At 59.9% G+C, this 57671-nt stretch carries 50 protein-coding genes (1 of these 50 only partly in view); 31 read left to right on the top strand and 19 right to left on the bottom strand.

Annotated elements, in window-relative coordinates; translation table 11 throughout:
* Positions 1 to 60: 60 nt before the first annotated feature.
* The 4 genes from NPS56_RS08455 to NPS56_RS08440 all read right to left on the bottom strand — a co-directional run bounded on the left by NPS56_RS08455 (position 61) and on the right by NPS56_RS08440 (position 3275).
* The gene (locus tag NPS56_RS08455; protein WP_274074253.1) at positions 61 to 231 is read right to left on the bottom strand and encodes a hypothetical protein; all 171 of its coding nucleotides are present in this window, start codon (positions 229 to 231) and stop codon (positions 61 to 63) included.
* 857 nt (positions 232 to 1088) lie between these two features.
* Complete coding sequence (locus tag NPS56_RS08450) at positions 1089 to 2144, bottom strand: RHS repeat-associated core domain-containing protein (protein ID WP_274074252.1); 1056 nt, start codon at positions 2142 to 2144, stop codon at positions 1089 to 1091.
* Positions 2145 to 2383: 239 nt separating this feature from the next.
* Positions 2384 to 3025, bottom strand: a complete 642-nt coding sequence (locus NPS56_RS08445) for a Pr6Pr family membrane protein (RefSeq protein WP_425313622.1) — start codon at positions 3023 to 3025, stop codon at positions 2384 to 2386.
* A 19-nt stretch (positions 3026 to 3044) separates the two neighbouring features.
* The gene (locus NPS56_RS08440) at positions 3045 to 3275 is read right to left on the bottom strand and encodes a VF530 family protein (RefSeq protein WP_274074250.1); all 231 of its coding nucleotides are present in this window, start codon (positions 3273 to 3275) and stop codon (positions 3045 to 3047) included.
* Positions 3276 to 3533: 258 nt separating this feature from the next.
* Between NPS56_RS08440 and NPS56_RS08435 the strand changes: the two genes are divergently transcribed.
* The 4 genes from NPS56_RS08435 (at position 3534) to NPS56_RS08420 (ending at position 11488) form a co-directional block, all read left to right on the top strand.
* The gene (locus NPS56_RS08435) at positions 3534 to 4901 is read left to right on the top strand and encodes a carbohydrate porin (RefSeq protein WP_274074249.1); all 1368 of its coding nucleotides are present in this window, start codon (positions 3534 to 3536) and stop codon (positions 4899 to 4901) included.
* A 227-nt stretch (positions 4902 to 5128) separates the two neighbouring features.
* Positions 5129 to 7537, top strand: a complete 2409-nt coding sequence (locus NPS56_RS08430) for a glucose/quinate/shikimate family membrane-bound PQQ-dependent dehydrogenase (RefSeq protein ID WP_274074248.1) — start codon at positions 5129 to 5131, stop codon at positions 7535 to 7537.
* A gap of 316 nt (positions 7538 to 7853) precedes the next feature.
* Entirely contained in the window at positions 7854 to 9905 is a 2052-nt protein-coding gene (locus NPS56_RS08425; RefSeq protein WP_274074247.1) for a putative bifunctional diguanylate cyclase/phosphodiesterase, read from the top strand.
* A gap of 227 nt (positions 9906 to 10132) precedes the next feature.
* Complete coding sequence (locus NPS56_RS08420) at positions 10133 to 11488, top strand: imelysin family protein (RefSeq protein WP_274074246.1); 1356 nt, start codon at positions 10133 to 10135, stop codon at positions 11486 to 11488.
* A gap of 72 nt (positions 11489 to 11560) precedes the next feature.
* Here NPS56_RS08420 and NPS56_RS08415 read toward each other — a convergent pair whose 3' ends face one another.
* The gene (locus NPS56_RS08415) at positions 11561 to 15811 is read right to left on the bottom strand and encodes a dermonecrotic toxin domain-containing protein (RefSeq protein WP_274074245.1); all 4251 of its coding nucleotides are present in this window, start codon (positions 15809 to 15811) and stop codon (positions 11561 to 11563) included.
* Positions 15812 to 16002: 191 nt separating this feature from the next.
* On the opposite strand from NPS56_RS08415, the gene NPS56_RS08410 reads away from it, so the two are divergent.
* The 5 genes from NPS56_RS08410 (at position 16003) to NPS56_RS08390 (ending at position 24017) form a co-directional block, all read left to right on the top strand.
* Positions 16003 to 17430 (top strand): di-heme oxidoredictase family protein, encoded by a 1428-nt coding sequence (locus tag NPS56_RS08410; RefSeq protein ID WP_274074244.1) that lies wholly within the window; start codon positions 16003 to 16005, stop codon positions 17428 to 17430.
* Positions 17431 to 17456: 26 nt separating this feature from the next.
* On the top strand, positions 17457 to 18521 hold the full coding sequence (locus NPS56_RS08405; protein ID WP_274074243.1) for an imelysin family protein: 1065 nt from the start codon (positions 17457 to 17459) through the stop codon (positions 18519 to 18521).
* Positions 18522 to 18535: 14 nt separating this feature from the next.
* Entirely contained in the window at positions 18536 to 19636 is a 1101-nt protein-coding gene (locus tag NPS56_RS08400; RefSeq protein WP_274074242.1) for a DUF1513 domain-containing protein, read from the top strand.
* A 191-nt stretch (positions 19637 to 19827) separates the two neighbouring features.
* The gene (locus NPS56_RS08395; protein ID WP_274074241.1) at positions 19828 to 20976 is read left to right on the top strand and encodes an efflux RND transporter periplasmic adaptor subunit; all 1149 of its coding nucleotides are present in this window, start codon (positions 19828 to 19830) and stop codon (positions 20974 to 20976) included.
* A gap of 14 nt (positions 20977 to 20990) precedes the next feature.
* Positions 20991 to 24017: a multidrug efflux RND transporter permease subunit gene (locus tag NPS56_RS08390; protein WP_274074240.1), complete on the top strand. Its 3027-nt coding sequence runs from the start codon at positions 20991 to 20993 to the stop codon at positions 24015 to 24017.
* 145 nt (positions 24018 to 24162) lie between these two features.
* Here NPS56_RS08390 and NPS56_RS08385 read toward each other — a convergent pair whose 3' ends face one another.
* The 5 genes from NPS56_RS08385 to colR all read right to left on the bottom strand — a co-directional run bounded on the left by NPS56_RS08385 (position 24163) and on the right by colR (position 27871).
* Positions 24163 to 24390, bottom strand: coding sequence for a hypothetical protein (locus tag NPS56_RS08385; RefSeq protein WP_081504798.1), 228 nt, complete (start codon positions 24388 to 24390; stop codon positions 24163 to 24165).
* A gap of 2 nt (positions 24391 to 24392) precedes the next feature.
* A complete protein-coding gene (locus NPS56_RS08380) occupies positions 24393 to 25106 on the bottom strand; it encodes a lipopolysaccharide kinase InaA family protein (RefSeq protein ID WP_274074239.1) in 714 nt (237 codons plus the stop codon).
* Positions 25107 to 25109: 3 nt separating this feature from the next.
* Positions 25110 to 25778 (bottom strand): class I SAM-dependent methyltransferase, encoded by a 669-nt coding sequence (locus NPS56_RS08375; RefSeq protein ID WP_274074379.1) that lies wholly within the window; start codon positions 25776 to 25778, stop codon positions 25110 to 25112.
* Positions 25779 to 25914: 136 nt separating this feature from the next.
* On the bottom strand, positions 25915 to 27198 hold the full coding sequence (locus tag NPS56_RS08370) for a sensor histidine kinase (RefSeq protein ID WP_274074238.1): 1284 nt from the start codon (positions 27196 to 27198) through the stop codon (positions 25915 to 25917).
* Positions 27188 to 27871: a two-component system response regulator ColR gene (gene colR / locus NPS56_RS08365; RefSeq protein ID WP_053155177.1), complete on the bottom strand. Its 684-nt coding sequence runs from the start codon at positions 27869 to 27871 to the stop codon at positions 27188 to 27190. Before colR ends, NPS56_RS08370 begins: the two co-directional genes overlap by 11 nt.
* A 220-nt stretch (positions 27872 to 28091) precedes the next feature.
* Here colR and NPS56_RS08360 point away from each other — a divergent pair, with 220 nt between their 5' ends.
* A complete protein-coding gene (locus tag NPS56_RS08360) occupies positions 28092 to 28829 on the top strand; it encodes a phosphatase PAP2 family protein (protein WP_274074237.1) in 738 nt (245 codons plus the stop codon).
* 163 nt (positions 28830 to 28992) lie between these two features.
* Here the strand turns inward: NPS56_RS08360 and groL are convergent, their stop codons facing one another.
* The 4 genes from groL to NPS56_RS08340 all read right to left on the bottom strand — a co-directional run bounded on the left by groL (position 28993) and on the right by NPS56_RS08340 (position 32507).
* Complete coding sequence (gene groL, locus NPS56_RS08355; protein WP_274074236.1) at positions 28993 to 30639, bottom strand: chaperonin GroEL; 1647 nt, start codon at positions 30637 to 30639, stop codon at positions 28993 to 28995.
* A gap of 49 nt (positions 30640 to 30688) precedes the next feature.
* Positions 30689 to 30982: a co-chaperone GroES gene (locus tag NPS56_RS08350; protein ID WP_020799908.1), complete on the bottom strand. Its 294-nt coding sequence runs from the start codon at positions 30980 to 30982 to the stop codon at positions 30689 to 30691.
* A gap of 250 nt (positions 30983 to 31232) precedes the next feature.
* Positions 31233 to 31709: an FxsA family protein gene (locus NPS56_RS08345; protein ID WP_274074235.1), complete on the bottom strand. Its 477-nt coding sequence runs from the start codon at positions 31707 to 31709 to the stop codon at positions 31233 to 31235.
* Positions 31710 to 31775: 66 nt separating this feature from the next.
* Positions 31776 to 32507: a HugZ family protein gene (locus NPS56_RS08340; RefSeq protein WP_274074234.1), complete on the bottom strand. Its 732-nt coding sequence runs from the start codon at positions 32505 to 32507 to the stop codon at positions 31776 to 31778.
* A gap of 153 nt (positions 32508 to 32660) precedes the next feature.
* On the opposite strand from NPS56_RS08340, the gene NPS56_RS08335 reads away from it, so the two are divergent.
* On the top strand, positions 32661 to 33419 hold the full coding sequence (locus NPS56_RS08335) for an SDR family oxidoreductase (RefSeq protein ID WP_274074233.1): 759 nt from the start codon (positions 32661 to 32663) through the stop codon (positions 33417 to 33419).
* A 131-nt stretch (positions 33420 to 33550) separates the two neighbouring features.
* Here the strand turns inward: NPS56_RS08335 and apbC are convergent, their stop codons facing one another.
* Entirely contained in the window at positions 33551 to 34645 is a 1095-nt protein-coding gene (apbC, locus tag NPS56_RS08330) for an iron-sulfur cluster carrier protein ApbC (RefSeq protein WP_274074232.1), read from the bottom strand.
* 153 nt (positions 34646 to 34798) lie between these two features.
* Here apbC and metG point away from each other — a divergent pair, with 153 nt between their 5' ends.
* The 8 genes from metG to NPS56_RS08290 all read left to right on the top strand — a co-directional run bounded on the left by metG (position 34799) and on the right by NPS56_RS08290 (position 41739).
* Entirely contained in the window at positions 34799 to 36850 is a 2052-nt protein-coding gene (gene metG / locus NPS56_RS08325; protein WP_274074231.1) for a methionine--tRNA ligase, read from the top strand.
* Between the two features lie 201 nt (positions 36851 to 37051).
* Positions 37052 to 37621: an electron transport complex protein RnfA gene (locus NPS56_RS08320; protein WP_274074230.1), complete on the top strand. Its 570-nt coding sequence runs from the start codon at positions 37052 to 37054 to the stop codon at positions 37619 to 37621.
* Positions 37618 to 38628: an electron transport complex subunit RsxB gene (gene rsxB, locus NPS56_RS08315; RefSeq protein WP_274074229.1), complete on the top strand. Its 1011-nt coding sequence runs from the start codon at positions 37618 to 37620 to the stop codon at positions 38626 to 38628. Before NPS56_RS08320 ends, rsxB begins: the two co-directional genes overlap by 4 nt.
* The gene (locus NPS56_RS08310) at positions 38615 to 39601 is read left to right on the top strand and encodes an RnfABCDGE type electron transport complex subunit D (RefSeq protein ID WP_274074228.1); all 987 of its coding nucleotides are present in this window, start codon (positions 38615 to 38617) and stop codon (positions 39599 to 39601) included. The genes rsxB and NPS56_RS08310 overlap by 14 nt, the downstream gene beginning before the upstream one ends.
* Positions 39598 to 40209 carry an RnfABCDGE type electron transport complex subunit G gene (locus NPS56_RS08305; RefSeq protein ID WP_274074227.1) on the top strand — a complete coding sequence of 204 codons (612 nt, stop codon included), beginning with the start codon at positions 39598 to 39600 and terminating at the stop codon, positions 40207 to 40209. Before NPS56_RS08310 ends, NPS56_RS08305 begins: the two co-directional genes overlap by 4 nt.
* Positions 40202 to 40789 carry an Rnf-Nqr domain containing protein gene (locus NPS56_RS08300; protein ID WP_274074226.1) on the top strand — a complete coding sequence of 196 codons (588 nt, stop codon included), beginning with the start codon at positions 40202 to 40204 and terminating at the stop codon, positions 40787 to 40789. The genes NPS56_RS08305 and NPS56_RS08300 overlap by 8 nt, the downstream gene beginning before the upstream one ends.
* A gap of 25 nt (positions 40790 to 40814) precedes the next feature.
* On the top strand, positions 40815 to 41453 hold the full coding sequence (gene nth, locus NPS56_RS08295) for an endonuclease III (RefSeq protein WP_274074225.1): 639 nt from the start codon (positions 40815 to 40817) through the stop codon (positions 41451 to 41453).
* A gap of 106 nt (positions 41454 to 41559) precedes the next feature.
* The gene (locus tag NPS56_RS08290) at positions 41560 to 41739 is read left to right on the top strand and encodes a PA3496 family putative envelope integrity protein (RefSeq protein ID WP_046819033.1); all 180 of its coding nucleotides are present in this window, start codon (positions 41560 to 41562) and stop codon (positions 41737 to 41739) included.
* A gap of 90 nt (positions 41740 to 41829) precedes the next feature.
* Here NPS56_RS08290 and NPS56_RS08285 read toward each other — a convergent pair whose 3' ends face one another.
* The gene (locus tag NPS56_RS08285; protein ID WP_008057539.1) at positions 41830 to 42456 is read right to left on the bottom strand and encodes a response regulator transcription factor; all 627 of its coding nucleotides are present in this window, start codon (positions 42454 to 42456) and stop codon (positions 41830 to 41832) included.
* Between the two features lie 516 nt (positions 42457 to 42972).
* Between NPS56_RS08285 and NPS56_RS08280 the strand changes: the two genes are divergently transcribed.
* A complete protein-coding gene (locus tag NPS56_RS08280; RefSeq protein WP_274074224.1) occupies positions 42973 to 43746 on the top strand; it encodes a hypothetical protein in 774 nt (257 codons plus the stop codon).
* A gap of 69 nt (positions 43747 to 43815) precedes the next feature.
* On the opposite strand, the gene NPS56_RS08275 is transcribed toward NPS56_RS08280, so the two are convergent.
* Both NPS56_RS08275 and NPS56_RS08270 read right to left on the bottom strand, forming a co-directional pair.
* Positions 43816 to 45033 carry an argininosuccinate synthase gene (locus NPS56_RS08275; RefSeq protein WP_020799894.1) on the bottom strand — a complete coding sequence of 406 codons (1218 nt, stop codon included), beginning with the start codon at positions 45031 to 45033 and terminating at the stop codon, positions 43816 to 43818.
* A 129-nt stretch (positions 45034 to 45162) separates the two neighbouring features.
* A complete protein-coding gene (locus NPS56_RS08270; protein ID WP_274074223.1) occupies positions 45163 to 46068 on the bottom strand; it encodes a flagellar protein MotY in 906 nt (301 codons plus the stop codon).
* A 159-nt stretch (positions 46069 to 46227) separates the two neighbouring features.
* Between NPS56_RS08270 and pyrC the strand changes: the two genes are divergently transcribed.
* Positions 46228 to 47274 (top strand): dihydroorotase, encoded by a 1047-nt coding sequence (gene pyrC / locus NPS56_RS08265; protein ID WP_020799892.1) that lies wholly within the window; start codon positions 46228 to 46230, stop codon positions 47272 to 47274.
* Positions 47271 to 47948: a ribonuclease T gene (rnt, locus tag NPS56_RS08260; RefSeq protein WP_274074222.1), complete on the top strand. Its 678-nt coding sequence runs from the start codon at positions 47271 to 47273 to the stop codon at positions 47946 to 47948. The genes pyrC and rnt overlap by 4 nt, the downstream gene beginning before the upstream one ends.
* A 149-nt stretch (positions 47949 to 48097) precedes the next feature.
* Here rnt and NPS56_RS08255 read toward each other — a convergent pair whose 3' ends face one another.
* Positions 48098 to 48700: a peroxiredoxin gene (locus NPS56_RS08255; protein ID WP_008057532.1), complete on the bottom strand. Its 603-nt coding sequence runs from the start codon at positions 48698 to 48700 to the stop codon at positions 48098 to 48100.
* A gap of 305 nt (positions 48701 to 49005) precedes the next feature.
* Between NPS56_RS08255 and NPS56_RS08250 the strand changes: the two genes are divergently transcribed.
* From NPS56_RS08250 to NPS56_RS08210, 9 genes are all read left to right on the top strand, one after another.
* A complete protein-coding gene (locus tag NPS56_RS08250) occupies positions 49006 to 49224 on the top strand; it encodes a bacterioferritin-associated ferredoxin (RefSeq protein ID WP_008057530.1) in 219 nt (72 codons plus the stop codon).
* A 198-nt stretch (positions 49225 to 49422) separates the two neighbouring features.
* Positions 49423 to 49899, top strand: coding sequence for a bacterioferritin (gene bfr, locus NPS56_RS08245; RefSeq protein WP_274074221.1), 477 nt, complete (start codon positions 49423 to 49425; stop codon positions 49897 to 49899).
* A gap of 200 nt (positions 49900 to 50099) precedes the next feature.
* Complete coding sequence (locus tag NPS56_RS08240) at positions 50100 to 51002, top strand: chemotaxis protein CheV (RefSeq protein WP_274074220.1); 903 nt, start codon at positions 50100 to 50102, stop codon at positions 51000 to 51002.
* 27 nt (positions 51003 to 51029) lie between these two features.
* Positions 51030 to 51488 carry a GNAT family N-acetyltransferase gene (locus NPS56_RS08235; RefSeq protein ID WP_274074219.1) on the top strand — a complete coding sequence of 153 codons (459 nt, stop codon included), beginning with the start codon at positions 51030 to 51032 and terminating at the stop codon, positions 51486 to 51488.
* Between the two features lie 87 nt (positions 51489 to 51575).
* On the top strand, positions 51576 to 51890 hold the full coding sequence (locus NPS56_RS08230) for a hypothetical protein (protein ID WP_274074218.1): 315 nt from the start codon (positions 51576 to 51578) through the stop codon (positions 51888 to 51890).
* A 105-nt stretch (positions 51891 to 51995) separates the two neighbouring features.
* A complete protein-coding gene (locus NPS56_RS08225; RefSeq protein WP_274074217.1) occupies positions 51996 to 53156 on the top strand; it encodes an efflux RND transporter periplasmic adaptor subunit in 1161 nt (386 codons plus the stop codon).
* On the top strand, positions 53153 to 56266 hold the full coding sequence (locus NPS56_RS08220) for a multidrug efflux RND transporter permease subunit (RefSeq protein ID WP_274074216.1): 3114 nt from the start codon (positions 53153 to 53155) through the stop codon (positions 56264 to 56266). Before NPS56_RS08225 ends, NPS56_RS08220 begins: the two co-directional genes overlap by 4 nt.
* A gap of 9 nt (positions 56267 to 56275) precedes the next feature.
* Positions 56276 to 56953: a heavy metal response regulator transcription factor gene (locus NPS56_RS08215; RefSeq protein ID WP_175391038.1), complete on the top strand. Its 678-nt coding sequence runs from the start codon at positions 56276 to 56278 to the stop codon at positions 56951 to 56953.
* Positions 56943 to 57671, top strand: partial view of a heavy metal sensor histidine kinase gene (locus tag NPS56_RS08210; protein ID WP_274074215.1) — the 5' portion only. Its footprint extends 636 nt past the window's final position; 729 of the gene's 1365 nt are visible here — the first part of the coding sequence; its start codon is at positions 56943 to 56945; its stop codon lies off the right edge, out of view. Before NPS56_RS08215 ends, NPS56_RS08210 begins: the two co-directional genes overlap by 11 nt.

Here is a 57671-nt window from a genome sequence, read left to right as displayed (position 1 = left end):
GAACTGTTAGAAATAACAGTTCCGACCAGTGGTGCAATGCAGAGGTCAGGCGCTGCGGATTCAGGGCAATTCGGGATCTTCTACCCGTTCCGTCAGATAATCGACGCGTTCGACGCTGCCATCACCCAATACGTAGAATTTTTTTCGTAGGATTTTCCAGGTGGTTCCCGGCATCCAGTGGAATTCGACATAGTCTTCATTGTTGACATGGAGGTCGAACACTTGGGACATCTCGTAAGCCATCTGTAGTGTTTCGGTTGGAAATACAAATTGATGTCTTATTGGCATGGCTGAATACCCCAGCAGTGATTGAACTGCCGATTTAGCCTGCCTCGTTGACCGCGCATAACTGTTAGAAGTACCAGTTACGATGACTGGTCATGGTAGATCTTGTTTTTGCGGTGGTCGACGTATGCCACCAATGCCCCCCTGTAGGAGCGAGCCTGCTCGCGATAGCGCCAGCCCAGCCAACATAAATGCTGAATGAGCTACCACCATCGCAAGCCCCCCACAGGCCTCAAACACTAAGCTTCAGCCTTTGCCGCCCGCGTAGCTGACAACCCAACCTCCCGCTCCCGAGCCAGCACCTTCACCGCATCATCCACCAACGGGAGAGCGCGTTACGTGATTGGGAACTGCGTAGAGGGGAAAGCCAAATCTCAAACGGATTGATACTGCGCATTATCCAACTCCTTGATATGAGGAGCTGCCACGTTCGTTTCCACACGAATGGGTGACAGCTGTGCGCAGGGTGGAAAACCGGGAATCAAGGAAACCGGCACGTCCGAAGACGTCCCACGCACAGCCGCCATAACTCACGCCGCAGACACAAAAAAAGCGCCGGCAGACGTGATGGGGGCGCTGTTGCGCCTTGAATTACACGGGCTTCCACACCCGGTCGCTGAATTGGCAGCGACGGTGGGAGGGTTTCGTGTGGTCCCTTTTCCCGCAACCTTCGAGAGCGCTGAACAATGATTTGGTCAGTCACCGCCGGAAAAGCGGGACGTAAAAGCGGACAGGCTTATTTCCCAGCTAAGAGCAATAAATCGTCCCCTTTGTTCGTTTTTCACGACTAGACATTCGCACTATTAACGGCGGATAGGGGGGAACCTGGCGTTAAATTCTAAACCTGCTTCTAAACCAGCCCTGGCTATATCCGCCTGCATTCTTCGAGGATCTTGTCCAGCTTCTCGAATTTGTCGAGCCCGCATTTGCATCATGTCATTTACTGCTCGTTCTCGCGCTAGGGCCCGATGTAGCCGCAGTTCTCGCGATTCTTGGGGTGGTAGTGGGCGGTTGCCACGTAAATCACTTGGATGACCTCCAGCTGCGTCGCCTTGAAGTTGATTGTGTTCAAGGCTCGGCTCTTTTACTTTACCGTCCCATACAACACGTCTGTCGGGGTCAATTTTACCGGCTAGCAGATTCGGGTTTTGATTAGGCCTACTCGTAGACGGAAAATAGCTGGGCCTCTCGTGCGGTGGTGGTCCGTCGTATCCGTGGTATAGGCCCGTGGTTGGTTGAATGTCGCTGATAGCTGGACTGTTATTTCCTCTTGGACCCGGTGTTGAAGCGGTAACGGTACTTATTCTGCCTAACGCCTTCAGTTCCCCTGTTTTTTCAGGACGCATTGGGCCGAGAGGAGCTGAAGCCATTAGGCTTTTGGAACGGCTTGGCCCCGTAATATCGGCGCCACCAAATAGAAAGTTAAAAATATTGGCTCCCATCTTACCCCATCGAACATGCCCCGTCGGATCCGAAAAATTCACCGGATCCCCCACGCAATACACATACGTATTCAACCCGCCATTTCCAAACGGACTCCATCTATCTGGGCTATGGAAGCGCATGAATATCGGGTTGTAAGCGCGGTAGCCGTTGCCCAGTAAATACCAGCCGATGCGCGCCTCACGCAATTCACCGTTGAAACCTAATCGCGTCGCAACTTCCTGCTGCCCGGATTGTTGACCGTAGGCAGAATAGGCGATGGAGTTGGGCTTGCCCCCTGCGATTTCGGCGAACACCGAGTTCTTATTGTCGGTTGCCAGCAGGACAGTGCGTTGCCCAAGCGAGTTGCGATGGTTATCAGCCATAGGGTCAGTCATGAAAAGGTCTACCTTGTTGAACTTTCCGACTTTATTCAAGGCCTCCAGTTTGATTCATTCTGCATAGCGTTGGGTACTAGCAGAACTGCTAGTACCCATTGGCGGACTTGCTCCGGGCGGCGTTCCGACGTAAGCGGTGGTCAGCTGACATCTCTATCGACTGGTCGGCAGTCTTCGCGAGCAAGCCCGCTCCCACATTGGATGATTGCCATGTACAGGATCTGCGTTCGCAGGCGATCCACTGTGGAAGCCTGCTCGCGATGGCGATATTACCTACACTACAAATCCAGGCCTATATTGCGACGCCCCAGCCACCGATCCCAGCCGATCACCATTAACGCAATCAAGACAAACCCCACCAGCAATCCCCCGGCATTGATGAACACCTGTGGATAACCCAGTTTCTCGACATCAATGAATGGGTAGGGATAAACCGCCAGCACATGCCCACGCAGCAGCGAATAGGCGAAGTAGGCCAGCGGATAGATCACCCACAATCCGATGTGTCCCACCCGCAGCCTGCCCTTGGGCACGCAACGCCACCAATACACCAGGAACAGCAGCGGCATCACGTCATGCAGCAACTCATCGGCCAGCCATTGCCAGCCTTCTGGATGCCATAGATGACGCAGCAACAGGTTGTAGGCCAGGCTGACCACAACGATGCTCACGGCAATGCCACTACTGACCCACGGCTGCAGGAACCAGCGACGCGCCGCCGATTCGCGGGACGTCGCTGCACAGGTCAGCACGGTCGCCACCAGGGTGTTGCTCAGTACGGTGAAATAGCTGAAGAAACTCACCAGGCCGCCGAGCAGACTGGCGCCGAAATTCCAGCGCGCAAAAAAAATCAGGTACAGCTGGATACTCAGGCCGGCCCAGCCCAGCACGGCCGCCAGTGTAATCAAGCGTCGCTGCATACCCTGCGCGGGCGGCATGTCAAACCGGACGCTTGGTGCGCATCAGTTTCACGTATAGACGTTCGACTTTCTCCCGCGCCCACGGGGTCTTGCGCAGGAACGTCAGGCTCGACTTGATGCTCGGATCGCTCTTGAAGCAACGGATATCGATGCGCTCGGCCAGCCCCGACCACTCGTAGTGTTCAACCAGCGCGTTGAGGATCTGTTCCAGTGTCACGCCGTGCAGCGGATCGGGGTTGTGTTCGTTCATGCCAGGCCTTCGAGCAGAGTGGGAATTGGAAGCCGCGCACCTTACGTTAAATGTAGGTGAAACGGAAAAGATCGCAGCCTGCGGCAGCTCCTGCAGGACTGTTACCAAATCTGAAAGGATGCATGTCGGTAAAAGCGCTTTCTCTATTTGTAACAGAACATTATCCTTACGCCCGCCCAAGCTGAAACGCTTCTGCCGTCAGCTTTGCTTCTGTCGTTTACGTTCATCCCCCAGAAAAAGATCAAGAATTCCTTCTCTATGCCTGAATTACGATTCTCGAAAGACAGCGCTGTCTTTGCGCATGTCGCATGCCTGCTCACAGGCCTCGGCGCTTTCAGCCTCGCCACTTGCGCCCAGGCGGCGCCCGCCTTCGACAGCGACTCACCGTGGATGCTCGGTGACTGGAACGGCACCCGCAGTGAACTCTCGGCAAAGGGCTACGATTTCAAGATCGACTACACCGGCGAAATGGGCAGCAACCTGCATGGCGGCTACGATCACGATCGTACCGCTCGCTACAGCGATCAGTTCGCCCTGGGCACTCACCTGGACCTGCAGAAAATCCTCGGCTGGGACGACGCCGAGTTCCAGCTGACCATCACCAAGCGCAGCGGCAACAACATCAGCAACGACCGGATCAACGACCCACGGGTCGGCGGTTTCACCTCGGCGCAGGAAGTCTGGGGTCGTGGCCAGACCACGCGTCTCACCCAGATGTGGTACCAGCAGAAATTCCTCGACCAGAAACTCGACATCAAGGTCGGCCGTTTCGGCGAGGGCGAAGACTTCAACAGCTTTCCCTGCGACTTCCAGAACCTGGCGTTCTGCGGCTCCCAGGTCGGCAACTGGGTGGGCGACATCTGGTACAACTGGCCCGTCAGCCAGTGGGCGATGCGGGTCAAGTTTCACCTGACACCCGAGTTGTACGCGCAGGTCGGCGCCTATGAGCAAAACCCGTCGAACCTCGATCGCGACAACGGCTTCAAGCTCAGCGGCAGCGGTACCCAAGGGGCCATCCTGCCGGTGGAGCTGGTGTGGACGCCGAAGCTCAATGGCCTGCCAGGTGAATACCGTGCCGGCTATTACTACAGCAACGCCAACGCCACCGATGTCTACAAGGACAGCCACGGCCAGCCTGCCGCCCTGAGTGGCGAGGCTTACCGCAGCGCATCGAGCAAGCATGGCGTGTGGCTGGGCATCCAGCAGCAAGTCACCAGCATCGCCAGCGACCACTCCCGCGGCCTGAGCCTGTTCGCCAACGGCACGATGCACGACAAGAAAACCAACGCCATCGACAACTATGTCCAGGCCGGCCTCGTCTACAAAGGCCTGTTAGATGCCCGCGCCAGGGATGACATCGGCTTTGCCATGGCCCGCGTGCACGTCAACCCGGCGTATCGCAAGAATGCCGAGGCGAGCAATCAGGCCAAGGCTGTCTTCGACTACGACGACCCGGCCTTCCTGCCGCCGCAGGACACCGAATACAGCGCCGAGCTCTATTACGGCGTGCACGTCACGAACTGGCTGACCGTGCGCCCGAACCTGCAATACATCCGCCACCCCGGTGGCGTGAACGAGGTCGATGACGCGCTGATTGGCGGGATCAAGATCCAGTCGTCCTTCTAACCAACACCACAAAACCCCTTGTAGGAGCGAGCTCGCTCGCGATGGTCGTGAACGATAACGCAGCGAAAACCTGACACCCCGCATCGTTCTCAGGTTTTTCGCGAGCAAGCTCGCTCCTACAGGGGATTGCGTGAACCCGATAGATATATCTGAACCATGCCCACGCGGGATCGTCATCTACAGTGAACCTGCGCGGGACCACTTGAAACGTCACGGAGAACCACACTATGAGCACTGAAGGTGCTTTGAGTCGAAGCCGTCTATTGCCGACCTTGCTCGGCATACTGCTTCTGGTAATGGGCCTGGCCATGCTGGCCGGCGGGATCAAGCTGAGCATGCTCGGCGGTTCGCTGTACTACCTGCTGGCCGGTATCGGCCTGGCGCTGACCGGCATCCTGCTGATCGCCGCGCGCCGCGCCGCGCTGGGCCTGTACGCACTGGTGCTGTTCGCCAGCACCGTCTGGGCACTGTGGGAAGTCGGTCTCGACTGGTGGCAACTGGTGCCGCGCCTGGCGATGCTGTTCGCCCTGGGCCTGGTCATGTTGCTGCCGTGGTTCCGCCGTCCACTGCTGCGTAATGGCGCCGCCCCCATGGGCACCGGCGCCCTGAGCGTGGCCGTGGTGATCGCGGGCGCAACCGCCCTGGCCAGCCAGTTCACCAACCCGGGTGAAATCAAGGGTCAGCTGGACCGCGACAGCGTGCCGGGCATGACCAACACCGCCCCGGCCATGCCTGACGGTGACTGGAACTCCTATGGCCGCAGCGCCCATGGCGACCGTTACTCGCCGCTGGCGCAGATCACCCCGCAGAACGTCAACAAGCTGGTACCGGCCTGGACCTACCGCACCGGCGACCTGCCAGGGCCGAACGACCCGGGTGAAACCACCGCCGAAAACACCCCGCTGAAAGTCAACGGCATGCTCTACGTGTGCACGCCGCACAGCCAGGTGATCGCGCTGGACCCGGACACCGGCAAGGAAATCTGGCGATTCGATCCGAAGCTGTCGACGCAGAATGCGGCGAACTTCAAGGGTTGGGCGCACATGACCTGCCGTGGCGTGACCTATCACGATGACGCGGTGTATGCCTCCGAGCAGAGCCCGACCGGTTCGGCCAGCCCGGCCCCGGCCAGCGCTTGCCCGCGCAAGATCTTCCTGCCGACCGCCGACACCCGCCTGATCGCCCTGAACGCCGACACCGGCAAGATGTGCGAAGACTTTGGCGACAAGGGCCAAGTCGACCTGCGCGCCAACATCGGCGGCTTCACCGCCGGCGGTTACTACTCCACCTCGCCTCCCGCGGTCACCAAGGACCTGGTGGTGATTGGCGGCCACGTCACCGACAACGTCTCCACCGACGAGCCGAGCGGCGTGATCCGCGCGTTCGACGTGCACACCGGCAAACTGGTGTGGAACTGGGACAGCGGCAACCCGGACGATACGACGCCGATTGCCGAGGGCAAGACCTACACCCGCAACTCGCCAAACATGTGGTCGATGTTCGCGGTCGATGAAAAACTCGGCATGCTCTACCTGCCGATGGGCAACCAGACCCCGGACCAGTTCGGCGGCGCGCGTACCCCCGAATCGGAACTGCACGCGGCCGGCCTGACCGCCCTGGACATCGCCACCGGTAAAGTGCGCTGGCACTTCCAGTTCACCCACCATGACCTGTGGGACATGGACGTCGGCGGCCAGCCAACCCTGATGGACCTGAAAACCGCTGACGGCGTGAAGCAGGCCGTTTTGGCGTCGACCAAGCAAGGCAGCATCTACGTGCTGGACCGCAGCACCGGTCAGGCCATCGTGCCGATCAACGAAGTGCCGGTGCCGCAAGGCGCGGTGGAAGGCGACCACACCTCGCCGACCCAACCGAAATCCGACCTCAACCTGATGCCACCGCCGCTGCAGGAGCGCGACATGTGGGGCGTCACGCCGTTCGACCAACTGATCTGCCGGATCGACTTCAAATCCATGCGCTACGACGGCCCGTTCACCCCGCCATCGCTGCAGGGTTCGATCGTCTATCCCGGTAACTTCGGCGTGTTCGACTGGGGCGGTATCTCGGTTGACCCGGTGCGTCAGATCGCATTCGTGAACCCGAGCTACATGGCGTTCAAATCGAAGATGATCCCGGCCGCCGAAATCGCCGCCCAGGGCCCGCGCAAAAGCGAAACCGAAGGCGTGCAACCCAACAAGGGCGCGCCGTACGGTGTGGTGCTCGAAGCCTTGCTGTCGCCAATGGGCCTGCCGTGCCAGGCGCCGGCGTGGGGCTACGTGGCCGCGATCGACCTGACCACCCATGAAAAGATCTGGATGCACAAGAACGGTACCGTGCGCGACAGCTCGCCGGTTCCGATTCCCCTGAGCATGGGCGTACCGAGCCTGGGCGGCACCTTCACCACCGCCAGTGGTGTCGGTTTCCTCAGCGGCACCCTCGACCAGTACCTGCGAGCCTATGACGTGAAAAACGGCAAGCAATTGTGGGAAGGTCGCCTGCCGGCAGGCGCGCAAACCACGCCGATGACCTACACCGGCAAGGACGGCAAGCAATACGTGCTGGTCGTGGCTGGCGGTCACGGTTCACTGGGCACCAAACAGGGTGACTATGTGATTGCGTACAAACTGTCGGAATAAGCGACAACCGTAGTTAAAACCAGGGCGACTCTCGCAAGAGGGTCGCCTTTTTTGTGCCCTGAAACCGGCACTCGGCCCCTTGCCTCAGCGCCACAGCCGTCTAACATCAAACAAAAGGAAATTTTGTCCCAATCCCCTCAAGTTGAAGGACTCGACTACCGACACAGTACTCATTGGGCAATCGCCCCAGACCACAGCAAATCGGCCAAGCAGCAGGCAAATTCCCCCAGGGTGAATTGTCCCTTTGACTGCCATCACGGGATTGCCAATACTCATGGCAACTTGACGCTACCCGCACGGAACAAGGAATAACCCTTTGAAGCTGGAACTCAAGAACAGCTTGTCGGTGAAGTTGCTCCGGGTCGTGCTCCTGTCGGCATTGATCGTCGGCGTTGTCTTGAGCTGCGCGCAGATTGTTTTCGATGCCTATAAAACACGCCAGGCCGTCGCCGGCGATGCCGAACGCATCCTCGACATGTTCCGCGACCCCTCGACCCAGGCCGTCTACAGCCTGGACCGGGAAATGGGCATGCAGGTGATCGAAGGCCTGTTCCAGGACGATGCCGTGCGTCAGGCGTCCATCGGCCATCCCAACGAAGCCATGCTGGCGCAGAAATCCCGTGAGCTGCAGCACTCCAGCAGTCGCTGGCTGACCGACCTGATCCTCGGCAAGGAACGCACCTTCACCACCCAGTTGGTGGGACGCGGCCCTTACAGCGAGTACTACGGCGACCTGAGCATCACCCTCGACACCGCCACCTACGGCAAGGGTTTTATCGTCAGTTCGGTGATCATCTTCATTTCCGGGGTATTGCGTGCCCTGGCGATGGGACTGGTGCTGTACCTGGTCTATCACTGGCTGTTGACCAAACCCTTGTCGCGCATCATCGAGCACCTGACCGAAATCAATCCCGACCGCCCCAGCGAGCACAAGATTCCTTTGCTCAAGGGCCACGAGAAAAACGAACTGGGGGTGTGGATCAACACCGCCAACCAGTTGCTCGAATCCATCGAGCGCAACACCCACCTGCGCCACGAAGCGGAAAACAGCCTGTTGCGCATGGCCCAGTACGATTTCCTCACCGGCCTGCCCAACCGCCAGCAATTGCAGACGCAGCTGGACAAGATCCTGGTCGATGCCGGCAAGCTGCAACGCCGGGTCGCGGTGCTGTGTGTCGGGCTCGATGACTTCAAGGGCATCAACGAACAGTTCAGCTACCAGACCGGCGACCAGTTGCTGCTGGCCCTGGCCGATCGCCTGCGCGCCCACAGCGGACGCCTGGGCGCCCTCGCCCGCCTGGGTGGCGACCAGTTCGCCCTGGTCCAGGCCGATATCGAGCAACCCTACGAAGCCGCCGAACTGGCGCAAAGCATTCTCGATGACCTGGAAGCGGCGTTTGACCTGGATCACCAGCAGATCCGCCTGCGCGCGACCATTGGCATCACCCTGTTCCCCGAGGATGGCGACAGCACCGAGAAGCTGCTGCAAAAAGCCGAGCAGACCATGACCCTGGCCAAGACGCGCTCGCGCAACCGCTATCAGTTCTATATCGCCAGCGTCGACACCGAAATGCGTCGGCGTCGCGAACTGGAAAAAGACCTGCGCGATGCACTGACCCGCGACCAGTTCTACCTGGTCTACCAACCGCAGATCAGTTATCGCGATCACCGGGTGGTCGGCGTCGAAGCGTTGATCCGCTGGCAGCATCCCGAGCACGGGATGGTACCTCCGGACCTGTTCATCCCGCTGGCCGAGCAGAACGGCACTATCATCGCCATCGGCGAGTGGGTGCTGGACCAGGCCTGTAAACAGTTGCGCGAGTGGCACGACCAGGGCTTCAGCGACCTGCGCATGGCGGTCAACCTGTCCACCGTGCAGTTGCACCACGCCGAGTTGCCACGGGTGGTCAACAACCTGCTGCAAATGTATCGCCTGCCACCGCGCAGCCTGGAATTGGAAGTCACCGAGACCGGCCTGATGGAAGACATCAGCACCGCCGCCCAGCATTTGCTCAGCCTGCGCCGCTCCGGCGCGCTGATCGCGATCGACGACTTCGGTACCGGTTATTCGTCACTGAGCTACCTGAAAAGCCTGCCGCTGGACAAGATCAAGATCGACAAGAGCTTCGTGCAGGACCTGCTCGATGACGACGACGACGCGACCATCGTTCGCGCCATCATTCAACTGGGCAAGAGCCTGGGCATGCAGGTGATTGCCGAAGGCGTGGAGACCCTGGAGCAGGAGGCCTACATCATCTCCGAGGGCTGCCACGAGGGTCAGGGCTATTTCTACAGCAAACCCCTGCCGGCGCGGGAGTTGAGCGCTTACCTGAGGCAGGCCCAGCGTAGCAACGCCGCCATCTTGTAATCCCTATGTGGGAGCGAGCTTGCTCGCGATGGACGTTAACGATAACGCGTGCTGTCTGAATAAACGCGGCGCCCTGACGTTCATCGCGAGCAAGCTCGCTCCCACAAGGTGAATAAGAAATATTTCCAACCACAACCCTTTACACATAATGCGAAAGATTTGCATTATGTCGCAGTTTTGCGCGCTGGACGCGTTATACCACCCCCTCTCGAAGCAGGATGTTCGCCATGATTCGTATGCCTCTGGCTACCGCCAGTCTGTTGGCCATCGCAATTTCCCTCGCCGGTTGCGGTGAAGGTAAAGACAAAGAAAAAGCGGCCGCTCCTGCGCCAGCGGCCAGCACCGCTGCTGCCCCGGCCGCTCCAGCCGCTGCACCTGCCGCTGCCAGCAAGGTCGACGAAGCCGCTGCCAAGGCCGTTGTCGCACATTACGCCGACATCGTGTTCGCCGTTTACAGCGATGCCGAATCCACTGCGAAAACCCTGCAAACCGCTGTTGACGCTTTCCTGGCCAAGCCGAACGCCGACACCCTGAAAGCCGCCAAGGCTGCCTGGATCGCCGCCCGCGTTCCTTACCTGCAGAGCGAAGTGTTCCGCTTCGGCAACACCATCATCGACGACTGGGAAGGTCAGGTGAACGCCTGGCCACTGGACGAAGGCCTGATCGACTACGTCGACAAATCCTACGAGCACGCACTGGGTAACCCTGGCGCCACGGCCAACATCATCGCCAATACTGAAATCCAGGTCGGCGAAGACAAGGTCGACGTGAAAGACATCACCCCGGAAAAACTCGCCAGCCTGAACGAACTGGGCGGTTCCGAGGCCAACGTCGCCACTGGCTACCACGCCATCGAATTCCTGCTCTGGGGCCAGGACCTGAACGGCACCGGCCCTGGCGCCGGCAACCGTCCAGCTTCGGACTACCTGGAAGGCAAAGGCGCCACCGGCGGTCACAACGATCGTCGCCGCGCCTACCTGAAGTCCGTGACGCAATTGCTGGTCAGCGACCTGGAAGAAATGGTCGGTAACTGGAAGCCGAACGTGGCCGACAACTACCGCGCCACCCTGGAAGCGGAACCGGCTGAAAGCGGCCTGCGCAAAATGCTGTTCGGCATGGGTAGCCTGTCCCTGGGCGAACTGGCGGGCGAGCGCATGAAGGTTTCCCTGGAAGCCAACTCCCCGGAAGACGAACACGACTGCTTCAGCGACAACACCCACAACTCGCAGTTCTACGATGCCAAAGGCATCCGTAACGTGTACCTGGGCGAATACACCCGCGTCGATGGCACCAAAATGACCGGCGCCAGCCTGTCGTCCCTGGTGGCCAAGGCCGACCCGGCTGCGGACACCGCGCTCAAGGCCGACCTGGCCGCCACCGAAGCCAAGATGCAGGTCATCGTCGATCACGCCAACAAGGGTGAGCACTACGACCAGCTGATCGCTGCCGGCAACACCGCCGGCAACCAGATCGTCCGTGACGCCATCGCCTCACTGGTCAAGCAGACCGGTTCGATCGAAGCCGCCGCCGGCAAACTGGGGATCAGCGACCTGAACCCGGACAACGCTGATCACGAGTTCTGATCAACGCAGGCCAGCCTGTGCATAAAAATGCCCCGACACGTTCGGGGCATTTTTTTTGTCGCTTCGCTTGCCTCAGATGCGGAAAACGAAAATATTCACCGCGCCACCCTCCACCGGCCGCTGGATACCGCCGATCAATGTCACCAGGTTGTTGTCAGCTTGAGCTTGAACGAACAACGCACGGGTTGCAGGGTCCATCTGGTGAGTCCTTGGACCGACATAGCTGCCGCCCTCGACCACGTCCCCCACGACGCTGCGTAAGGTCAACCAATACAGCGTCTCACGCCCCGGACGCCGGAAAATCAGCTCGGACCCGGCACCGCCGGGGACCACCTGGTAGCGACTGCCGGTCAATCGCTCGGTCATCAATGTCCGTAGCGTACTTCCAGATCCGCTACTGAGCGCGTCATGCAACAGCACATCAACCCCTTCAGTGCTGAAATGCAGCCGACTGTAATAACCTGGAGGGCTGTTGAGCGTCCAGGACCCATCCAGTGCCCTCGGCGCTCTCGGCAGCATCGACAACGGATCACCCAATGACGCTCGGGTTGCCGAGGGCCCGAAACGCCAGTTCTGCAGGGTGCGCCGCATCGAAGTGATCCCCCAGCCGGTTGGCCCCGCTGGATTGGCCTGATTGAACAGGCGGTTGGCCACCTGCAACCGCGAATCCACGGTCAACGTCGCAAACCCATCCTCCACGTACGCAGCGATACTTTTCTCGAAAGGCAACTCGATCGGATGTACCCACCGGGACAGTGTCGTACTGAAGGTGGCCACTCTTGGCTGGCTGAACAGATCAGACCGCAGCAACTGCTCGAATTGCACAAAATTATTGATCTCGATGGCCGGGTCGTACATGAAAACCAGCCCCTCTCTCACGGTTCCCCCGGCAGGCAGGATCGGATAATAGCGCTCGTCGATCTTGACGTAGTCGCGCCCGACCAACGCCGGGTCGCCCGCCGTTCGTCGATAGATCCCCATTTGCGCGTTTTGCAACTGAAGCTGGGTCGCATCAATGACTTGCCCCCAATCGGCAAATTTCTCATTGGCTGGACGGGCCGGGCGCGACGGGGCGGGCGCCGGTCGACTCGGCCCTGGCGTCGGCTCAACGGGTGCCGGTCGAGTGGTGTCGGTAACCTCGCCGCCGCTCCATGAGCGCGAGAAATCCAGGCCTCTGAGGCGTAATTGCAAACGATGGGGAGAGATCGTCAGGTACGGGTCGAAAACACTCAGGTCCATCCCTCTGCGCAGGTGATCAACCAGACTCAATTCGAACTCGCTTTGACGTCCTCGCGGAAAAAGGAACGAGTCGAACACGCGCCTGGCCTGTGTTTCGTCAAGAAACGGTCGAACATCCCTGAGTGCTCTCTCGGTGACTCCGCCGCCCAACCCGGGCGCATCGTGATGAGTGCCGATTTCCCAGTGCCCCGCCGAATCCTGGCGAATCGGTGAGTAATGCCCCTGGATCGGTTTGCGAGCGTCCCTGACTCGCCAGGCGTCCTCGAAACCTTCATCGATGATCGAGTACCAGTGGTTTCGGTCATTGAGGAAATACTGCTTTGAACCATCGACTTTCGATGTTCTGTAGTGGATGCCCTTGCCCTCCCACCCCGGCAAGGGCAACAGCCCCTCGGGCTTTTTCCCCAGAGCCATTTCCGGGTTCAACCATCGCGCGCCTGGAGCGACCTTCAGCCCGCCACTGACATGTCGCGAGCCGACAAACCCATCGGCCAACGCACCGACAAACTCGCCCAATGCCCGGACGACGTGATGGGCCGCGGCGGTTCGGTCTCCCAGGCTCGCCGCTTCCACCACGTTGAAGACGGAATACAGGCTCCTGGCCAGGCCGATCGGCAAGGTCACCCGCACCGGCAATACCATCATCAGGACATCAAGCGCCGTGGTGGCAACGCTGATTCCAGTCTCGACGTTGGTTTGCTCGGTGGTGGTCACTTGAGCCGCTGCATCGTTGATCGCAAAATTGACCTCGGTTTCGTAGGCGTCCTCAAAGAGGTTGTTGGCAATCCTGGACATGTGAACCATTGAAAGGTCGCCCCGACCTCTCAACGTGGACCGGACATGGGGTTGGAACGCCCGCTCTACCCGCCCAACCAGATACTCCCGCCATTGACTGTCATGGGTGAAATCAAGCGTGAAGCGCTCAGCGACAAACTCATGAAACACCCGTCCGCCAGGCGCCTGGGGCGTATACGCCACAATCGAGCCGCCGGCCGCGGACGTACGGAACAACAACACCCCGCGTACCCGCTGACCGCGCAGCTTCAGATGTTCTACCACCACCCGATGCCCCTCGACCTCGCGACGCTTATCGTCGTCGACCGGCGCATCGAGCACCGTCTGTACCCAGTTGAAACCACGTGCCAGCCGGTCCGGGTAAAAATCGCCATTGATCTTGGCTTCAATGGCGTCCAGGCGCAGCTGCCGTTCCATGACCCGGGCATAAGCTTGCTTGCGAACCGCCGCCTGCGGGGAAGTGATCAATGCGTCCTTCAAAAAAGCGTCGTAATTTTTACCGACGTTGAGCCTGCGGACCAGGTCCTTGACCTGCTCAAGGCTCAAGTCGTCAAACGTCTCGGCCGATTTCGCTGCCTGCATATCCTCGGGCTGCAAGGCTTCCTCGGGCTTGTCGCTGCCCTCGACCTTCAAGGTCATCCTGGAGAAATGGGTGAAGTTGAAATCCAGTCCACCGACATTTTCCAGGGCCAGCTCGGTCAACGTCCGCTTGCGGTGCTTGTACAGCGGCTCGCCGGGGTCGCGGATGGTGGAGCCGGGCGCGCCAGGGGGAACGACAATCGGAGGGACTGATGGCTCCTTGCTGTGGACGATGATGTCGTCCGGATTGACCGTCAGGCCATACTCGCCCTCGAGGGCCGCGCGAAGTCGGCGATTGCTGTAGGCCAACAGGTCACGGCGGTTGCTGAACTGGGTTAATGACGGAAACCCTTCGGGCTCGGACAGGTTGGCCAGTTCCTCGCCATAACTGGCCGTTGCCGTGGCCCAGGCATTTTTGTCGGTTTCGTCGGCATCCTGCAGAAAGGCCGCCAACCGGGCCCGGCAGCGCTTTTTGATCCGCGCCCACAAGACCTGCTCGACATCAAAGGCCCTGCGCAAATCGGTCACCCGGTCAAATCCGCAGGGCAGGTCCGCCTTATCGATGTGCGCCCCCGTATCCTGGTACCTGTCAACGGTCGAGGCGAGGTTTTCGCGAATCAGCAGGCACTGCGATTCAATGCCATGGCTGAAGGGAGAGTCCAGACGCTCCAGGTAATGCACCCGATCGCGTTCAGGGGCAGCACGATGCAAGGCCAGGCCGCGGGCCTGGTCCTTGTCGGCCACCAAGGCCAGCAACGTCGTGAACTCGGCGCCATGGCTCAATCTTCGATGCAGTTCGCGGTCAAGGCTGGCCAACGAGTCGAACGCCTCAAGACCCATGGCGGGGACAAACAACAACACCTGGCCCACATTGGCTGTCGGCGCAACGGGACGAATCGTCGGGGCAGCGTCCTTGGTATCCCACTTCACCTCCGAGTCTTGCGGGTCCCGTGCGGTCAGGATGAACGCACCATGCAGCGGGATATGGGCTGCCTCATCGTCCGTGAGGGCCAGCCCATACACACAAGGACGATAACTTTTTAAAATCTGCCGAGCCTGGGCGGTCGGGTAGCGCAACACTTTGCCGAACAGCGCCTCATCGGTGGCGTCGAGCAAGCCATCACCCTTGAGCAAGGCGACTTCGGCTTTCAGCGCCTCGGTTCGAGTCTCGATCAACCATTGCTTGCGGGTTCGCGAATCGGTCGGGCCCACGGCGCCAGCCCAGTATTCATCCAGGTACTGTCCATAGTTCGCCAGCAACCCGCCGGCCAGGTCATCGAGAAATGTATCGAACGCCCCGGGCGTGAGCGCGGTCAGGAGCGTCGCCTCCTTGCCCGCTTCGGGTACTCGATAGAAGCGGGCCTTGCGACTGGTAAAGTCCGCCGCTTGCCCGGTGACGATACGTTGCACCACCGCGTCCATCAGGCTGGACGACATCGACTGGATATCGAACGTGTCGTCCGGCTCCCCGGTGGACGCGTCGTCGGTTTCGAGACACTCGATAAAGCTGCGCAGCAGATCCAGCGACGGCGTCAGATCAGGGAACGCCTTGTCGAAGTGCTGTTGCACGAAAGCATGGAAGGCAGGTTGGCCCTGGAACAGCTCTGCGGTCTGGATACTCAGTGCCGACAACTTCCTGCTCTGGGTGATTTGCAAGGAATTGTCCCGGACGGCAGGTAACGCTGCCAGGGATGAAGGTTCATGCAGCATGGCGAATCTCTTCTGTGGGTAAACAGCCCCCATCGTGCCCCTGGGAGAACCCCCTGGTGCGTTACATATGTATTGGGTGCGTCAGGCCTGGGTCTATGTCCCAAATCAGGCAAACGATAATTCCTCTTATTCAAAACCCCCTGCCCTGTTAGACTTTGCGCCCTTGTTTTGCTCGTCTTGCAGGATGTCTGATGCCCTCGCTGCCTCTTCGCTTGTCCGCACTGTTGCTGGCCCTGTGCCTGAGTGCCTGCGATGACGCCCCGAAGTTCACCCAGGCCGAACCCGGTGAAGCCCGCTCCGGCGGCAGCACGACCGTGCGCAAGACCGACCAGAACGCCTTTTCGCTGCCCTCCGCCAACCTGCCGCCGTCACGGCGCGTGGACTTCAGCGTCGGCAACAGTTTCTTTCGCAGCCCCTGGGTGATCGCGCCTTCGACCACCACCGCCCGCGACGGCCTCGGCCCGCTGTTCAATACCAATGCCTGCCAGGGCTGCCATATCAAGGACGGCCGCGGTCACCCGCCGCCCGCCGATGCGTCGAATGCCGTGTCGATGCTGGTACGCCTGTCGATTCCCGACGCCCCGGCCTACGCCAAGGTCATCGAGCAGCAGGGCGTCGTACCGGAGCCGGTCTATGGTGGGCAGTTCCAGGACATGGCCGTGCCTGGCGTCACCCCGGAAGGCAAGGTGCGGGTCGAGTACACGCCGGTGCCGATTCGCTTCAAGGACGGCACCGAAGTCCAATTGCGCAAACCGAGCCTGAACATTACCCAACTGAACTACGGCCCGATGCACCCCGACACGCGATTCTCGGCACGGGTGGCACCGCCGATGATTGGCCTGGGCTTGCTGGAGGCCATCCCGGAAGAGGCGATCCTGGCCAATGCCCAAGCGCAGGCAAAGGCCAATAACGGCATTGCCGGGCGTCCGAACCGGGTCTGGGATGACGTGCAGCAAAAAACCGTGCTCGGGCGATTTGGCTGGAAAGCCGGGCAACCGAACCTCAATCAACAAAATGTGCATGCGTTTTCCGGTGACATGGGCCTCACGACCAGCCTGCGCCCCTTTGACGACTGCACCGACGCGCAAACCGCCTGCAAACAGGCACCAAGCGGCAACGGCCCCGATGGCGAGCCTGAAGTCAGCGACAACATCCTGCGCCTGGTGCTGTTCTATACCCGCAACCTCGCCGTGCCGGCGCGCCGCGATGTCGGCACGCCCCAGGTGCTGGCCGGCAAAAACCTGTTCTACCAGGCCGGCTGCCAGTCCTGTCACACCCCGAAGTACACCACCGCCGCCAACGCCGCCGAACCTGAACTGGCCAATCAAGTGATTCGCCCCTACAGCGATCTGCTGCTGCACGACATGGGCGACGGCCTGGCCGACAACCGCACCGAGTTCCAGGCCAGTGGCCGCGATTGGCGCACCCCGCCGTTGTGGGGCATTGGCCTGACGCAGGCGGTCAGTGGCCATACCCAGTTCCTGCATGACGGCCGCGCCCGCAACCTGCTTGAAGCCGTGCTCTGGCATGGCGGCGAGGCAACAGCGGCGCAGCAACAGGTTTTGACTTTCAATGCCGAGCAGCGCGCTGCGTTGCTGGCGTTCCTGAATTCCCTTTAATACGCATCTTCCAGCGGGAGCCCGACATGTTCCGTCCCAAATTGTTGTTCACCAGCCTTGCCGCACTCGCCCTGGGCGCCTGCTCGCCGCAGGACCCGCAGGCCGTTACTTCGGCAGCGATCGCCAAGTCGGTGATCCTGCCGACCTACACCCGCTGGGTTGAAGCCGACCGCCAGTTGGCCGTCAGCGCCCTCGCCTACTGCGAAGGCAAGGAAAACCTCGAAACCGCCCGCGCCGACTTCCTGCACGCGCAAAAAGCCTGGGCCGAGCTGCAACCGCTGCTGATTGGTCCACTGGCCGAAGGCAACCGTGCCTGGCAAGTGCAGTTCTGGCCGGACAAGAAGAACCTGGTCGGTCGTCAGGTCGAACAACTGGTCACCGCGCAACCACAGATCGATGCCGCGGCGCTGGCCAAGTCCAGTGTGGTGGTGCAAGGCCTGTCGGCCTACGAATACATCCTGTTCGACAGCAAGCCTGATGTGGCTAACGCCGAGCAGAAGGCCAAGTACTGTCCGCTGCTGATCGCCATTGGCGAACGCCAGAAACAGCTGGCCGAAGAGATCCTCAAGAGCTGGAACAACACCGACGGCATGCTCGCGCAGATGAGCAAGTTCCCGAACCAGCGCTACGCCGACTCCCACGAAGCGATCGCCGATCTGCTGCGTGTGCAGGTGACCGCCCTCGATACCTTGAAGAAAAAGCTCGGCACGCCGATGGGCCGCCAGAGCAAAGGCGTGCCGCAGCCGTTCCAGGCCGATGCGTGGCGTAGCCAGTCGTCCCTGAGCGCCCTGGAGGCCAGCCTCGCCGCCGCCAAAACGGTGTGGGAAGGTGTCGACAATAAAGGCCTGCGCGGCCTGTTGCCGAGCGATCAAAAGCCATTGGCCGACAAGATCGACGCGGCCTACGCCGCCTCGTTGAAACTGTTCGCCAGCAGCCAGCGCTCGCTGACCGAAATGCTCGACGACGACGCCGGTCGCCAGCAACTCAATGATCTCTACGACAGCCTCAACGTCGTCCACCGCCTGCACGAAGGCGAGCTGGCCAAGGCGCTGGGCATCCAACTGGGCTTCAACGCCAACGACGGTGACTGATGAGGGCAAGTTCCATGCTGCGACGCCAGGCGCTGAAGTTAGGGAGTTTGCTGCTGGGTGCGGTGACACTGGGCGGCTGGACGCTGTCCAGGCACAAGGATGAAAGCCCGCTGCTGCTCTCGGCGCGGGACGATACCGACGGCAAGCACTACGCCGTCGGTTACCGGCTGGACGGCACCCGGGTGTTTGCCACCCAGGTCGGCCAGCGCTGCCACGACATCATCAACCACCCGGCGCTGCCGATCGCGCTGTTCGTCGCCCGGCGTCCGGGCACCGAGAGCTACCTGATCGACCTGCGAGACGGCACGCTGCTGCAAACCGTGACGTCGCAGCCGAACCGGCACTTCTACGGACATGCGGTGATTCACCACAGTGGTGACTGGCTGTACGCCACAGAAAACGACACCACTGATCCGGGTCGCGGCCTGCTTGGTGTCTACAAGTTCGAAGGCGAACGCCTGGTCCACAGCGGCGAGATCCCCACCCACGGCATCGGCCCGCATCAAGTGTCGTGGATGCCCGATGGCGAGACCCTGGTGGTGGCCAACGGCGGCATCCGCACCGAAGCCGAAAGCCGGGTCGAGATGAACCTCAATGCCATGGAGCCCAGCCTGGTGCTGATGCAGCGCGACGGCACCCTGCTGAGCAAGGAAACCCTCGGCCAGCAGATGAACAGCGTGCGTCACCTGGGCATCGCCAGCGACGGCACCATCGTTGCTGGCCAGCAATTCATGGGAGCGGCTCACGAGCACTCGGAGCTGCTGGCGATCAAGCGTCCCGGCCAGCCGTTCGTGGCGTTCCCGGTGCCCGAGCATCAATTGCAGGCCATGGGGCACTACACCGCCAGCGTCGCGGTGCACAGCGACCTGCGCCTGGTCGCCTTGACCGCGCCCCGGGGCAATCGCTTTTTCATCTGGGACCTGGACAGCGGCGAAGTGCGCCTGGATGCGCCACTGCCCGATTGCGCCGGGGTGGGTGCGGTGGCCGACGGGTTTGTCGTGACCTCGGGCCAGGGCCGTTGCCGTTACTACGATTGCCGCCAGGAAAACCTGCTGGCAAAACCGCTGGAGCTGCCTGCGGGGCTCTGGGACAACCATCTTCACTTGATGGCGTGATGGAGATCTTGTAGGAGCCGGCTTGCCGGCGAAGGCGCCCCAAAGATCGCTGCAAATCCAACGGCCCCTTCGCCGGCAAGCCGGCTCCTACAGATGGGGGGAAGCCCCAAAAAACATCCATTGGAATCACCTGCGGAGTCGGGGTAAGGTTCCCGCCTGTCTCACCTGATTTTCTCCAAGGAACTGGAAATATGCTGCGTCGCCGCATGCTGATCATGTTGGGTGTTGTTCTGTTGGTCGTGCTGGTCCTGGCCGGTTACAAAGCCTTCTCCATCTACACGATGATCCAAGGCTTCTCCGCGCCCAAACCGCCGATCAGCGTCGCCGTGGCCACGGCAACCGAACGGCCATGGCAGGCCCGCCTGCCCACGGTCGGCACGCTCAAGGCGCTGCAAGGCGTGGACCTGAGCCTGGAGACCGACGGCACGGTCGTCGATCTGCAGTTCGAGTCCGGGCAGAAGGTCAAGGCCGGTCAACCGCTGCTGCGCCTGGACAGCGCCGTGGAAACCGCCTTGCTCGAAACCGCCCAGGCCGACCTCGGGTTGGCCCAACTCGATTACGGTCGCGGCAGCCAGCTGGTGGGCAGCCAGGCCATTTCCAAAGGCGAGTTCGATCGCCTGTCGGCGGTACAGAAAAAGAGCAAGGCCACGGTCAATCAACTCAAGGCGGCGCTCGGCAAAAAAAGCATCGTCGCCCCCTTCAGCGGGACCATCGGCATTCGCCAGGTGGACGTTGGCGACTATCTGGCCAGTGGCACCATGATTGCCACCCTGCAAGACCTCAGCAGTCTCTACGTCGACTTTTTCGTGCCCGAGCAGTCGGTGCCGAAGGTCGCCATCGGCCAGCCGGTGGAAATCATCGTCGCGGCCTACCCTTCCCTGACCTTCCCCGGCACCATCAGTGCGATCAACCCGAAACTGGAAAACAGCACGCGCAACATGCAGGTCCGCGCGACCCTGGCCAACCCCGATGGCAAGCTGCTGCCCGGTATGTTCGCCAGCCTGCAGGTGATGTTGCCCAACCCGCAACCGAGCATCGTCGTGCCGGAAAGCGCGATCACCTACACGCTCTATGGCAACTCCCTTTATGTGGTCGCAGAGAAAAAGGCCGAAGACGGCAGCCTCGAAAAGGACGACAAGGGCCAGCCGGTCCTGATCGCTGAACGGCGCTTCATCGAAACCGGTGAACGCCGCGACGGCCAGGTGGTGATCACCAAAGGTGTGAAGAACGGCGAAAAAGTGGTCACGGCCGGCCAGATCAAACTGGACAACGGTGCGCACATCGCCATCAGCGACGACAAGACCCTGGCCGAGAAGAACAGTCAGCCTCGCGCGGACTGATCAAGGAACCCCCAATGGCTTTTACCGACCCGTTCATCCGTCGCCCGGTGCTCGCCACCGTGGTCAGCCTGCTGATTGTGCTGCTGGGCTTCCAGGCCTGGAGCAAGTTGCCGCTGCGCCAATACCCGCAAATGGAAAATGCCCTGATCACGGTCACCACCGCGTACCCCGGGGCCAACGCCGAAACCATCCAGGGCTATATCACCCAACCGCTGCAACAGAGCCTGGCCAGCGCCGAGGGTATCGACTACATGACCTCGGTCAGTCGCCAGAACTTCTCGGTGATCTCGATTTATGCGCGCATCGGCGCCAACAGCGACCGCTTGTTCACCGAACTGCTGGCCAAGGCCAACGAGGTCAAGAACCAGCTGCCCCAGGATGCCGAAGACCCGGTGCTGAGCAAGGAAGCCGCCGATGCCTCGGCACTGATGTACATCAGTTTCTTCAGCAAGGAACTGAGCAACCCGCAGATTACCGACTACCTGTCGCGAGTCATCCAGCCGAAACTGGCGACCCTGCCGGGCATGGCCGAAGCCGAGATCCTCGGCAACCAGGTATTCGCCATGCGCCTGTGGCTGGACCCGGTGAAGCTGGCCGGTTTTGGCCTGAGCGCCAGCGACGTGACCAACGCGGTACGCCAGTACAACTTCCTTTCCGCCGCCGGCGAAGTGAAAGGCGAGTACGTGGTCACCAGCATCAACGCCAACACCGAACTCAAATCCGCCGAAGCCTTCGCCGCGATCCCGCTCAAGGTCGACGGTGACAGTCGTGTGCTGCTAAGCGATGTCGCGCGGGTCGAGATGGGCGCGGAGAACTACGACACCATCAGCTCCTTCGGCGGTACGCCCTCGGTGTACATCGGCATCAAGGCCACGCCCGCAGCCAACCCGCTGGACGTAATCAAGGAAGTGCGCAAGCTGATGCCGGAACTGGAGGCCCAGCTGCCACCCAACCTCAAGGGGGAAATTGCCTACGACGCCACGCTGTTCATCCAGGCGTCGATCGACGAGGTGGTGAAGACCCTGTTCGAAGCAGTGCTGATCGTGATCGTGGTGGTGTTCCTGTTCCTCGGTGCGTTGCGCTCGGTGGTGATCCCGGTGGTCACCATTCCGCTGTCGATGATCGGCGTGATGTTCTTCATGCAGATGATGGGTTACTCCCTGAACCTGCTGACCCTGCTGGCGATGGTGCTGGCCATCGGCCTGGTGGTGGACGACGCCATCGTGGTGGTGGAAAACATCCACCGTCACATCGAGGAAGGCAAGACACCGCTGGACGCCGCCATCGAGGGCGCCCGGGAGATCGCCATGCCGGTAGTCTCGATGACCATCACCCTGGCGGCGGTGTATGCGCCGATCGGCTTCCTCACGGGCCTGACGGGAGCCTTGTTCAAGGAGTTCGCCCTGACCCTGGCCGGTGCGGTGGTGATCTCCGGCATCGTCGCCCTGACCCTGTCACCGATGATGTGCGCCCTGCTGCTGCGCCACGATGAAAACCCCACGGGCCTGGCCCACCGCCTGGACATGATTTTCGAACGCCTCAAGCGCCGTTACCAGAAAATGCTCCACGGCACCCTCAACACCCGGCCAGTGGTGCTGGTGTTCGCGGTGATCGTGCTGTGCCTGATTCCGGTGCTGCTCAAGTTCACCAAGTCGGAACTGGCACCGGATGAGGACCAGGGCATCATTTTCATGCTGGCCAACGCTCCCCAACCGACCAACCTCGACTACCTGAACACCTACACCGACGAGTTCATCGAGATCTTCAAGGCGTTTCCCGAGTACTACTCATCGTTCCAGATCAACGGCTTCAACGGTGTGCAATCGGGCATCGGCGGTTTCCTGCTCAAGCCCTGGAACGACCGCAGCCGCACGCAGATGGAGATCCTGCCCGAGGTCCAGGCCAAACTGGAAAGCATTTCCGGGTTGCAGGTTTTCGGCTTCAACCTGCCCTCCCTGCCGGGCACCGGCGAGGGTCTGCCGTTCCAGTTCGTCATCAACACCGCCAACGATTACGAGTTGCTGCTGCAGGTGGTCGACCGAGTGAAAAAACGCGCGATGGAGTCCGGCAAATTCGCTTTCGTCGACGTCGACCTGGCCTTCGACAAGCCGGAAGTGGTGGTGGACATCGATCGTGCCAAAGCGGCCCAGATGGGTGTGTCGATGCAGGACCTGGGCGGGACACTCGCGACCTTGCTGGGTGAGGCGGAAATCAACCGATTCACCGTTGATGGGCGCAGCTACAAAGTCATTGCCCAGGTCGAACGGCCCTTCCGCGATAACCCTGACTGGCTGAACAATTACTACGTGAAGAACACCCAGGGCGAACTGCTCGCCCTCTCGACCCTGATCAGCGTGACCGACCGGGCGCGGCCGCGGCAACTGAACCAGTTCCAGCAACTCAACTCGGCGATCCTGTCCGGGGTACCGCTGGTGAGCATGGGTGAAGCCATCGACGCCGTGCGCCAGATCGCCAGGGAAGAAGCGCCGGCAGGCTTTGCCTTCGACTATGCCGGCGCATCGCGGCAATACGTCCAGGAAGGCAGTGCGCTATGGGTCACCTTCGCTCTCGCATTGGCGATCATTTTCCTGGTGCTCGCAGCCCAGTTCGAAAGCTTCCGCGACCCGCTGGTGATCCTGGTGACCGTACCGCTGTCGATCTGCGGCGCATTGCTGCCGCTGTTCCTCGGCTGGTCGAGCATGAACATCTATACCCAGGTCGGGTTGGTGACGTTGATCGGCCTGATCAGCAAGCACGGGATCCTGATCGTCGAGTTCGCCAACCAGTTGCGCAAGGACAAGGGCCTGACGCCCCGCGAAGCGGTGGAGGAAGCCGCGTCCATTCGTCTGCGTCCGGTGTTGATGACCACGGCGGCGATGGTGTTCGGCATGGTGCCCTTGATCATCGCCACGGGGGCGGGCGCGGTGAGCCGGTTCGACATCGGTACGGTCATCGCCACGGGGATGTCGATCGGTACGTTGTTTACCCTGTTTGTGTTGCCGTGCGTGTACACGCTGCTGGCCAGACCCGATAAACCTTAAAATCAAAAGATCGCAGCCTGCGGCAGCTCCTACAGGGTGTACGCCGATCCCCTGTAGGAGCTGCCGCAGGCTGCGATCTTTTGATGTTGCCGTTAAACAAAAGGCCTCGCATTTAGCGAGGCCTTTTATTTGGGCTTCAATCTGTTCAACTTTGCGGCCTCAGTCCTTGAGAAAGTCCGAACATGAACAGCAACAGATCATGATCGGGTTGAGTGGCCACGGATGCCTTGGCAACTCGTGGCAACGGACAGTGCGCATCACTGTGTACTGAACTGAGGACTTGCGTGCGGGGCTGCTCCCATGCCGCCACCGCGAGTGAAGCAACTGCCAAGGCTCCTACCAGAAACAAACCTCGCGCAACTTCAAGTTTCATTTCTATAAACCTTTGATAGCGCTGCCAAACGCCGTCTCATAAAAATAGACGAGTTTCTTCCAGTCCGTCGTGCTGAATGACGAGTGGCGGCGCAGCTGCTTCATGTCATGGGCAGCCGCCTGGCGGGCGCTCAAGCGCTGCCGGCACTTCTCCAGATCGATCAAGGCAACCTCGACTTTGGCCGCCTCGCCCTCACCGGTGACGCGAACAAATACGTGCTTGATATAGATGCAGCTGTGTTGCCAACGCCCCTTGTGCATGCGCGCCAGATTATCGGCCAGGTCCTTGAGCACGCGATCGTGCACAGCCTCGCCATGGCGCTCGCGTCCACCACCTTCGTACCACTTCTCGATTTCCTCGAAGCCGTCCAGGGACTTGGTCACCAGCAATGCGCGCCATTTGTGCACGGGATCGCGTTGTGCTTCACAGAAAACGATTTCCGGAACTCGAACATTGAGTAGGCGAAGGCCGGTGAGTGCATCACGCTCACGCAACACCGTCGGCCGTCCGAAAGGGTGCAAGAGCCCCCGATGGATATGGCCGGTCTGGCGTTTTACGTAGAGCAACTGCCCATCACTGCCCATCAGGCGCTGCACGCCACTCTCACCACCGCGCCGGACGTTGGGCTCTTCCACCCATTCTCCGCGCTGATTCCAGAAGAAATCGAATCGGTCCTGGGAGGCCAGGCCCGATCCTGCTGCACACTGCTCTGCCATCTGTTACCTCTTGCGCAATACGTAAACTCGCCACATGGCATAGAGCGGCAAAAAGTCGATACGTTCCTGAATACGGAAACCTGCCTGCTCAAATTCTTTTTCTACGACAGCTGCCGGTAACACAAATCGATTTTGGTAACCTTCCTGCCCACGGGTTCTCTCCGCACGCTTGCGTTTCCAGGCTTTGAAATTGCCGTCGACCCATAGCGAGAGGATGACGCTGTCGCGGCTGACGCGCTCGAACTCGCGCAAGATCGCCAGTCGATGCTCGGCTTCACCGATGTGGTGGAGCAAACGCATGCAGAAAATACTGTCGACGGCGTTATCCGGCAACGCGATGTCGAACGCAGACGTCTGCAAGGGTTGTACCCGTTTCACCACTTCAGCCGGCTGCGACTGTGTAGCGATCTTGATCATGGAATCGGAGTTGTCGGCACCGATGATCACGCGGTTGGGTTTTTCCGCCAGCATCGGCCAGAAACGCCCGGCACCGCAGGGCAGATCGAGGACCAGGCCCGGCTCGCCAACCAACGCCAGCGCCTTGCGCGCCATTTGCACGTCGCGCCAGTGGGACAAGCGGCGACCCACGCCATCCTTATGCTTTTGCAGGTAACGTTGAGCGTGTTGATCGTCGTATTTGTTGGAAAAATCCAGTTTGATCGGGCCATCCACCATCTTCAATGTCTCCTGAGCTTCTGATGCCGACCACCTTAGGTAGCGATGTGTCAGTTTCAGGTCATGCAATTGTGAAAAATTTGTCATGTACAACCCAGAATCATTTCAAGGTTTTACAATTCAGCGATACCGATCAATTCACATTCGATGTATTGAACTGGACCTGAAAACGACAGCCATTGGGTTCCATGGTCGTGAGGCTGACGCTCCAGCCCTGGTTTTCACAGATCCTTTGTACTAACGATAGCCCAAGACCCAAGCCCTCTCCGCGTTTCTCGTTACCCCGCACGAAAGGTTCGAACATCGCTTCGCGTTTTTCCTCGGGAATGCCCACGCCACTGTCCTCGACCATGAACCCCGTGGGCATCAGGCTCAGGCGGATAAACCCACGGTCGGTGTAATGCAGCGCGTTACGCAACAGGTTGCCCATCACCGCCTGCAGGAGCGTCGCGTTGTAACGCGTCGTGTGTGGGCTTCCCCAGTCGACGATCAGCTTGAGACCTTTGGTCTCGATCGGCTCGCGCCACAGGCTGATCAACCCGTCGGCCACTTCGCCCAACGTCTGCTGCGCAGACATGCCGGCATCTTCGCGCTGAGTGCGAGCCAGCATCAGGAAGGTTTGTACCAGCTCGCGCATTTCTTCACTGGCGCGGGCAATTCGCTCGACCTGGGCACGGCCGCGCTGATCGATGCCGGGGTTTTCCAACAGCAACTCGCAGGAACTGGCCAGCACCATCAAGGGTGTGCGCAGTTCATGGCTGACGTCGCTGGTGAACATGCGCTCGCGGGTCAGCGCCTGGCGCAAACGGCCGAGGGTCGCGTCGAAGGCCACGGCCAGTTCACCCACTTCATCGGCCGCATAATCAGGCGCCAGCGGCGGCGCCAGGCCCAGCAACTGATCGCGATGACGTACCTGGCGCGCCAGCCTGACCACCGGCGCCATCACCTTGCGTGCCAGTACCCAGCCGAGGAACACCGCCAGCGCCAGACTCAGCACGAACCCCACCAATACCACGGCAAACAGCACCCGCTCGCGTTCTTCGAAGTCACTCTGGTCTTGCAACAGGACATAGCGCCGGCCATCGACGATCTCGACCATCGCGTGGTACGACAGCTGCTCGCGGAAGACTTCGTGAAAACCCGAGTCCAGGTGGCGCAAATCCTTGGGCAACTCGAAATCGCCCGGCCCGCCGCTGAAATAGAACAGTTGGTCCGGTTCCGGGCGGTGGCTCCAGTCCGAGACGTTGTCCATCAGCAACAGGCGCTGCAAATCACCGCCCAGGCCCGCCGAGATCAGTTTTTCTTCCACCAGGTGCACGGTGAAGACGATACCCATGGCAAAGGCGCCCGCCACCAGTGCGCTCATCAGCGCAAAGGCAATGATGATCCGTTGCGAAAGGCTCTGTTTAAACTCCATCACGCCCCTCGGCCAGGCGGTAACCCACACCGTGCACGGTTTGCAGCAGCGGTTTGGCGAACGGCTTGTCGATCACCTGGCGCAATTGATGGACGTGGCTGCGCAGGCTGTCGCTGTCCGGGCAGTCATCGCCCCACAGGGCCTCTTCGAGAATTTCCCGGCGCAGTACATGCGGGCTTTTCTGCATCAGTACCGCCAGCAACTTCAGGCCCACCGGATTGAGCTTGAGCAAGCGGCCTTCACGGGTGACCTCCAGGGTGTCGAGGTCATAACTCAGGTCGCCGACCTGCAAGGTCCGGCGACCGCCCCCCTGGGTGCGACGCATGACCGCTTCGACCCGCGCCGCCAGTTCGGACAAGGCGAAAGGTTTGATCAGGTAATCGTCGGCACCGGACTTGAAGCCTTGCAGCCGGTCATCCAGTTGATCGCGAGCGGTGAGCATGATCACTGGAGTGTCGCGGCGGGCATCTTCGCGCAGGCGTTTGCACAGCGTGTAACCGTCGATGCCAGGCAACATGATGTCGAGCACGATCAAGTCGTAATGCTCGGTGGCTGCCAGATGCAGGCCCGACAAGCCGTCCTGTGCGCAATCCACGGTATAGCCCTTGAGTCCCAGGTAATCGGCCAGATTGGCCAGGATATCGCGGTTGTCTTCAACCAATAAAATTCGCATGGGCATCTTCTCCGTACACAGTGACGGCCGTCTTGGCCCGCGCAGCTTAAGGCCAAGTAAGCCTCAGGGCCAGGGTTGTGTGCAGGCGTTTGCCTGGCGAAATGACCGGCTCGAGCCTCAACGTTTTTTTTCACTATCGGTTCACAGGTTGACGACAGGATAGAGCGCAGACTCCGCGCGGCTGCGTACTCAAGAACATTCCACTGACCAAGGATTTGCCATGGTTTCGATCTCTGCACGCCCCGCTTCCCGACCGCTCAACTTCTGGGTGTGCCTGGGTGTTCCCGCCATTGCAGCCATCATTCTGGTATTGCTCGAACTGACGACGTTGGACATGGACCTGGCCAGGCTGTTCTACGACCCGGTCGCCGGGGATTTCATCGGGCGGCACAGTTATTTCCTGGAAACCGTCCTGCACGACCGGGCCAAGCAACTGGTCATAGCCTTTTCGGTGCTGGCAATCTTCGGCTTTGCCGGTTCATTCTTCATGGCCCGGCTCAAACCGTTCAAGCGGGAATTGGGCTGCCTGGTGCTGTCCCTGGGGCTGGCGACGTCCTTCGTCACCCCGATGAAAGCGGTAACGGCGGTGCAATGCCCGTGGAGCCTCGAGCAGTTCGGCGGCCACGAGACCTACAGCGAATTGTTGAGCCCGCGTCCGGCCACGGAGAAACCGGGTCGTTGCTGGCCTGGCGGTCACGCCGCGACCGGTTTCACCCTGTTTGCGCTGTTTTTCGTGTTGCGTGATCGCCGTCCACGCATGGCACGTGCGGCACTGGTTTTCGCCTTTGCCCTGGGTTCGGTGTTTTCCATCGGCCGGATGCTGCAGGGGGCACACTTTTTCTCGCACAACGTGTGGACGGCGGTGTTTTGCTGGCTGATTTGCCTGGGGTCTTATTACTGGATTCTGTATAGGCCTGCTTCGAGGGTTGAGCCCGTGGTCAATGTTCAAACGGCCTGAGCCTGAACGAAGATCAAAAGATCGCAGCCTGCGGCAGCTCCTACAGGGGGAACGCATTTCCATGTAGGAGCTGCCGCAGGCTGCGATCTTTTGATCCGGGCAATAATAAAAAACCCCGCCTGCTTTCGCAGGCGGGGTTTTTTAGTACAGGGGTAAGGCTGGCTTACATCATGCCGCCCATGCCGCCCATACCGCCCATGTCTGGCATGCCGCCGCCAGCACCGCTGTCTTTCTTCGGTGCATCAGCTACCGCAGCTTCGGTGGTCAGGATCAGACCGCCGATCGACGATGCAGCTTGCAGCGCGGAACGGGTGACCTTGGTAGGATCCAGGATACCCATTTCGATCATGTCGCCGTATTCGCCAGTCGCAGCGTTGTAACCGAAGTTACCTTTGCCGTTCTTGACTTCGTTGACCACAACGCTTGGCTCGTCACCGCTGTTGGCAGCGATCTGACGCAGCGGTGCTTCAATGGCACGGCGCAGAACAGCGATACCTACGTCCTGATCAGCGTTGTCGCCTTTCAGATCGTTCAGGGTTTGCAGAGCGCGGATCAGCGCAACGCCACCGCCAGGTACCACGCCTTCTTCAACGGCTGCACGGGTAGCGTGCAGGGCGTCTTCAACGCGGGCTTTCTTCTCTTTCATTTCAACTTCGGAACCAGCGCCAACCTTGATCACCGCAACGCCGCCGGACAGCTTGGCCAGACGCTCTTGCAGTTTTTCACGGTCGTAGTCCGAGGAAGTCTCGGCAACCTGGGCACGGATCTGGTTGATACGTGCTTCGATGTCGCCTTGAACGCCAGCACCGTCAACGATGATGGTGTTTTCCTTGGACAGGGTCACGCGCTTGGCGTTACCCAGGTGCTCAAGGGTAGTGCTTTCCAGGCTCAGGCCGATCTCTTCGGAGATCACGGTACCGCCGGTCAGAACGGCGATGTCCTGCAGCATGGCCTTGCGACGGTCGCCGAAGCCCGGCGCCTTGACGGCTGCGACTTTGACGATGCCACGCATGTTGTTCACAACCAGAGTCGCCAGGGCTTCGCCTTCAACGTCTTCGGCCACGATCAGCAGTGGACGGCCGGCTTTGGCAACGGCTTCCAGCACTGGCAGCATTTCGCGGATGTTCGAGATCTTCTTGTCGACCAGCAGGATCAGCGGGCCGTCCAGCTCAGCGACCATGGTCTCTGGCTTGTTGACGAAGTACGGGGACAGGTAGCCACGGTCGAACTGCATGCCTTCAACAACCGACAGTTCGTTTTCCAGGCCCGAGCCTTCTTCAACGGTGATCACGCCTTCTTTACCGACTTTTTCCATGGCTTCGGCAATGATGTCGCCGATGGAGTTGTCGGAGTTGGCGGAGATGGTACCTACCTGAGCGATAGCCTTGGTGTCAGCGCATGGCTTGGACAGGGCCTTCAGCTCTTTGACGATCGCGATGGTCGCTTTGTCGATACCGCGCTTCAGGTCCATCGGGTTCATGCCGGCAGCGACGGCTTTCAGGCCTTCGTTGACGATCGATTGAGCCAGAACGGTAGCGGTGGTGGTGCCGTCGCCTGCGTCATCGTTGGCACGGGAGGCAACGTCTTTGACCAGCTGCGCGCCCATGTTTTCGAAACGGTCTTCCAGTTCGATTTCTTTGGCTACGGAAACGCCGTCCTTGGTGATGGTCGGAGCGCCGAAGCTCTTCTCGATGATCACGTTACGGCCTTTCGGGCCCAGGGTCGCTTTTACCGCGTCAGCCAGGACGTTGACGCCTTTGAGCATTTTCTTGCGGGCGGAATCGCCAAACAGAACTTCTTTAGCAGCCATGATCGATATTCCTTAAATACTTTGTAGTAACGGGAAAATGAGCGGGTAATCAGCCTTCGACAACAGCGAGGATTTCGTTCTCGCTCATTACCAGCAGGTCTTCGCCGTCGACTTTCACTGTGTTGCTGCCGGAGTAAGGACCGAACACAACCTTGTCGCCCACTTTCACGGACAGTGCACGCACTTCACCGTTTTCCAGTACGCGGCCGGTGCCGACAGCGAGGATTTCGCCGCTGTTGGCTTTTTCAGCAGCCGAACCTGGCAGGACGATACCGCCAGCGGTTTTCTTTTCTTCTTCGCTGCGACGGATGACGACGCGGTCATGCAGAGGACGAAGCTTCATTGTCGATCTCTCCTAATTGTGGTTTTCATCGGCCGGTGTAGTCCCGGCGGGTTTAACAAAGTCCGGCGGTGCCGGGTGCGGTTCGTCGAGCGAACCGCGGAAGTCTGTCTGGCGTGCTCGCCAGAAACCTTGCGGTGACCGTTACATAAGGGCGTACAAGCTGATTACAAGGGCGGGGATCGAAAAATTTTTTACGCCGATCTCCCGAAAACGAACACGGCACCCGAAGGTGCCGTGTGCAGGTGACGTATCACTTGGTATCGCGGTGTTCGAACTCGCCTTCGATCACATTGGGCTCGCGACCGAGCGGCTCGCGGGGTGCGGGACCGCCACGGGGCGCAAGATCATCGGCGAACGCACGCTGGCGGATCGCTTGTTCCTCGGCACGCTGGCGCATTTTATTGGCCAGCAGGCGACGGCTGACCGGCAGCAACATGACCAGGCCGATCACGTCGCTGATGAATCCCGGAAGGATCAACAGGCCCCCGGCCAAAGCCAGCATCAGGCCCTCGAGCATGGTCTGGGCCGGCAGCTCGCCGCGGTTCAGGCTTTCACGGGCACGCAGCGCCGTGGCCAGCCCGGCGACGCGCAACACGAACACACCGAACATCGAGCCGAGAATGATCAGCAGCAGGGCCGGGAAAAACCCGATTGCCCCTGCCACCTTGACGAATATGAACAGCTCCAACACCGGGAACAGCAGAAAGAGCAACAAAAAAGGGCGCATCAAATGGTTCCTCAACGCAAGAATGCCTTGCCAGTAATCCTTAGATGACGTCGCCGTTTCGTGAATTCAAGCGTCGGCCACTGCATTTTTCGGCCAATGTTCGGCGTGAGCCAGGAAAACCAAGGCTTCGCGAACTTGTGTCGGCGTATTACAAGGCGCTTGGAACGGCAACCAATGCAGCCCTTGACCGATCAGCAGGTGCATACCTTCGCTGTCGATGCCCACCAGCCTGGCTGGCGAGGTATTCGGCAGGCCGGCCAGTTCGACGTAATGCGCGATGGCCTTGGCGTGATCGGCGTTCATGTGCTCGATCATGCTCAGCTCGGCCTTGCCGGCAAAGGGGTTGGCCAGGGTCAGCTCGTTGACCCAGTGAATCGCGCCGAAGCCGCCGATGTAGCGATGACGCACCGGCGTGAGCACCCAGAAATCGAAATCGTGGGCCTTGTGATAACTCTGCGAATCCGGGAAATAGCGGTAGTAACGTTCGGCAGCGGCTTCGATGGCTGCCTCGTCTTCGATCTGTTGCGCCTCGGCCAGGTACGTCAGGCGACCAACGGCCTGGACATCTTCAGCGCCTCGCTCGCCCACGAACAGCGAGCATTTTGGATCCTTTTGCAGGTTGTGGGTGTGCTGGGCGATGCGGCTGATAAGGATCAGCGGCCGGCCGAGCTCGTCCAGGCAGTACGGAACCACGGAGCCGAACGGGAAACCGGGCATCGATTTGGAGTGTGTCGAGAGCACCCCACGGTATTCCTTGAGGAGCAATTCTCGTGCATTCTTAGCCGCTTCAACGCTCAATTTATGACTCCTTATTAAGAATCCGTCGTAAAAACGGATCAGCTACTGGCACAGGTACCAGTTGACCATTGGGGGCAGTTCTCATGTGCCAAGGTAGGCGTGATGGAGAAGATGCCTTATGAAAAAACACCCAAACCTACCGGGGCATTACGAATGCAACTCACTGACAAAGTAATCATTATCACTGGCGGTTGCCAGGGTTTAGGCCGCTCCATGGCCGAGTATTTCGCCGCCAGGGGCGCGAAGCTGGCGCTGGTGGACCTGAACCAGGAAAAACTCGACGACGCCGTTGCCGCCTGCAAGGCCAAGGGTGTCGAAGCCCGCGCCTACCTGTGCAATGTGGCCAACGAAGAGCAAGTAAGCCACATGGTCGCTCAGGTCGCTGACGACTTCGGCGCGATCCATGGCCTGATCAACAACGCCGGTATTTTGCGTGACGGCCTGCTGCTCAAGGTCAAGGATGGCGAAATGACCAAGATGAGCCTGGCCCAGTGGCAGGCGGTCATCGACGTCAACCTGACGGGCGTATTCCTGTGCACACGTGAAGTCGCGGCGAAAATGGTCGAGCTGGACAACAGCGGCGCGATTATCAATATCTCGTCGATTTCCCGCGCCGGCAACGTCGGCCAGACCAACTACTCCGCCGCCAAGGCCGGTGTCGCTGCGGCGACGGTGACCTGGGCCAAGGAACTGGCGCGCTACGGCATTCGCGTGGCCGGCATTGCACCGGGCTTCATCGAAACCGAAATGACCCTGAGCATGAAACCTGAAGCGCTGGAGAAGATGACGTCGGGGATTCCGCTCAAGCGCATGGGCAAGCCGGAAGAAATCGCCCAATCGGCGGCTTACATCTTCGAGAACGACTATTACACCGGTCGGATTCTGGAGCTGGATGGCGGGTTGCGGATTTAAGGCATACACAGAACCTATGTGGGAGCGGGCTTGCTCGCGAAGGCGGTAGATCAGTCAACTAATCTGTTGAATGTCACACCGCCTTCGCGAGCAAGCCCGCTCCCACAATTGGATCGCGTTTCTTCAACCGATCAATCGTCGCTGATGCTGATGTTCGGCATCGCCGGCGTCAACGCCTCCTGCAACACGATCCGTGCGCCGACATGGCGCGCCAGCTCCTGGTAAACCAGGGCGATCGGGCTGTCAGGCTCGGCGATCACCGTTGGCTTGCCGCCATCGGCCTGCTCGCGGATGGCCATTGCCAGCGGCAACGAAGCCAGTAGCTCGACGCCATACTGATTGGCCAGCTTCACCCCGCCGCCCTCGCCGAACAGATGTTCGGCATGCCCGCAGTTCGAGCAGATGTGCACGGCCATGTTTTCCACCACGCCCAGCACCGGGATGTTGACCTTGCGGAACATCTCCACGCCCTTGCGTGCGTCCAGCAGTGCCAGGTCCTGGGGGGTGGTCACGATCACCGCACCGGCCACCGGGACTTTCTGTGCCAGGGTCAGCTGGATATCCCCGGTGCCTGGCGGCATGTCGATGACCAGGTAATCCAGGTCGCCCCACGAGGTCTGCGTCACCAGTTGCAGCAAGGCGCCAGAGACCATCGGCCCGCGCCAGACCATCGGCGTGTTGTCGTCGGTGAGGAACGCCATGGACATCACTTCGACGCCGTGGGACTGGATCGGCACGAACCATTTCTGATCCTTGATCTGCGGCCGGGTACCCTCGGCGATGCCGAACATGATGCCCTGGCTCGGACCATAGATGTCCGCATCGAGAATGCCGACCTTGGCCCCTTCGCGGGCCAGGGCCAAGGCCAGGTTGGCGGCGGTGGTGGACTTGCCCACGCCGCCTTTGCCGGACGCCACGGCCACGACGTTCTTGACGTTGGCCAGACCCGGGATCTGTGCCTGGGCCTTGTGCGCGGCGATCACACTGGTGATGTCGACGCGGGCAGTGCTGACACCGTCGAGGCCTTCAATGGCCATTTGCAGCATCTGCGCCCAACCACTCTTGAACAAACCGGCGGCATAGCCCAGTTCCAGCTGCACGCTGACGCGGTCGCCCTGGATCTCGATATTGCGCACGCACCCGGCGCTGACCGGATCCTGGTTCAGGTAGGGGTCGGTGTATTGGCGAAGGACGGCTTCCACCGCTGCGCGATTGACGGCGCTCATGGGCAACTCCGAAAACAGGACTGGGAATAGATGGCGGGTATCCTACCCCTTCTGTCTTCCGGACGGCATGCCCGGCAACGATTTGCAGGGGTGAAATATCTTTGCCGGCGCTTTATAGTGGCCGACCTCCGTTTCATCAAGTAGCCGAGCCCCATGTCCGAGCCACGCAAGATCCTCGTCACCAGCGCCCTGCCCTATGCCAATGGTTCGATTCACCTCGGCCATATGCTGGAGTACATCCAGACCGATATGTGGGTGCGCTTCCAGAAGCACCGCGGCAACCAATGCATTTATGTCTGCGCCGACGACGCCCACGGTTCGGCGATCATGCTGCGCGCGGAAAAGGAAGGCATCACCCCGGAACAACTGATCGCCAACGTCCAGGCTGAACACAGCGCCGACTTTGCCGAGTTCCTGGTGGACTTCGACAACTTCCACTCCACTCACGCCGAAGAAAACCGTGAGCTGTCGAGCCAGATCTACCTCAAGCTGCGCGACGCCGGGCACATCGCCCAACGCTCGATCACGCAGTATTTCGACCCGGAAAAGAAAATGTTCCTGGCCGACCGCTTCATCAAGGGCACCTGCCCGAAATGCGGCACTGAAGACCAGTACGGCGACAACTGCGAAAAATGCGGCGCGACCTACGCACCGACCGACCTGAAGGATCCGAAGTCGGCAATCTCCGGCGCCACCCCGGTGCTCAAGGATTCCCAGCACTTCTTCTTCAAGCTGCCGGACTTCCAGGAAATGCTGCAGGCCTGGACCCGCAGCGGCACCCTGCAGGACGCCGTGGCGAACAAGATCGCCGAATGGCTGGATGCCGGCCTGCAACAGTGGGACATCTCCCGCGATGCGCCGTACTTCGGCTTCGAGATCCCCGACGAGCCGGGCAAGTACTTCTACGTCTGGCTGGATGCACCAATCGGCTACATGGCCAGCTTCAAGAACCTTTGCGACCGTACGCCGGAGCTGGACTTCGACGCGTTCTGGGGCAAGGACTCGACCGCCGAGTTGTACCACTTCATCGGCAAGGACATCGTCAACTTCCACGCCCTGTTCTGGCCAGCGATGCTCGAAGGCGCGGGTTACCGCAAGCCGACCGGCATCAACGTGCACGGCTACCTGACCGTCAACGGCCAGAAAATGTCCAAGTCCCGTGGTACCTTCATCAAGGCCCGGACCTACCTCGACCACCTGTCGCCGGAATACCTGCGCTATTACTACGCGGCCAAGCTGAGCCGTGGCGTCGACGACCTCGACCTGAACCTCGAAGATTTCGTGCAGAAGGTCAACTCCGACCTGGTCGGCAAAGTCGTCAACATCGCCAGCCGTTGCGCCGGGTTCATCAACAAGGGCAATGCCGGCGTGATGGTCGAGACCAACGCCGCGCCGGAGCTGACCGAAGCCTTCCTGGCCGCCGCGCCAAGCATCGCCGACGCCTATGAAGCCCGCGACTTCGCCCGCGCCATGCGCGAGATCATGGGCCTGGCCGACCGCGCCAACGCCTGGATCGCCGACAAGGCACCGTGGTCGCTGAACAAGCAGGAAGGCAAGCAGGATGAAGTCCAGGCCATCTGCGCCACCGGCGTCAACCTGTTCCGTCAACTGGTGATCTTCCTCAAACCGGTATTGCCGCTGCTGGCCGCCGATGCCGAGGCGTTCCTCAATGTTGCGCCACTGACCTGGAACGATCACGCGACCTTGCTCGCCAACCATCAGTTGAACGAGTTCAAGCCGTTGATGACCCGTATCGACCCGGTCAAAGTGCAAGCCATGACCGACGCCTCGAAAGAAGACCTGACCGCCAGCCAGACCGACACCGGCGAAGCCACACCAGCCGGTAATGGCGAGCTGGCCAAGGATCCGCTGTCGCCGGAAATCGAGTTCGACACCTTTGCCGCGGTTGACCTGCGCGTCGCCCTGATCGTCAAGGCCGAACACGTGGAAGGTGCCGACAAGCTGCTGCGCCTTACCCTGGACATCGGTGACGAACAACGCAACGTGTTCTCCGGCATCAAGAGCGCCTACCCGGACCCGTCCAAGCTCGATGGTCGCCTGACCATGATGATTGCCAACCTCAAGCCACGGAAAATGAAGTTCGGCATTTCCGAAGGCATGGTGATGGCAGCCGGTCCTGGCGGTGAAGAAATCTACCTGCTCAGCCCTGACAGCGGCGCCAAGCCTGGTCAGCGGATCAAGTAAGGCACTGCGGTAAACCGATCCCACAGTCGTGCCTGGCGCGACTGTGGGATTTTCATGTCTGGCCCATACTATTACTGAACTCGGGCATTACTTGTAGGAGCTGCCGCAGGCTGCGATCTTTTGAATTTGCTTTGAAAAAGATCAAAGATCGCAGCCTGCGGCAGCTCCTACAGGGTTATCGAGCAACGGATACGGACGATCATGACCGAAACCCTGCTTACGCTTATCGGCACTGCCCTGCTCAACAACTTCGTGTTGCACTGGCCGCTGGGTGTCGAGCCGCTGCTGGCCAGCGAACGTCGCCAGGTCCATGCCTTGGGCATCGCCACGACCTGCCTGATGCTGATTACCGGGGTGCTCGGCTATGCGCTGTATCACTGGTTGCTGGTGCCGCTGGAGATGACGGCGCTGCGCCTGTTTGTGTTTCTGCCATTGAGCGTGCTGCTGATCGGCCCGTTGTTGCAGCTGCTTTCCCGGATGTTTTCGACATTGTCCTTCGAAGGCCTCTGGCCTTTGCTGCTGTGTAATGCCGGGGTGCTCGGCGTGGCATTGCTCAACGCCCGGGAGGACATGGGATTTTTTCACGCCACAGCCTTGAGCCTCGGTGCCGGGCTGGGCTTCTGGCTGGTACTGAGCCTGTTCAACGACCTGCGCCAGCGCACACTTGATAACGATGTGCCCCTGCCCTTTCGCGGCCTGCCGATCGACCTGGTCGGTGCCGGCCTGATTGCAGTGGCCTTTCTCGGATTCAGCGGACTGATCAAAACATGAGTCTGATTCAACGCATCGACGCCCTCTTGCCGCAGACCCAATGCGGCAAGTGTGGCCATCCCGGATGCAAGCCGTACGCCACCGGCATTGCCAACGGCGAGCCGATCAACAAGTGCCCGCCCGGCGGCAGTGAAACCATCCACGCCCTGGCCGAACTGTTGCACGTACCGGTGCTGGAGCTGGACGTCAGTCGCGGCTCGGCCCCGGCGCAGATTGCCTATATCCGTGAGGCCGAATGCATTGGTTGCACGAAATGCATTCAGGCCTGCCCAGTGGACGCCATCGTCGGCGCGGCCAAGTTGATGCACACGGTCATCATCGACGAATGCACCGGGTGCGACCTTTGCGTGGCGCCTTGCCCGGTGGACTGCATCGAAATGCATCCGCTGCCATTGAACAGCGTGCTGCCGATTGTCGGTGGCCTGGCTTTCAGCCTGGAGGAGCAACGGGCACGCGCCGCCAAGCGCGATCATGCGCGGCGCCGTTTCGAGCAGCGCAACGCCCGCTTGCAGCGTGAAGAACAACAAAAAACTGCCGAGCGCGAGGCCCGTGCGCAACGGGTCGTCCAGCCCAGCGAAACGATCCTCGACCCGGTACAGGCAGCCCTGGAACGCGTCCGCGCGCAAAAGGCGGCGAATGCCGATGCGGCCCTGAAAAAAGCCAAGATCGACCTGGCGATGAGCCGGGCGCAGTTGAACAAGTCGCTCAAGGCCTTCGGTCATCCGCCGACCTTCGAACAGCAATCGCAGTTGATTGTCCTGCAACAGCAGTTCGAAGCCGCTGAGCAGGCTTTGGCCCAACTGGAACGCAGTGCGCCACCTACCCCGTCACCCGTCGCGGCTCCGGCGCAGGACGCCGAGCTGAAACGCGCAAAAATTCAGCTGGCCATGCGCCGCGCCGAACTGAAGAAAGCCCAGGCCAGCGCAGCACCCGCCGAACAAATCGAAGCCCTTGAGCGGGCCCTGAGCGAAGCCGAACGCCAGGTGGATGCCCATGCCGCCCCTTGAACCGGTCGACGAGCGCCTGCAACAGGCGATGAAACTGGTTCTGCTGGCGACGTTGCCAGGGATGCTGGCGTTATTCTGGTTCTACGGCTGGGGGGTGTTGCTCAACCTGATACTGGCAGGCGTCAGTGCGCTGGCCGCGGAAGCGGCGGTACTGCGCTTGCGCCGGCGTGCGCTCAAGCCGACCTTGAGCGACGGCAGCGCCCTGGTCAGTGCCACGCTACTGGCCCTGGCCTTGCCGCCCTACTGTCCCTGGTGGCTGACGGTCAGTGCTGCCGCGCTGGCCATGGTGTTCGGCAAGCACCTGTATGGCGGGGTCGGCAGCAATCCGTTCAATCCGGCGATGCTCGGTTTCGCCCTGGTGATGGTGACGTTTCCGCAACAGATGACCCAATGGCCTGCCTCCCAGGGCATGGACCTGTGGGGTGGTGTGCAGCAAGTATTCGGTGTCGGCCAAAGCCCGGACGCCTGGGTCCGGGCCACGGCACTGGACAGCCTGCGGATCAACAAGAGCCTGACCATGGACGAACTCTTCTCGGCCAATCCGGCCTTTGGGCGTTTCGGCGGTCGCGGTGTGGAATGGGTGAACCTGGCTTTTCTCGCCGGCGGCGCGTTTTTGCTGCAACGCCGCGTATTCAGCTGGCACGCGCCTGTCGGCATGCTCGCCAGCCTGTTCGTCATCAGCCTGTTGTGCTGGAACGGTTCGGGCTCAGACTCCCATGGTTCGCCGCTGTTTCATCTGCTCACCGGCGCCAGCATGCTGGGCGCATTCTTCATCGTCACTGAACCGGTATCCGGCGCCAAAAGCCCCGGGGCGCGACTGCTGTTTGGTGCAGGAGTCGGGTTGCTGACCTATCTGATTCGCACCTGGGGCGGTTACCCGGACGGCGTGGCCTTTGCCGTGCTGCTGATGAACCTCTGTGTACCGGCGCTGGAGCGGCTGGTCGCGGCCAGGCAGGAGCGGATCGCACCATGAGCCGAGCGTCGAGCGCCGCCATCCTCGCGTTACTGACTGCCCTCGGAGCGGGCCTGACCTATCTCGCGCAACACAGCAGCGCGCCACGGATTGCGGCTGAGCAGCGCCTGATCGACAGTCGTTACCTGCTCGACCTGCTACCGCCCGACAGCTACGACAACCAGCCGCTGGACCAACCGCTCAAGCTCGACAACACCGCGCTGGGCAACAGCACGCTGCTGACGGGTTATCGGGCGACCAAGGTCGGCCGAGCCTATGCCGTGCTTTTACGCAGCCAGACCCTGGGCTACGCGAGCACCATCGATTTGCTGATCGCCATCGATCTCGACGGCAGACTGCTGGGGGTCAAAACCCTCAAGCAAACGGAAACCCCGGGGCTCGGCGCACGAATCGCCGACTGGCCCAATACCTGGCTTGCAGCCTTTTCCGGCAGGTCGCGAATCGATCCGGGCGACAATGGTTGGGCCTTGAAAAAGGACCAGGGGCAGTTCGACCAGATTGCGGGAGCGACCATCACCTCAAGAGCGGTGATCAATGCCACCCATGACGCCTTGCGTTATTTCGATGAGCATCGGCCCTCACTGCTTGGGAGCCCCTCCGATGAGTAATCCATTGCGGTTGCAGAACACCTTGATGCTCGCGCCGCTGATTGGCGCCACCGACTCACTGGTGAATGCCCTGGGCCTGTGGTTGCTGTTCATTGTCGTGATCAGTGGGTTCGGCCTGTGCATGAACGCCTTGCGATCGCGCCTGCTCCCGGCAACCCACTTGTCGGCCAGCGTGCTGCTTGCCGCAACGCTGACCAGTTGCGCAGAACTCGGCGCGCAGGTCTGGTCGCTGCAATGGCACCAGCATGCCGGGATCTATACCGGCTTGATCGCCTTGCAATGTGTCGTACTGGAGCGCTCCGATTTCTTCCAGAGCCCCTGGCGAGAGCGCTGGCGTCTGTGCGGCCTGTTCGGCGCATCGATGGTGGCTATGGGCCTGCTGCGTGAACTCATCGGTTACGGGACACTGGGCAACCACCTACCCTGGCTGGCTGCTGTAACACACGCGGATTGGCCGGGCTGGGTACTGACCGCTGACGGTGGCCTGCGCCTGGCCACGCTGGCCCCCGGAGGCTTCATACTGCTGGGATTGCTGATCGCCGCCTGGCAAGCCTGGCACCGCCCGACACGCTCAAACTGACTGCCTTCGAGGAAACGCTTCGCCCATGAATGCCGCAAAACGTCTGGAAATTTTCCGCAGGCTGCATGAAGACAACCCAGAACCGAAGACCGAACTGGCCTATTCCTCAGCCTTTGAATTGCTGATTGCGGTGATTCTTTCCGCGCAATCGACCGATGTCGGCGTGAACAAGGCCACGGCAAAACTGTTTCCGGTTGCCAATACTCCGGCGACGATTCATGCCTTGGGGGTCGAAGGATTGTCGGAATACATCAAGACCATCGGCCTGTACAACAGCAAGGCAAAAAACGTGATCGAGACCTGCCGTCTGCTGGTTGAGCGTCATGCAGGCGAAGTGCCGCAAACCCGTGAGGAACTCGAGGCGTTGCCTGGCGTTGGCCGCAAGACCGCCAACGTGGTGCTCAATACTGCATTCCGCCAGTTGACGATGGCCGTGGACACTCACATTTTTCGGGTCAGCAACCGCACCGGCATTGCGCCCGGCAAGAATGTGGTTGAGGTCGAGCATAAATTGATGAAATTTGTGCCAAAGCAGTACCTGCTCGACTCCCATCACTGGCTGATCCTTCACGGACGTTATGTTTGCCTGGCCCGCAAACCTCGCTGCGGCAGTTGCCGGATCGAAGACTTGTGCGAATACAAGCACAAGACCTCGGACGATTGAGCCGCTATTGGGTTTATCAATATATCGATTGAAAAAATCTTTTTTACCCGTCGCAGGATTGTCGATATAAGGAGCCCCAAAGGCCTTCTTCGCCTGGAGTAACTAAATGAGCACTGGCAAAGAGCAATTGGATGTAGATGACGACTTCACCCCCGTAGAGGCTGATGATGCCGAGCCGGTGGTTGAAGTAGCGAAAACCAACCTGAGCAAGCGCCGGACCATCGACAATCTGCTGGAGGAGCGCCGACTGCAAAAGCAATTGGCCGATTACGATTTTGACTTGTAAAACCTAAAAGCCTCCCGAAACGGAGGCTTTTTACCAAGTGCCGAACCGCGATCAACGCTCGCCTGGTGTACTCCGTCAGAGGCAGGCTCATCATGCCAGACCATTACGCTGGGCCAGTTCAATCAGATCGACCAGGGAGCGCGCATTGAGCTTTAACAGTAGTCGGGTCTTGTAGGTACTGACGGTCTTGTTGCTGAGAAACATCCCATCAGCAATCTCTTTGTTAGTCTTGCCCCGGGCCAACTGCTGTAGCACCATCATTTCCCGCCCAGAAAGACGATCCACCATATCGGCTTCACTGGCGTTGCCAAGACTGGCACGCACAGTGTGCAAGGCCTGATTTGGAAAGTAACTGTAGCCTGACAATACCGCCTTTATTGCACTGAGCAACTCCGTGAGATCCTGTTGTTTACAAACATATCCGGCGGCTCCCGACTGCATGCAGCGCATGGAAAAATGACCAGGTGACTGGGACGTCAATATCAGCACTTTCATCGGCATCGCAGCCGAGGTCAGTCGTGCAATGACTTCCAGTCCATCGAGTTTAGGTATTCCTATATCCAGGATGACAATGTCCGGCATGTATTCACGGGCTAGTTGTAATGCATCCACACCATTATCTGTTTCTGCAATGACTTCGTAGCCATGACGCTCCATCAGCATTCGTACCGCAAGACGAATGACGGGGTGATCATCCACAATCAGCACTTTATTCATGGGCAAGTCCAATTTCGCTGTTCGAATTTTTAGAGCCCGCACAATAGCCTAGTCGTTTCCCCCCTGGCATGTCGCCTCCCCCAACCACTTGCACCGAGAGACATTCCCTACAAAATTCACAGATTTTTCCTACAAAAAATCGAGCAAATCGTTAGGCGGAAAACTTTTTTTGAAGTCTTGACTTTCCAATTGCGATTACTTTTTTGTATCGACCTGCAACGAAAAAATGAGCGGAGTTTTATTTTCAGACAGCGATCAGACATGTGCCGCCCTACCCAACCGCGCAAAGGTAATTGGGATAATCCAATATCCACACTAACTCCAGAAATATCACACACAACTTATCCACTCGTTCTTACAGCAAAAATCACCCCATCATCGATTATAAGAAAACCGTAAACAAGAAAACGCCTACCCGACATCAAATAAATTAAAAAACAGAAACCATGGATGCCCAACATGCGTTAGATGGATTAAATTCAAACCAATCAAGCAATAGCTATCGAGGAACTTAAAATGGACAGGATTAAAAAAAGAATAAACAACCCCATGACAGTGATTGCGATATTCGCAACACTGTCTGAAACATCAGCTGCGATTTCACTGCCCTTTCTTGATGATGATGATAGAGACATCTACGTCTGGTTCCTGATCAGCTTTCCTTTTTATCTGCTGTTGCTATTCTTTGTCACTCTCAACTTCAACTATCGATCGCTTTACGCCCCCTCCGACTTTGAGAAGGGAAAACACTTCATAAAAGTCATGGACGGTCTCGAGCAATCCGAGAACAAGAAGACTCGAAAGTCCCCGACCAGGGCATCGGGTACTGGCGACCAATCCACTCGCCGCCCATCGAAAGCACAAGACCCACCTTCAGCAACAGTTTCTGCCAAAGCCCTTTCGGCGCATCACCACGTACGTCTACCCGAACGATTGAAGGACCTGTATGTGATTGATGCACGCAGGATGACAGGCCAGGCCGAGTTCAGCCATTTGTTGGAGAGCATCCAGATCGAACCGGGAAAGGCTGCACGTGCAGTGGTGTTCCTCACCTGTACCGAGTCGGATTCAAAACTGAGGGAAAGCGCAGCCGCTCCTTCAAAACACGTGAAGAAACATTGCCGCACAACGTTCTGTGCTGCCTACAACTTAAATTCACAGGGTTTGACGGTCATTGACCAACATTTGCCCATCGACGCACGGCAACCCGAAGCGTTTGACGATCGATCAGAAGGGAATGATGAGAGGAGTCATAGCAAGGCGGGAAAGAACACTGATACGGGCAGGTAGCAACTCCCCCCCTTTTAAATGTGCGGCCCTGTCGACGACCGGGCCACACATTCCATTGCGTCAAAGGTCTCAGAAAAGCTTGCGACCTTTGTTCGCCGCGATGCGCATGCGCAAGGCGTTGAGCTTGATGAAGCCCGCTGCGTCGGCCTGGTTGTAGGCGCCGCCATCTTCTTCGAAAGTCGCAATGTTGGCGTCGAACAACGACTCGTCTGACTTGCGACCGGTGACGATCACGTTGCCCTTGTACAGCTTCAGGCGCACAACGCCATTCACGTGAGCCTGGGACGCATCGATCATCTGTTGCAGCATCAGACGCTCAGGACTCCACCAGTAACCGGTGTAGATCAGGCTGGCGTACTTGGGCATCAACTCGTCTTTAAGGTGAGCCACTTCGCGGTCCAGGGTGATCGATTCGATCGCACGGTGGGCGCGCAGCATGATGGTACCGCCAGGAGTTTCGTAGCAGCCACGGGACTTCATGCCCACGTAACGGTTCTCGACGATGTCCAGACGGCCGATACCGTGTTCGCCACCGATACGGTTCAGAGTCGCCAGCACGGTGGCCGGGGTCATTTCGACGCCGTCCAGCGCGACGATGTCGCCATTGCGGTAGGTCAGTTCCAGGTACTGCGGCTTGTCGGGAGCCTTCTCCGGGGAGACGGTCCAGCGCCACATGTCTTCTTCGTGCTCGGTCCAGGTGTCTTCCAGCACACCACCTTCATAGGAGATGTGCAGCAGGTTGGCATCCATCGAGTACGGGGATTTCTTCTTTCCGTGACGCTCGATCGGGATCGCGTGCTTTTCAGCGTAATCCATCAGCTTTTCACGGGACAGCAGGTCCCATTCGCGCCACGGAGCGATCACTTTCACACCTGGCTTCAAGGCGTAGGCGCCCAGTTCGAAACGAACCTGGTCGTTACCCTTGCCGGTGGCGCCGTGGGAAATGGCGTCAGCACCGGTTTCGTTGGCGATTTCGATCAGGCGTTTGGCGATCAACGGGCGAGCGATGGAAGTACCCAGCAGGTACTCGCCTTCGTAAACGGTGTTGGCGCGGAACATCGGGAAAACGAAATCGCGCACGAACTCTTCGCGCAAGTCGTCGATGTAGATCTCTTTCACGCCCATGGCTTGAGCCTTGGCACGTGCAGGTTCGACCTCTTCGCCCTGACCCAGGTCAGCGGTGAAGGTCACCACTTCACAGTTATAAGTATCCTGCAGCCACTTGAGGATCACCGAAGTGTCCAGGCCGCCGGAATACGCCAGAACGACCTTGTTTACGTCCGCCATGCCATCACTCCACGGGGTTCTACGGAAAGCCGTCAAGTCTACCGCCCGCGCAAGATAATTTACAGTGGCGCGACAGCTTATGACGACGAAGCGACAGATTATGTCGAGAGCGCGACGATGACCAAGGGGTCAGGAAGTCGCCGAAGCGGCAGGCTTCGTCGCTTGGGGTGCCACCTGCTCCGCGGGGGCTCCGCGCTCCAGGCGTATCGCTACCCGGCGGTTTTTCGCGCGGTTGGCGTTGCTGATGTTGGGGGCCAGGGGATAACGCTCGCCATGGAAACGCAGGGTGATTTGCGATTCCTGGACGCCATTGGCCTTGAAGAAGTCCATCACCGCCAGCGCCCGACGCCGTGACAGGTCACGATTGGTCAGGCGGTTGCCGCTGTTATCGGAGTGGCCGTCAAGCTCGATGCGATTGACCGTCGGATCGGCTTTCATGTACTCCAGCATGACTTGCAGCCTGGCCTTGGCGGCCGCATCCAGATCGATACCGCCACCGGGAAAGCCAATCTGGGATTGCTTGACCTGATCGAAGTTCTGCGGCAGCAACTTGGCCACGCAGCCCTGATACTCGGCAAATGCCTTGGTAAACCGGACCGGCAACAAGCGCACCTCCGACACCCGGCCATCGCCCGAGGAATTTCGAACCACAGGACTGCGTCCGTCGATCAGGCCGCTGATCAAGCGTGCGGCCTGGGCCTGGGAGCTGTTGAAGAGGATGTTGCCGCTGCCGATTCTCACCGTGCCCAGGTTGATATCACCGCGTCCCGGCTGCCAGGGTGCAGCGGCCGCCAGCAAGGTGGCAGAACCACCGCCCATCATTGCGTTGTAGGCATTCAAACGAAACGTCGCCTGTTCCCCGGCGCGCCGCACGAATTCACCCGAGCCGAAATCGGTGATCGGCTGAGTCAGCCGGCATTCGAATTTGTCGCCTTCGACCGTCCACTCGATGCTCTCCAGGCGAGTCTGGAAAGTGAGTGCCATCGCGGGAAGGCTGGCAAACACGCTGAGCAAGGCTAAATAACGCTGGCGCACGGGAGGCTCCACTGGCTTCTACGACAAAAAGACCGACACACAGATGTTCACGGCATACCTGTTGGATATCGGAAGCTTCCCGTAAAACTTGATAGCGAGTGCCTGCAAGAGTCTTTTCCGGTAGCATTCCCCTCAGTTTGACCCGCCTGGAATCCCCTCATGTCCGACCGCCTGACCCTGCTGCGTCCCGACGACTGGCATATTCATCTTCGCGATGGTGCCGTGTTGACCAATACCGTCGCGGATGTCGCGCGCACCTTTGGCCGCGCCATCATCATGCCCAACCTGGTACCACCAGTGCGCAATGCGGCTGAAGCCGACGGCTATCGCCAGCGGATTCTCGCTGCTCGCCCGGCCGGCAGCCCGTTTGAACCGCTGATGGTGCTGTACCTCACCGACCGCACCCAGCCTGAAGAAATTCGCGAGGCCAAGGCCAGCGGTTTCGTTCACGCCGCCAAGCTGTATCCGGCCGGCGCGACCACCAACTCGGACTCGGGCGTCACCAGCATCGACAAGATCTTCCCGGCCCTGGAGGCCATGGCCGAAGTCGGGATGCCTTTGTTGATCCACGGTGAAGTCACCCGCGGCGATGTCGACGTCTTCGACCGCGAAAAAATCTTCATCGATGAGCACATGCGCCGTGTGGTCGAGCGTTTCCCGACCCTCAAGGTGGTGTTCGAACACATCACCACCGCTGACGCCGTGCAGTTCGTCAACTCGGCTTCGGCCAACGTTGGCGCGACCATCACCGCGCATCACTTGCTGTACAACCGCAACCACATGCTGGTGGGCGGGATTCGGCCGCACTTCTACTGCCTGCCGATCCTCAAGCGAAATACCCACCAGGAAGCCCTGCTCGACGCCGCCACCAGCGGCAGCGAAAAGTTCTTCCTCGGCACCGACTCGGCGCCCCACGCCCAGCACGCCAAGGAAGCAGCCTGTGGCTGCGCCGGTTGCTACACCGCTTATGCCGCGATCGAGATGTACGCCGAAGCCTTCGAACAGCGCAACGCGCTGGACAAGCTCGAAGCCTTCGCCAGCCTCAACGGCCCGCGTTTCTATGGCCTGCCGGCAAACACCGATCGCATCACCCTGGTCCGCGAAGAATGGACCGCCCCGACCAGCCTGCCGTTTGGCGAGCTGACCGTTATCCCGCTGCGCGCCGGTGAAAAACTGCGCTGGCGCCTGCTGGAGGAACACGCGTGAGTGAAGACCATTTCGACGACGAACAGGAAGGTCAAGGCGGTGGCGGCGGTTCCCGTCACCCAATGGCCGCCAGGTTCCGTGGCTACCTGCCGGTTGTCGTCGACGTAGAAACCGGTGGTTTCAACTCGGCCACCGACGCCTTGCTGGAAATCGCCGCGACCACCATCGCCATGGATGAAAAGGGTTTTGTGTACCCGGATCACACCTACTTCTTCCGGGTCGAGCCGTTTGAAGGTGCGAACATCGAAGCGGCCGCCCTGGAGTTCACCGGGATCAAGCTCGATCACCCGCTGCGCATGGCCGTGAGCGAAGAGTCGGCGCTGAACGATATCTTCCGCGGCGTGCGCAAGGCGCTCAAGGCCAACGGTTGCAAACGGGCGATCCTGGTTGGGCACAACAGCAGTTTCGACCTGGGCTTCCTCAATGCCGCGGTCGCGCGCCTGGACATGAAACGCAACCCGTTCCATCCATTCTCCAGTTTCGATACCGCGACGCTCGCCGGCCTGGCCTATGGTCAAACCGTGCTGGCCAAGGCCTGCCAGGCTGCCGATATCGACTTCGACGGGCGCGAGGCGCACTCGGCCCGCTACGACACCGAGAAGACTGCCGAGCTGTTCTGCGGCATCGTCAATCGCTGGAAACAAATGGGCGGCTGGGAAGACTTCGGCGACTGATTCGTTTGTAGGAGCTGGCTTGTCGGGTCGCAGCGATGGCGGCATAACGGCTACCATCGCATCGCCAGCAAGCCGGCTCCTACAGGGTTCCAGACATTTTTCGCGCATAAAAAACCGGCCCTGAGGCCGGTTTTTTTGTACCTGGTACCTTACAACGCAGCAGCGTGCTCGGTCAGGTAAGCCGCAACGCCTTCTGGCGAAGCGTTCATGCCTTTGTCGCCTTTTTTCCAGTTGGCAGGGCAAACTTCGCCGTGTTCTTCGTGGAATTGCAGAGCGTCGACCAGACGCAGCAGCTCTTCCATGTTACGGCCCAGCGGCAGGTCGTTGATGATCTGCGAACGGACAACGCCTTTGTCGTCGATCAGGAACGCGCCACGGAAAGCAACGCCGTCAGCGGACTGAACGTCGTAGGCCTTCATGATTTCCTGCTTGATGTCGGCAGCCATGGTGTAACGCACTGCGCCGATACCACCATCGTTTACCGGGGTGTTGCGCCATGCGTTGTGGGTGAAGTGCGAGTCGATCGACACAGCGACCACTTCAACGTTGCGTGCCTTGAATTCGGACATGCGGTTGTCCAGAGCGATCAGCTCCGACGGGCAAACGAAGGTGAAGTCCAGTGGGTAAAAGAACACCAGGCCGTATTTGCCTTTGATGGCCGACGACAGGGTGAAGCTGTCCACGATTTCGCCATTGCCGAGTACGGCCGGTACGGTGAAGTCAGGGGCTTGTTTGCCTACGAGTACGCTCATTGGATATCTCCTGGTGTAGAAGCGTTAAGAACAAGGTTTGCGTCAGCCTGCCACCCTCAGGCGACAGCCCTGTGACACGAACCCGTTTCGAAAAGACCGGCCATCATACACTGCGTTTTTGACCTGTCCGTAACGGTTTCTCCCCTGGGCGTAAAAAAGGACGAAGGGTATTTCGGTTGACGGCGCGTCGCTGGTCAACCGTTCGTCAGGCCTGTCAAAAACCCTTCCCAAAGCACTTTGACAATCATTCTCGTTAACATTAAGATCCATCGCATTCGAGACATAAACAGCGACGGTTTTCACTTATGTATGTTTGCCTCTGCACTGGCGTCACCGACGGCCAAATCCGCGATGCGATCTATGAAGGATGCTGCAGCTACAAGGAAGTGCGCCAGGCCACCGGCGTTGCCAGTCAATGCGGCAAATGTGCCTGCCTGGCCAAGGAAGTGGTCCGCGAGACCCTGACCAAATTGCAAACGGCCCAGGCGGCGATCCCTTTTCCTGTTGAATTTACCGCTGCGTAAATACCCTATTTCAAAGAACCGGACGTATGTCCGGTTTTTTTATGCCTGAAAATCAATTGCTTAGGCTCTAGACGCGGAACACAAACATTCTTATTCCGATTAATTTTCATTTATTATTCAATAACTTAGGTTTGACACTCTTAGTTGTGCGGCTCAAACTCTGCCTTATAGACAGCTAATACAGGGCAGGACCCCATCATGAAAGGCGACGTTACAGTCATCCAGCATCTCAACAAGATCCTTGCCAATGAGCTGGTCGCGATCAATCAATACTTCCTGCATGCACGCATGTACGAAGATTGGGGCCTGAACAAGCTCGGCAAGCACGAGTACCACGAATCCATCGACGAGATGAAGCACGCGGACAAGCTGATCAAGCGCATCCTGTTCCTTGAAGGCCTGCCGAACGTCCAGGACCTGGGCAAGCTGCAGATCGGCGAGCACACCGAGGAAATGATCCAGTGTGACCTGCGTATCGAGAAGACCGGCCATGCCGACCTGAAAGCGGCGATCGCGCATTGCGAAACAGTCGGCGACTTCGGTAGCCGTGACCTGCTTGAAGATATCCTCGAATCCGAAGAAGAACATATCGACTGGCTGGAAACCCAACTGGGTCTTATCGACAAGATCGGTATCGAGAACTACCTGCAATCGCAGATGGGCGACGATGAGTAAGTTCTACTGCGCCAGTCTTGATGCAAAACAAAGCCCCGCTCTCTTTTAAAGAGACGGGGCTTTTTTGTTTCATTTTGCGAGGGTTTGAACAGTCCCGGTGGATTTTCCTAAAGCCTGCCCCCCACAAGTCGATAACCTGGCATCGATAGCTGTGGCTGATCCACGGATCGCCTCACCACCTTTTTCCACAGAAGGTTTTTATGTCCTCCACCAAAGCCCGCGCAGATTCACTTTCGCTTCTGCTGTTTACCTTGCGCAGTGGCAAGCTGATGGCGATCAACCTGCTCAAAGTCAGTGAAATCATCCCTTGCCCGCCACTGACCAAACTCCCCGAAGCGCATCCCCACGTCAAAGGCATCGCCACCCTGCGCGGCACTTCATTGTCGGTGATCGATCTCAGCCGTGCCATCGGTGAGCGCCCGCTGGCAGATCCTGATGGTGGGTGCCTGATCGTCACGGACGTCAGCCGCTCCAAGCAAGGTTTGCATGTACAGGCGGTGAGCAAGATCGTGCACTGCCTGACCACCGACATCCGTCCTCCCCCCTTCGGCTCTGGCGGTTCGCGCTCGTACATCACCGGCGTCACCTCGGTGGACGGCACTCTGGTGCAGGTGCTGGACATCGAAAAGGTCATCCATGGCATCGCCCCGGTGCCCATCGACATGGCGCCGACCGAGCTCAGCATGGAAGATGCCGAGACCCTGGGCAGCGCGCGCATCCTGGTGGTCGATGACAGTCAGGTCGCGCTGCAGCAATCGGTGCACACCTTGCGCAACCTGGGCCTGCAATGCCACACGGCGCGCAGTGCCAAGGAAGCCATCGACTGCCTGCTGGACCTGCAAGGCACCGCCGAGCAGATCAACCTGATCGTCTCCGATATCGAAATGTCCGAAATGGACGGCTACGCCTTCACCCGCACCCTGCGTGAAACCCCGGATTTCGCGCACCTCTACGTGCTGCTGCATACGTCCCTGGACAGTGCGATGAACAGCGAAAAGGCGCGGCTTGCGGGCGCGAATGCGGTGCTGACCAAGTTCTCTTCGCCGGAGCTGACCAAGTGCCTGATCGACGCGGCCAAGGCTGTGGCCGAACAAGGTCATTGAGTCTTGGACGAGCAATTCTGCTTTCTCATGCGCCGCTGTCTCGCTGAAGCCGTGCCCGCCATCACCTGGCCCCCGGGAATCGTCCTGACCGGGTATCGTCCCGAACAGGCAGAAGAAGTTCATCGCTTGATGGCTCAGGGTCACGCGCAAGGCGGCGGCCGCGTCCCGGGCCTGGACGAATGGCAACAGCGATTTGAAACCGATCCTGAGTATGATCCGACATTGTGTTTCATCGCTCTGGATGCCCAGGGTATCGTGGGCGTCTGTCAGTGCTGGACCAGCGCCTACATCAAGAGTCTGGTGGTGCATCCACGGGCTCAAGGCCGCGGCTTGGGGCGAGCCTTGCTGCTCAATGCCTTCACCGAATTTCAACGGCGGCGCGAAGGCTACGTCGACCTGAAAGTGCTGGAAGGCAACCTTCGCGCACAGCGGTTGTATGAAAGCGCCGGGATGTATGTGGTGCGCCGGGAACCGGTTCCGGTCTGACCCGTCCCTCGCCGAGCCGCGCGTTCGCCCCCCAAGCCTTCAGGCATACTCACACCTTGGCCAACCCCGCCCAAGGATCCCTGAACCATGAAAGCTGTCACCCTGACCTTCGCCTGCCTCACTGCCCTCGCCACCCAGGCCTACGCCTCCAGCCCCGAGGCCTGGGCCGCCTTCGACAAGGCCGTGCTCGCCAGTTGCACCAAGGCCAGCGACCTGGCGAACGCCAAACCCGTCGGCAACGCCGCACAATTCGATGATCGGGTCGGCTACACCGCCCTGCTGCTGCAAGGCCAGTACCCGCAAAAGCACATGAAAGGCCAGCAAGGTACCGAACTGTGCCTCTACAACAAGAAAAGCAAAACGGCTTACGTGACCGAGTGGGACTCCATACGTGCAAACTGACACCGCTGTCAGTTAACAGTCACTTTCCTGACCGGGTCACGGGGCTATAACGTAGAAAGACAAAGCTGCGAACACTTCCATTTCCCGACCCGGTGCCCCTCTCGCATGCGAACCCAGAAAAAATCCGTTCTTCTAGCAGCCTTTCTGATCGTGCTGGTGGCGCTGGGCGCGTGGTACCTGATGAAACCGTCCACGGTTAAAGTCGCCGCACCGACCGCCATCCCGGTGCGCGTGATCAACGTGGTGGAAAAAGACGTGCCCCGCTACGTCACCGGCATCGGCTCGGTGCTGTCGCTGCACAGCGTGGTGGTCCGACCGCAGATCGACGGCATCCTCACCAGGATCCTGGTCAAGGAAGGCCAACTGGTGAGCAAAGGCGACCTGCTGGCCACCATCGACGACCGATCGATCCGCGCCAGCCTGGACCAGGCCAGGGCGCAACTGGGCGAAAGCCAGGCGCAACTGCAAGTGGCCCAGGTCAACCTCAAGCGCTACAAGCTATTGAGCGTTGACGACGGTGTGTCCAAACAGACCTACGACCAGCAACAAGCGTTGGTCAACCAGCTCAAGGCCACCGTCCAGGGCAACCAGGCGTCGATTGACGCGGCCCAGGTGCAGTTGTCCTACACGCAGATTCGCTCCCCGGTCAGTGGCCGTGTCGGTATTCGCACAGTGGACGAAGGCAACTTCCTGCGCATGACTGACGCCTCAGGACTGTTTACGGTGACCCAGATCGACCCGATCGCCGTGGAGTTCTCCCTGCCGCAGCAAATGCTGCCGACCCTGCAAGGCCTGATCAGCGACCCGGAACGGGCCAGGGTCAAGGCCTACATCGGTGCCGACACCGACGGCGAAACCGGCAACCTGCTGGGCGAAGGCCGCCTGACCCTGATCGACAACCAGATCAACGCCAATACCGGCACCATCCGCGCCAAGGCCGAATTCAGCAACGCCGGACAAAAACTCTGGCCCGGCCTGTTGGTGACGGTAAAGATTCAGACAGCGCTGGATAAGGATGCGCTGGTGGTACCTCCCACCGTCGTACAGCGTGGCCTCGATCAGCACTTCGTCTACCGGGTAAACGGCACCAAGGTTGAAACCGTGCCGGTACAGATGGTTTACCAGGGCAGCGGCCAGAGCATCATCAAGGGGGTGAAACCGGGTGACGTGCTGGTCAGCGACGGTCAATCGCGGCTCAAGCCCGGCGCCACGGTGCAAGTGCTGACAGAACCGCCGCAGGTCGTGCAATCGGAGGCGGCGCCATGAAAGGCCACGGCTCGATATCCGCCTGGTGCATCGACCACCCGGTGGCCACGATCCTGCTGACATTTGCCCTGGTGCTGCTGGGGGTCATCGCGTTTCCGCGCCTGCCTATCGCGCCGCTGCCGGAGGCGGAATTTCCGACAATCCAGGTGGCCGCCCAGTTGCCTGGTGCCAGCCCGGAAACCATGGCGTCATCCGTGGCCACGCCCCTTGAAGTGCAGTTCAGCGCCATTCCCGGCGTGACGCAAATGACCTCGAGCAGCGCCCTGGGCTCGACCAACCTGACCCTGCAATTCACCCTCGACAAAAGCATCGACACCGCGGCCCAGGAAGTCCAGGCCGCCATCAACACCGCGGCAGGCAAACTGCCCAAGGACATGCCGAACCTGCCGACCTGGCGCAAGGTCAACCCGGCCGACAGCCCTGTGCTGATCCTCAGCGTCAACTCGTCGCTGATGCCTGGCCCTGAACTCAGCGACCTGACGGAAACCCTGTTGTCCCGCCAACTCAGTCAGGTCGACGGCGTCGGCCAGGTGTCCATCACCGGGCAGCAGCGCCCGGCGATCCGGGTCCAGGTGTCCGCCGACAAACTCGCCGCCATCGGCCTGACCCTGGCAGACATTCGCCTGGCGATCCAGCAGACCAGCCTCAACCTGGCCAAAGGCGCGCTGTACGGCGAATCGAGCATCTCGACGCTTTCGACCAACGATCAACTGTTCCACCCCGACGAATACAGCCAGTTGATCGTTTCCTACAAGGACGGGGCACCGGTTCACCTCAAGGATGTGGCGAAAGTCGTCAACGGCTCGGAAGATGCCTACGTCCAGGCGTGGGCGGGCTCGCAACCGGGCGTCAACCTGGTGATCTTCCGCCAGCCGGGCGCCAACATCGTCGAGACCGTGGATCGTATTCAGGCCGCACTGCCGGCGTTGCAGGCGATGTTGCCGGCCTCGGTGCAGGTCAAGGTGCTGATCGACCGCACCCAGACCATCCGCGCTTCGCTGCATGAGGTGGAAATCACCTTGATGATCGCCGTGCTGCTGGTGGTGGCGGTGATGGCGCTGTTCCTGCGCCAACTGTCTGCCACCCTGATCGTGTCGGCAGTGCTCGGTGTGTCGCTGATTGCCAGCTTTGCGCTGATGTACGTCATGGGTTTCAGCCTGAACAACCTGACGCTGGTGGCGATCGTGGTGGCCGTGGGCTTTGTGGTGGACGATGCGATCGTGGTGGTGGAGAACATCCACCGCCATCTCGAGGCCGGTGACGGCATGCGCGAGGCCGCGATCAAGGGCGCCGGCGAGATCGGATTTACCGTGGTGTCGATCAGCTTCTCGCTGGTGGCGGCGTTCATTCCGTTACTGTTCATGGGGGGTGTGGTCGGACGCCTGTTCAAGGAGTTCGCCCTGACCGCCACCTCGACCATCATGATTTCGGTGGTGGTGTCCCTGACGTTGGCGCCCACCTTGGCAGCGCTGTTCATGCGCGCGCCCGTGCACCACGCCCACGACAAACCGGGCTTCGGCGAGCGCCTGCTGGCGTGGTACGAAAAAGGCCTGCGCCGTGCCCTCGCCCACCAGAAATTGATGATTGGCGTGTTCGGTTTGTCGCTGGTGTTGGCGGTCGCCGGATACATCTTTATTCCTAAAGGCTTCTTCCCGATCCAGGACACAGGCTTCGTTCTCGGTACCACCGAAGCAGCTGCGGATATTTCCTACGGCGACATGGTGAAAAAACACCTGGCGATGGCCGAAATCGTCGCCGCTGATCCTGCGGTTCAAGCGTTCTCTCACTCGGTGGGCGTCTCGGGCAGCAACCAGACCATCGCCAACGGCCGTTTCTGGATCGCCCTGAAAAAACGCGGCGACCGTGATGTGTCAGCCAGCGAGTTCATCGACCGGATTCGCCCGCAATTGATGAAAGTACCGGGCATCGTCCTGTACCTGCGTGCCGGGCAAGACATCAACCTCAGCTCCGGCCCGAGCCGGGCCCAGTACCAGTACGTGCTCAAGAGCAACGACGGTGCTGTCCTGAGCACCTGGACCCAGCGCCTGACGGAAAAACTGCGCGGCAACCCGGCCTTCCGCGACATTTCCAACGACCTGCAACTGGGCGGCAGCATCACCCATATCACCATCGACCGCAGTGCCGCGGCACGCTTTGGCCTGACGGCCAGCGATGTGGATGAAGCGCTGTACGACGCCTTCGGCCAGCGCCAGATCAACGAGTTCCAGACCCAGATCAACCAGTACAACGTGATCCTGGAACTGGACACCCGGCAACGGGGCAAGGCCGAGAGCCTCAACTACTTCTACCTGCGCTCGCCCCTGAGTGGAGAAATGGTGCCGCTGTCGGCCCTGGCGAAATTCGACGCGCCAACGGTGGGGCCGCTGTCCATCGCCCATGACGGCATGTTCCCGGCTGCCAACCTGTCGTTCAACCTGGCACCCGGTGTGGCGTTGGGCGATGCGGTGATCATGCTCAATCAGGCCAAGGTAGACATCGGCATGCCTACCGCCATCAGCGGTAATTTCCAGGGCGCGGCCCAGGCGTTCCAGAGTTCGCTGGCCAGCCAGCCATGGTTGATTCTGGCGGCGCTGGTGGCGGTTTACATCATTCTCGGCGTGCTCTACGAGAGCTTCGTGCATCCACTGACCATCATCTCGACACTGCCCTCGGCCGGGCTGGGCGCGGTGATCATGCTGTGGATCTGCGGCCAGGACTTTTCGATCATGGCGCTGATCGGGCTGGTGCTGTTGATCGGCATCGTCAAGAAAAACGGCATCCTGATGATCGACTTCGCCCTCGAAGCGCAGCGCAACGGTGGTTTGTCGCCGGAAGAGGCGATCTTCAAGGCCTGTATCACGCGGTTCCGGCCGATCATCATGACCACCCTCGCCGCCCTGCTCGGCGCCCTGCCGCTGATGCTCGGCTACGGCACCGGCGCGGAACTGCGCCAGCCCCTGGGGATCGCCGTGGTCGGCGGCTTGCTGGTGAGCCAGGCACTGACGCTGTTCACCACCCCGGTCATATACTTGTGGCTGGAGCGTTTATTTCATAGGCAAACTCTCCCACCAGCAGCTTCGCCGGTACCGGCGTTGGCGACCACAGACTGAGGCGGGGTCATGCGCGTCCTGATTATCGAAGACGAAGAAAAAACCGCGGATTATCTGCACCGCGGCCTGACGGAACAGGGATACACCGTGGACCTGGCCCGCGATGGCGTGGAAGGCCTGCACCTGGCGCTGGAAAGCGACTACGCGGTGATCGTCCTCGACGTCATGCTGCCGGGCCTGGACGGATTCGGTGTGTTGCGCGCCCTGCGCGCGCGCAAGCAGACCCCGGTGATCATGCTCACCGCCCGCGAACGGGTGGAAGACCGCATCAGGGGCCTGCGTGACGGTGCCGACGATTACCTGGGAAAACCGTTTTCCTTCCTCGAACTGGTGGCCCGCCTGCAGGCGCTGACCCGACGCAGCGGTGGCCACGAACCGGTGCAAGTGAGCATCGCCGACCTGTGGATAGATCTGATCAGCCGCAAGGCCACCCGCGCCGGTACGCGCCTGGATCTGACCGCCAAGGAGTTCTCGCTGCTCAGCGTGCTGGCCCGTCGCCAGGGTGAAATCCTCTCGAAAACCGCCATCGCCGAAATGGTCTGGGACATCAATTTCGACAGCGACGCCAACGTCGTCGAGGTCGCGATCAAACGCCTGCGGGCCAAGCTCGACGGGCCGTTCGAAGAGAAACTGCTGCACACGATTCGTGGCATGGGTTATGTGCTGGAGAGCCGGGGTGTCCAGTAATTCGATTGCCCTGCGCCTGAGCGGGATGTTCACCCTGGTGGCGCTGCTGGTGTTCCTGTTGATCGGTTGGGCGTTGTACCAACAGGTCGACAAAGGCCTTGGCCTGCTGCCCGAAGCGGAACTCGATGCGCGCTACAGCGTGCTCGAATCCACCGTCGGCCGCTTTGGCACGCCCGAGCATTGGGTGAAGATCAATAACAAGCTCAAGCTGCTCGGCGAAGAAGACAAGCGCATCAGTTTCTGGATCGTCAGCGGCGATCCGAACTACGAATACGGCAATCCTACACCGAGCATCCGTGCCTTTGCCGCAGGGCCGCTGGGCATGCGCGACATGCAACTGGCGGATCAGCCCTACCCGCTGAAGGTGCTGGTCAGCCAATTCCCGGCCAAGGACCAGCGCCCGCCCCTGCGCTTCATGATCGGCATCGATACCGAAACGTTTTTCCATACCCAGCACCAGTTGCTGATCGCCCTGGTCAGCCTGGCGGTCATCGGCGTACTGATGGCCTCGGCGCTGGGTTACTGGGTGGCGCGGATCGGGCTCAAGCCGCTGATCAAACTGTCCCAGGAAGCCCAGCGCCTGGCCCCGCCGTTGCGTTCAGGCCGCTTGCGCCTGTCATCGCTGCCGCCGGAACTGAATCAGTTCGTCGACTCGTTCAACTCGACGCTGGAGCGGGTCGAACAGGCCTACTCGCGACTGGAATCGTTCAACGCCGAT

This window comes from Pseudomonas putida, assembly GCF_028682635.1.
Lineage (GTDB): Bacteria > Pseudomonadota > Gammaproteobacteria > Pseudomonadales > Pseudomonadaceae > Aquipseudomonas > Aquipseudomonas putida_AE.
This window is presented reverse-complemented; position numbering and strand designations above follow the sequence as displayed.

What these genes read in the sequence shown, in the direction of transcription:
- NPS56_RS08240 (WP_274074220.1), top strand. Translation starts at nt 50,100, where the DNA reads ATGTCCTCCACCAAAGCCCGCGCAGATTCACTTTCGCTTCTGCTGTTT.
- NPS56_RS08350 (WP_020799908.1), bottom strand. Translation starts at nt 30,982, where the DNA reads ATGAAGCTTCGTCCTCTGCATGACCGCGTCGTCATCCGTCGCAGCGAA.
- NPS56_RS08370 (WP_274074238.1), bottom strand. Translation starts at nt 27,198, where the DNA reads ATGGAGTTTAAACAGAGCCTTTCGCAACGGATCATCATTGCCTTTGCG.
- NPS56_RS08395 (WP_274074241.1), top strand. Translation starts at nt 19,828, where the DNA reads ATGCTGCGTCGCCGCATGCTGATCATGTTGGGTGTTGTTCTGTTGGTC.
- groL (WP_274074236.1), bottom strand. Translation starts at nt 30,639, where the DNA reads ATGGCTGCTAAAGAAGTTCTGTTTGGCGATTCCGCCCGCAAGAAAATG.
- NPS56_RS08420 (WP_274074246.1), top strand. Translation starts at nt 10,133, where the DNA reads ATGATTCGTATGCCTCTGGCTACCGCCAGTCTGTTGGCCATCGCAATT.
- bfr (WP_274074221.1), top strand. Translation starts at nt 49,423, where the DNA reads ATGAAAGGCGACGTTACAGTCATCCAGCATCTCAACAAGATCCTTGCC.
- NPS56_RS08435 (WP_274074249.1), top strand. Translation starts at nt 3,534, where the DNA reads ATGCCTGAATTACGATTCTCGAAAGACAGCGCTGTCTTTGCGCATGTC.
- NPS56_RS08430 (WP_274074248.1), top strand. Translation starts at nt 5,129, where the DNA reads ATGAGCACTGAAGGTGCTTTGAGTCGAAGCCGTCTATTGCCGACCTTG.
- NPS56_RS08235 (WP_274074219.1), top strand. Translation starts at nt 51,030, where the DNA reads ATGCGCCGCTGTCTCGCTGAAGCCGTGCCCGCCATCACCTGGCCCCCG.
- NPS56_RS08285 (WP_008057539.1), bottom strand. Translation starts at nt 42,456, where the DNA reads ATGAATAAAGTGCTGATTGTGGATGATCACCCCGTCATTCGTCTTGCG.
- apbC (WP_274074232.1), bottom strand. Translation starts at nt 34,645, where the DNA reads ATGAGCGCCGTCAATCGCGCAGCGGTGGAAGCCGTCCTTCGCCAATAC.
- NPS56_RS08300 (WP_274074226.1), top strand. Translation starts at nt 40,202, where the DNA reads ATGAGTAATCCATTGCGGTTGCAGAACACCTTGATGCTCGCGCCGCTG.
- NPS56_RS08385 (WP_081504798.1), bottom strand. Translation starts at nt 24,390, where the DNA reads ATGAAACTTGAAGTTGCGCGAGGTTTGTTTCTGGTAGGAGCCTTGGCA.
- NPS56_RS08310 (WP_274074228.1), top strand. Translation starts at nt 38,615, where the DNA reads ATGCCGCCCCTTGAACCGGTCGACGAGCGCCTGCAACAGGCGATGAAA.
- NPS56_RS08320 (WP_274074230.1), top strand. Translation starts at nt 37,052, where the DNA reads ATGACCGAAACCCTGCTTACGCTTATCGGCACTGCCCTGCTCAACAAC.
- NPS56_RS08455 (WP_274074253.1), bottom strand. Translation starts at nt 231, where the DNA reads ATGTCCCAAGTGTTCGACCTCCATGTCAACAATGAAGACTATGTCGAA.
- NPS56_RS08225 (WP_274074217.1), top strand. Translation starts at nt 51,996, where the DNA reads ATGCGAACCCAGAAAAAATCCGTTCTTCTAGCAGCCTTTCTGATCGTG.
- NPS56_RS08215 (WP_175391038.1), top strand. Translation starts at nt 56,276, where the DNA reads ATGCGCGTCCTGATTATCGAAGACGAAGAAAAAACCGCGGATTATCTG.
- NPS56_RS08280 (WP_274074224.1), top strand. Translation starts at nt 42,973, where the DNA reads ATGGACAGGATTAAAAAAAGAATAAACAACCCCATGACAGTGATTGCG.
- rsxB (WP_274074229.1), top strand. Translation starts at nt 37,618, where the DNA reads ATGAGTCTGATTCAACGCATCGACGCCCTCTTGCCGCAGACCCAATGC.
- nth (WP_274074225.1), top strand. Translation starts at nt 40,815, where the DNA reads ATGAATGCCGCAAAACGTCTGGAAATTTTCCGCAGGCTGCATGAAGAC.
- NPS56_RS08290 (WP_046819033.1), top strand. Translation starts at nt 41,560, where the DNA reads ATGAGCACTGGCAAAGAGCAATTGGATGTAGATGACGACTTCACCCCC.
- NPS56_RS08250 (WP_008057530.1), top strand. Translation starts at nt 49,006, where the DNA reads ATGTATGTTTGCCTCTGCACTGGCGTCACCGACGGCCAAATCCGCGAT.
- NPS56_RS08230 (WP_274074218.1), top strand. Translation starts at nt 51,576, where the DNA reads ATGAAAGCTGTCACCCTGACCTTCGCCTGCCTCACTGCCCTCGCCACC.
- NPS56_RS08360 (WP_274074237.1), top strand. Translation starts at nt 28,092, where the DNA reads ATGGTTTCGATCTCTGCACGCCCCGCTTCCCGACCGCTCAACTTCTGG.
- NPS56_RS08255 (WP_008057532.1), bottom strand. Translation starts at nt 48,700, where the DNA reads ATGAGCGTACTCGTAGGCAAACAAGCCCCTGACTTCACCGTACCGGCC.
- NPS56_RS08275 (WP_020799894.1), bottom strand. Translation starts at nt 45,033, where the DNA reads ATGGCGGACGTAAACAAGGTCGTTCTGGCGTATTCCGGCGGCCTGGAC.
- NPS56_RS08220 (WP_274074216.1), top strand. Translation starts at nt 53,153, where the DNA reads ATGAAAGGCCACGGCTCGATATCCGCCTGGTGCATCGACCACCCGGTG.
- pyrC (WP_020799892.1), top strand. Translation starts at nt 46,228, where the DNA reads ATGTCCGACCGCCTGACCCTGCTGCGTCCCGACGACTGGCATATTCAT.
- NPS56_RS08335 (WP_274074233.1), top strand. Translation starts at nt 32,661, where the DNA reads ATGCAACTCACTGACAAAGTAATCATTATCACTGGCGGTTGCCAGGGT.
- NPS56_RS08405 (WP_274074243.1), top strand. Translation starts at nt 17,457, where the DNA reads ATGTTCCGTCCCAAATTGTTGTTCACCAGCCTTGCCGCACTCGCCCTG.
- NPS56_RS08390 (WP_274074240.1), top strand. Translation starts at nt 20,991, where the DNA reads ATGGCTTTTACCGACCCGTTCATCCGTCGCCCGGTGCTCGCCACCGTG.
- NPS56_RS08380 (WP_274074239.1), bottom strand. Translation starts at nt 25,106, where the DNA reads ATGGCAGAGCAGTGTGCAGCAGGATCGGGCCTGGCCTCCCAGGACCGA.
- NPS56_RS08440 (WP_274074250.1), bottom strand. Translation starts at nt 3,275, where the DNA reads ATGAACGAACACAACCCCGATCCGCTGCACGGCGTGACACTGGAACAG.
- NPS56_RS08415 (WP_274074245.1), bottom strand. Translation starts at nt 15,811, where the DNA reads ATGCTGCATGAACCTTCATCCCTGGCAGCGTTACCTGCCGTCCGGGAC.
- NPS56_RS08305 (WP_274074227.1), top strand. Translation starts at nt 39,598, where the DNA reads ATGAGCCGAGCGTCGAGCGCCGCCATCCTCGCGTTACTGACTGCCCTC.
- NPS56_RS08345 (WP_274074235.1), bottom strand. Translation starts at nt 31,709, where the DNA reads ATGCGCCCTTTTTTGTTGCTCTTTCTGCTGTTCCCGGTGTTGGAGCTG.
- colR (WP_053155177.1), bottom strand. Translation starts at nt 27,871, where the DNA reads ATGCGAATTTTATTGGTTGAAGACAACCGCGATATCCTGGCCAATCTG.
- NPS56_RS08445 (WP_425313622.1), bottom strand. Translation starts at nt 3,025, where the DNA reads ATGCAGCGACGCTTGATTACACTGGCGGCCGTGCTGGGCTGGGCCGGC.
- metG (WP_274074231.1), top strand. Translation starts at nt 34,799, where the DNA reads ATGTCCGAGCCACGCAAGATCCTCGTCACCAGCGCCCTGCCCTATGCC.
- NPS56_RS08410 (WP_274074244.1), top strand. Translation starts at nt 16,003, where the DNA reads ATGCCCTCGCTGCCTCTTCGCTTGTCCGCACTGTTGCTGGCCCTGTGC.
- NPS56_RS08400 (WP_274074242.1), top strand. Translation starts at nt 18,536, where the DNA reads ATGCTGCGACGCCAGGCGCTGAAGTTAGGGAGTTTGCTGCTGGGTGCG.